55 protein-coding genes and 1 pseudogene are annotated in these 55,528 nt (G+C 69.1%); 30 read left to right on the top strand and 26 right to left on the bottom strand.

The window, feature by feature from the left end; translation table 11 throughout:
• Positions 1 to 310: 310 nt before the first annotated feature.
• The 3 genes from ABZ348_RS26035 to ABZ348_RS26025 are packed head-to-tail and all read right to left on the bottom strand — an operon-like array spanning position 311 to position 2,786.
• A complete protein-coding gene (locus ABZ348_RS26035; RefSeq protein WP_358936935.1) occupies positions 311 to 1,225 on the bottom strand; it encodes a hypothetical protein in 915 nt (304 codons plus the stop codon).
• Positions 1,222 to 2,046, bottom strand: a complete 825-nt coding sequence (locus ABZ348_RS26030; protein WP_358936933.1) for a hypothetical protein — start codon at positions 2,044 to 2,046, stop codon at positions 1,222 to 1,224. The genes ABZ348_RS26035 and ABZ348_RS26030 overlap by 4 nt, the downstream gene beginning before the upstream one ends.
• Positions 2,043 to 2,786 (bottom strand): hypothetical protein, encoded by a 744-nt coding sequence (locus ABZ348_RS26025; protein WP_358936931.1) that lies wholly within the window; start codon positions 2,784 to 2,786, stop codon positions 2,043 to 2,045. Before ABZ348_RS26025 ends, ABZ348_RS26030 begins: the two co-directional genes overlap by 4 nt.
• Positions 2,787 to 3,008: 222 nt before the next feature.
• Here ABZ348_RS26025 and ABZ348_RS26020 point away from each other — a divergent pair, with 222 nt between their 5' ends.
• Positions 3,009 to 3,371, top strand: a complete 363-nt coding sequence (locus ABZ348_RS26020) for a DsrE family protein (RefSeq protein ID WP_358936929.1) — start codon at positions 3,009 to 3,011, stop codon at positions 3,369 to 3,371.
• Between the two features lie 117 nt (positions 3,372 to 3,488).
• Here the strand turns inward: ABZ348_RS26020 and ABZ348_RS26015 are convergent, their stop codons facing one another.
• Positions 3,489 to 4,076 carry a TetR/AcrR family transcriptional regulator gene (locus ABZ348_RS26015; protein WP_358936927.1) on the bottom strand — a complete coding sequence of 196 codons (588 nt, stop codon included), beginning with the start codon at positions 4,074 to 4,076 and terminating at the stop codon, positions 3,489 to 3,491.
• 93 nt (positions 4,077 to 4,169) lie between these two features.
• On the opposite strand from ABZ348_RS26015, the gene ABZ348_RS26010 reads away from it, so the two are divergent.
• Positions 4,170 to 4,727: a DUF3995 domain-containing protein gene (locus ABZ348_RS26010; protein WP_358936925.1), complete on the top strand. Its 558-nt coding sequence runs from the start codon at positions 4,170 to 4,172 to the stop codon at positions 4,725 to 4,727.
• Between the two features lie 193 nt (positions 4,728 to 4,920).
• Positions 4,921 to 6,108 (top strand): annotated as a pseudogene (locus tag ABZ348_RS26005) (transposase).
• Between the two features lie 13 nt (positions 6,109 to 6,121).
• Here ABZ348_RS26005 and ABZ348_RS26000 read toward each other — a convergent pair.
• The 7 genes from ABZ348_RS26000 to ABZ348_RS25970 form a co-directional block, all read right to left on the bottom strand.
• Complete coding sequence (locus ABZ348_RS26000; RefSeq protein ID WP_358936923.1) at positions 6,122 to 6,379, bottom strand: DUF3099 domain-containing protein; 258 nt, start codon at positions 6,377 to 6,379, stop codon at positions 6,122 to 6,124.
• 240 nt (positions 6,380 to 6,619) lie between these two features.
• On the bottom strand, positions 6,620 to 6,907 hold the full coding sequence (locus tag ABZ348_RS25995) for a DUF1416 domain-containing protein (protein WP_358936921.1): 288 nt from the start codon (positions 6,905 to 6,907) through the stop codon (positions 6,620 to 6,622).
• 45 nt (positions 6,908 to 6,952) lie between these two features.
• Positions 6,953 to 7,798, bottom strand: a complete 846-nt coding sequence (locus ABZ348_RS25990) for a sulfurtransferase (RefSeq protein WP_358936919.1) — start codon at positions 7,796 to 7,798, stop codon at positions 6,953 to 6,955.
• A gap of 145 nt (positions 7,799 to 7,943) precedes the next feature.
• Positions 7,944 to 8,024: a putative leader peptide gene (locus tag ABZ348_RS25985; protein ID WP_350962106.1), complete on the bottom strand. Its 81-nt coding sequence runs from the start codon at positions 8,022 to 8,024 to the stop codon at positions 7,944 to 7,946.
• Positions 8,025 to 8,281: 257 nt separating this feature from the next.
• Positions 8,282 to 9,031 carry a DUF2993 domain-containing protein gene (locus ABZ348_RS25980; RefSeq protein WP_358936917.1) on the bottom strand — a complete coding sequence of 250 codons (750 nt, stop codon included), beginning with the start codon at positions 9,029 to 9,031 and terminating at the stop codon, positions 8,282 to 8,284.
• Positions 9,032 to 9,164: 133 nt separating this feature from the next.
• The gene (locus tag ABZ348_RS25975; RefSeq protein ID WP_358936915.1) at positions 9,165 to 10,568 is read right to left on the bottom strand and encodes a hypothetical protein; all 1,404 of its coding nucleotides are present in this window, start codon (positions 10,566 to 10,568) and stop codon (positions 9,165 to 9,167) included.
• Between the two features lie 10 nt (positions 10,569 to 10,578).
• Positions 10,579 to 10,833: a MoaD/ThiS family protein gene (locus ABZ348_RS25970; RefSeq protein WP_358936913.1), complete on the bottom strand. Its 255-nt coding sequence runs from the start codon at positions 10,831 to 10,833 to the stop codon at positions 10,579 to 10,581.
• 654 nt (positions 10,834 to 11,487) lie between these two features.
• Here ABZ348_RS25970 and ABZ348_RS25965 point away from each other — a divergent pair.
• On the top strand, positions 11,488 to 12,258 hold the full coding sequence (locus ABZ348_RS25965) for a response regulator transcription factor (protein ID WP_358936911.1): 771 nt from the start codon (positions 11,488 to 11,490) through the stop codon (positions 12,256 to 12,258).
• A 23-nt stretch (positions 12,259 to 12,281) separates the two neighbouring features.
• Entirely contained in the window at positions 12,282 to 13,304 is a 1,023-nt protein-coding gene (locus ABZ348_RS25960; protein WP_329020780.1) for a LacI family DNA-binding transcriptional regulator, read from the top strand.
• A 58-nt stretch (positions 13,305 to 13,362) separates the two neighbouring features.
• On the opposite strand, the gene ABZ348_RS25955 is transcribed toward ABZ348_RS25960, so the two are convergent.
• The 5 genes from ABZ348_RS25955 to ABZ348_RS25935 form a co-directional block, all read right to left on the bottom strand.
• A complete protein-coding gene (locus ABZ348_RS25955) occupies positions 13,363 to 13,767 on the bottom strand; it encodes a hypothetical protein (protein ID WP_358936909.1) in 405 nt (134 codons plus the stop codon).
• 284 nt (positions 13,768 to 14,051) lie between these two features.
• Positions 14,052 to 14,363, bottom strand: coding sequence for a hypothetical protein (locus tag ABZ348_RS25950; RefSeq protein ID WP_358936907.1), 312 nt, complete (start codon positions 14,361 to 14,363; stop codon positions 14,052 to 14,054).
• A 79-nt stretch (positions 14,364 to 14,442) separates the two neighbouring features.
• Positions 14,443 to 14,892 (bottom strand): hypothetical protein, encoded by a 450-nt coding sequence (locus ABZ348_RS25945; protein WP_358936905.1) that lies wholly within the window; start codon positions 14,890 to 14,892, stop codon positions 14,443 to 14,445.
• 134 nt (positions 14,893 to 15,026) lie between these two features.
• Positions 15,027 to 16,232 (bottom strand): helix-turn-helix transcriptional regulator, encoded by a 1,206-nt coding sequence (locus ABZ348_RS25940; protein ID WP_358936903.1) that lies wholly within the window; start codon positions 16,230 to 16,232, stop codon positions 15,027 to 15,029.
• Between the two features lie 169 nt (positions 16,233 to 16,401).
• Positions 16,402 to 17,637 carry a helix-turn-helix transcriptional regulator gene (locus ABZ348_RS25935; RefSeq protein WP_358936902.1) on the bottom strand — a complete coding sequence of 412 codons (1,236 nt, stop codon included), beginning with the start codon at positions 17,635 to 17,637 and terminating at the stop codon, positions 16,402 to 16,404.
• Positions 17,638 to 17,821: 184 nt separating this feature from the next.
• Here ABZ348_RS25935 and ABZ348_RS25930 point away from each other — a divergent pair, with 184 nt between their 5' ends.
• The 7 genes from ABZ348_RS25930 to ABZ348_RS25900 all read left to right on the top strand — a co-directional run bounded on the left by ABZ348_RS25930 (position 17,822) and on the right by ABZ348_RS25900 (position 22,665).
• Positions 17,822 to 18,754, top strand: a complete 933-nt coding sequence (locus ABZ348_RS25930) for a trypsin-like peptidase domain-containing protein (RefSeq protein WP_358936901.1) — start codon at positions 17,822 to 17,824, stop codon at positions 18,752 to 18,754.
• A 20-nt stretch (positions 18,755 to 18,774) separates the two neighbouring features.
• Positions 18,775 to 19,506 carry a response regulator transcription factor gene (locus ABZ348_RS25925; protein ID WP_358936899.1) on the top strand — a complete coding sequence of 244 codons (732 nt, stop codon included), beginning with the start codon at positions 18,775 to 18,777 and terminating at the stop codon, positions 19,504 to 19,506.
• Positions 19,503 to 20,918, top strand: coding sequence for a HAMP domain-containing sensor histidine kinase (locus ABZ348_RS25920; protein ID WP_358936897.1), 1,416 nt, complete (start codon positions 19,503 to 19,505; stop codon positions 20,916 to 20,918). Before ABZ348_RS25925 ends, ABZ348_RS25920 begins: the two co-directional genes overlap by 4 nt.
• Positions 20,919 to 21,006: 88 nt before the next feature.
• Positions 21,007 to 21,192, top strand: coding sequence for a hypothetical protein (locus tag ABZ348_RS25915; protein ID WP_358936895.1), 186 nt, complete (start codon positions 21,007 to 21,009; stop codon positions 21,190 to 21,192).
• A gap of 208 nt (positions 21,193 to 21,400) precedes the next feature.
• Positions 21,401 to 21,766, top strand: coding sequence for a PadR family transcriptional regulator (locus tag ABZ348_RS25910; protein ID WP_358936893.1), 366 nt, complete (start codon positions 21,401 to 21,403; stop codon positions 21,764 to 21,766).
• Between the two features lies 1 nt (position 21,767).
• Positions 21,768 to 22,346, top strand: coding sequence for a hypothetical protein (locus ABZ348_RS25905; protein ID WP_358936891.1), 579 nt, complete (start codon positions 21,768 to 21,770; stop codon positions 22,344 to 22,346).
• A 136-nt stretch (positions 22,347 to 22,482) separates the two neighbouring features.
• Positions 22,483 to 22,665: a hypothetical protein gene (locus ABZ348_RS25900; RefSeq protein WP_358937096.1), complete on the top strand. Its 183-nt coding sequence runs from the start codon at positions 22,483 to 22,485 to the stop codon at positions 22,663 to 22,665.
• Positions 22,666 to 22,805: 140 nt separating this feature from the next.
• Here the strand turns inward: ABZ348_RS25900 and ABZ348_RS25895 are convergent, their stop codons facing one another.
• Complete coding sequence (locus ABZ348_RS25895; protein ID WP_358936890.1) at positions 22,806 to 24,629, bottom strand: bifunctional metallophosphatase/5'-nucleotidase; 1,824 nt, start codon at positions 24,627 to 24,629, stop codon at positions 22,806 to 22,808.
• A gap of 462 nt (positions 24,630 to 25,091) precedes the next feature.
• Here ABZ348_RS25895 and ABZ348_RS25890 point away from each other — a divergent pair, with 462 nt between their 5' ends.
• From ABZ348_RS25890 to ABZ348_RS25870, 5 genes are all read left to right on the top strand, one after another.
• Positions 25,092 to 26,324: a serine hydrolase domain-containing protein gene (locus ABZ348_RS25890; RefSeq protein WP_358936889.1), complete on the top strand. Its 1,233-nt coding sequence runs from the start codon at positions 25,092 to 25,094 to the stop codon at positions 26,322 to 26,324.
• A 163-nt stretch (positions 26,325 to 26,487) separates the two neighbouring features.
• Positions 26,488 to 27,414 carry a mycothiol synthase gene (gene mshD, locus ABZ348_RS25885; RefSeq protein ID WP_358936888.1) on the top strand — a complete coding sequence of 309 codons (927 nt, stop codon included), beginning with the start codon at positions 26,488 to 26,490 and terminating at the stop codon, positions 27,412 to 27,414.
• A gap of 439 nt (positions 27,415 to 27,853) precedes the next feature.
• Complete coding sequence (locus ABZ348_RS25880) at positions 27,854 to 30,085, top strand: RNA degradosome polyphosphate kinase (RefSeq protein ID WP_358936886.1); 2,232 nt, start codon at positions 27,854 to 27,856, stop codon at positions 30,083 to 30,085.
• Positions 30,086 to 30,113: 28 nt separating this feature from the next.
• Entirely contained in the window at positions 30,114 to 31,295 is a 1,182-nt protein-coding gene (locus ABZ348_RS25875; protein ID WP_358937078.1) for a CHAD domain-containing protein, read from the top strand.
• Positions 31,292 to 31,783: an NUDIX hydrolase gene (locus tag ABZ348_RS25870; protein ID WP_358936884.1), complete on the top strand. Its 492-nt coding sequence runs from the start codon at positions 31,292 to 31,294 to the stop codon at positions 31,781 to 31,783. The genes ABZ348_RS25875 and ABZ348_RS25870 overlap by 4 nt, the downstream gene beginning before the upstream one ends.
• Positions 31,784 to 31,796: 13 nt before the next feature.
• Here ABZ348_RS25870 and ABZ348_RS25865 read toward each other — a convergent pair whose 3' ends face one another.
• Positions 31,797 to 32,390, bottom strand: coding sequence for a TetR/AcrR family transcriptional regulator (locus ABZ348_RS25865; protein ID WP_358936882.1), 594 nt, complete (start codon positions 32,388 to 32,390; stop codon positions 31,797 to 31,799).
• Between the two features lie 7 nt (positions 32,391 to 32,397).
• The gene (locus tag ABZ348_RS25860; RefSeq protein WP_358936880.1) at positions 32,398 to 32,931 is read right to left on the bottom strand and encodes a hypothetical protein; all 534 of its coding nucleotides are present in this window, start codon (positions 32,929 to 32,931) and stop codon (positions 32,398 to 32,400) included.
• A gap of 662 nt (positions 32,932 to 33,593) precedes the next feature.
• Between ABZ348_RS25860 and pstS the strand changes: the two genes are divergently transcribed.
• The 4 genes from pstS (at position 33,594) to pstB (ending at position 37,897) form a co-directional block, all read left to right on the top strand.
• Positions 33,594 to 34,727 (top strand): phosphate ABC transporter substrate-binding protein PstS, encoded by a 1,134-nt coding sequence (gene pstS / locus ABZ348_RS25855; RefSeq protein ID WP_358936878.1) that lies wholly within the window; start codon positions 33,594 to 33,596, stop codon positions 34,725 to 34,727.
• Positions 34,728 to 35,016: 289 nt separating this feature from the next.
• The gene (gene pstC, locus ABZ348_RS25850; protein ID WP_358936876.1) at positions 35,017 to 36,021 is read left to right on the top strand and encodes a phosphate ABC transporter permease subunit PstC; all 1,005 of its coding nucleotides are present in this window, start codon (positions 35,017 to 35,019) and stop codon (positions 36,019 to 36,021) included.
• Positions 36,018 to 37,094: a phosphate ABC transporter permease PstA gene (gene pstA, locus ABZ348_RS25845; RefSeq protein WP_358936875.1), complete on the top strand. Its 1,077-nt coding sequence runs from the start codon at positions 36,018 to 36,020 to the stop codon at positions 37,092 to 37,094. Before pstC ends, pstA begins: the two co-directional genes overlap by 4 nt.
• A 26-nt stretch (positions 37,095 to 37,120) precedes the next feature.
• Positions 37,121 to 37,897, top strand: coding sequence for a phosphate ABC transporter ATP-binding protein PstB (gene pstB, locus ABZ348_RS25840; protein ID WP_329020826.1), 777 nt, complete (start codon positions 37,121 to 37,123; stop codon positions 37,895 to 37,897).
• A gap of 193 nt (positions 37,898 to 38,090) precedes the next feature.
• Here the strand turns inward: pstB and ABZ348_RS25835 are convergent, their stop codons facing one another.
• Together ABZ348_RS25835 and ABZ348_RS25830 are read right to left on the bottom strand one after the other, a co-directional pair.
• Positions 38,091 to 39,089 carry an inorganic phosphate transporter gene (locus tag ABZ348_RS25835; RefSeq protein WP_358936873.1) on the bottom strand — a complete coding sequence of 333 codons (999 nt, stop codon included), beginning with the start codon at positions 39,087 to 39,089 and terminating at the stop codon, positions 38,091 to 38,093.
• Between the two features lie 5 nt (positions 39,090 to 39,094).
• Complete coding sequence (locus tag ABZ348_RS25830; protein WP_329020832.1) at positions 39,095 to 39,715, bottom strand: DUF47 family protein; 621 nt, start codon at positions 39,713 to 39,715, stop codon at positions 39,095 to 39,097.
• 240 nt (positions 39,716 to 39,955) lie between these two features.
• Between ABZ348_RS25830 and ABZ348_RS25825 the strand changes: the two genes are divergently transcribed.
• On the top strand, positions 39,956 to 40,306 hold the full coding sequence (locus ABZ348_RS25825; protein ID WP_358937076.1) for a metal-sensitive transcriptional regulator: 351 nt from the start codon (positions 39,956 to 39,958) through the stop codon (positions 40,304 to 40,306).
• Between the two features lie 106 nt (positions 40,307 to 40,412).
• On the opposite strand, the gene ABZ348_RS25820 is transcribed toward ABZ348_RS25825, so the two are convergent.
• Both ABZ348_RS25820 and ABZ348_RS25815 read right to left on the bottom strand, forming a co-directional pair.
• Entirely contained in the window at positions 40,413 to 40,583 is a 171-nt protein-coding gene (locus tag ABZ348_RS25820) for a hypothetical protein (protein ID WP_358937094.1), read from the bottom strand.
• Between the two features lie 81 nt (positions 40,584 to 40,664).
• Positions 40,665 to 41,657 (bottom strand): hypothetical protein, encoded by a 993-nt coding sequence (locus ABZ348_RS25815; protein ID WP_358936871.1) that lies wholly within the window; start codon positions 41,655 to 41,657, stop codon positions 40,665 to 40,667.
• A gap of 561 nt (positions 41,658 to 42,218) precedes the next feature.
• Here ABZ348_RS25815 and ABZ348_RS25810 point away from each other — a divergent pair.
• A complete protein-coding gene (locus ABZ348_RS25810) occupies positions 42,219 to 43,784 on the top strand; it encodes an FAD-binding oxidoreductase (protein WP_358936869.1) in 1,566 nt (521 codons plus the stop codon).
• Positions 43,785 to 44,092: 308 nt separating this feature from the next.
• On the top strand, positions 44,093 to 44,398 hold the full coding sequence (locus tag ABZ348_RS25805) for a hypothetical protein (protein ID WP_358936867.1): 306 nt from the start codon (positions 44,093 to 44,095) through the stop codon (positions 44,396 to 44,398).
• A gap of 12 nt (positions 44,399 to 44,410) precedes the next feature.
• Here ABZ348_RS25805 and ABZ348_RS25800 read toward each other — a convergent pair whose 3' ends face one another.
• From ABZ348_RS25800 to ABZ348_RS25790, 3 genes are all read right to left on the bottom strand, one after another.
• The gene (locus ABZ348_RS25800) at positions 44,411 to 45,193 is read right to left on the bottom strand and encodes a phosphatase PAP2 family protein (protein ID WP_358936865.1); all 783 of its coding nucleotides are present in this window, start codon (positions 45,191 to 45,193) and stop codon (positions 44,411 to 44,413) included.
• A 264-nt stretch (positions 45,194 to 45,457) separates the two neighbouring features.
• Entirely contained in the window at positions 45,458 to 46,477 is a 1,020-nt protein-coding gene (locus ABZ348_RS25795; RefSeq protein ID WP_358936863.1) for a bifunctional lytic transglycosylase/C40 family peptidase, read from the bottom strand.
• A gap of 215 nt (positions 46,478 to 46,692) precedes the next feature.
• Entirely contained in the window at positions 46,693 to 47,523 is an 831-nt protein-coding gene (locus tag ABZ348_RS25790; protein ID WP_358937074.1) for an SAM-dependent methyltransferase, read from the bottom strand.
• Positions 47,524 to 47,975: 452 nt separating this feature from the next.
• On the opposite strand from ABZ348_RS25790, the gene ABZ348_RS25785 reads away from it, so the two are divergent.
• The 6 genes from ABZ348_RS25785 to ABZ348_RS25760 all read left to right on the top strand — a co-directional run bounded on the left by ABZ348_RS25785 (position 47,976) and on the right by ABZ348_RS25760 (position 55,230).
• Complete coding sequence (locus ABZ348_RS25785) at positions 47,976 to 48,284, top strand: hypothetical protein (protein ID WP_358936861.1); 309 nt, start codon at positions 47,976 to 47,978, stop codon at positions 48,282 to 48,284.
• 252 nt (positions 48,285 to 48,536) lie between these two features.
• Positions 48,537 to 49,391: a hypothetical protein gene (locus tag ABZ348_RS25780; protein WP_358936859.1), complete on the top strand. Its 855-nt coding sequence runs from the start codon at positions 48,537 to 48,539 to the stop codon at positions 49,389 to 49,391.
• Positions 49,381 to 50,694, top strand: coding sequence for a hypothetical protein (locus ABZ348_RS25775; protein WP_358936857.1), 1,314 nt, complete (start codon positions 49,381 to 49,383; stop codon positions 50,692 to 50,694). Before ABZ348_RS25780 ends, ABZ348_RS25775 begins: the two co-directional genes overlap by 11 nt.
• Positions 50,691 to 52,244, top strand: a complete 1,554-nt coding sequence (locus ABZ348_RS25770; protein ID WP_358936855.1) for an SCO6880 family protein — start codon at positions 50,691 to 50,693, stop codon at positions 52,242 to 52,244. Before ABZ348_RS25775 ends, ABZ348_RS25770 begins: the two co-directional genes overlap by 4 nt.
• A gap of 8 nt (positions 52,245 to 52,252) precedes the next feature.
• Complete coding sequence (locus ABZ348_RS25765; RefSeq protein WP_358936854.1) at positions 52,253 to 53,674, top strand: ATP-binding protein; 1,422 nt, start codon at positions 52,253 to 52,255, stop codon at positions 53,672 to 53,674.
• Positions 53,675 to 53,700: 26 nt separating this feature from the next.
• Entirely contained in the window at positions 53,701 to 55,230 is a 1,530-nt protein-coding gene (locus ABZ348_RS25760; RefSeq protein ID WP_358936853.1) for a type IV secretory system conjugative DNA transfer family protein, read from the top strand.
• The last annotated feature ends 298 nt before the right edge of the window (positions 55,231 to 55,528 follow it).

Genomic DNA, 55,528 nt, shown 5'->3' with positions numbered 1-55,528 from the left:
GGGCACGCGAGCCCAGCAAGATCCGAAAGAAGGGCCCTAGCGCTGGCCCTGGTAGAGCTTCTTCACGGTCAGCCACGCGAAGGCGCCGACGCCGACGCAGACCAGGACCAGCAGGGCTTCGAAGAATGCCTCAAGCACAGTGTGCTCCTCGCGGTGACTCGACATGAGCTGTGGTGAGTGGTGGACCGACGGGAATCGGACCGGGCCCCAGCCTAATGGGTGGGGGCCCGGTCAGATGTGTGAGGTGGCCCGACGTGACGGGCGCCCTACCGTGTCCCGGCACCGGGACACGGTGGGCCGCGGCCCTGGATCAGCTGAGCAGCTGCATCTGGAGCGCCACCGTCTGGTGGAACGGAACGGCAGCGGCGCTGCCCTCCTTGGCGTGGACGACGAGTGCGATGGTGTCCCCCGCCAGGATGTACGCCTGGCGGACGTGGACGCCTCCGGCCGGCTCCATCTCCTCGAAGACGTCCACCAGCTCGGACAGCGGGCTGTTGCGCCCCGGGTCCTTCCAACCGCGGTCCGGTTCGGACAGCGTCTCCTCGGTGAGCCGCACCGACGGGTAGTCGGTGCCGCCGAAGTGGTCCACCTTGAACGCCGCCGCCGTGTCGCCCGAGTCGAACCGGAGCAGATAGATCCGCGACGAGGTGCCGTCCGGCACGGTCCAGCCGCGGCCCGCGATGTGCCGCAGCCCGTAGTCGTCGAGGGCGGTCTTCAGTTCGGCCCGGTGGACCGGTTCCAACTCGGCCGCGAACCGGTCGGGGGTGACCCAGCCGCCGGTCAGCTTCGGGTCCTGCCGGGCGCCCTTGGGCGCGGGGAGGAGGAGTTTGCGCAGGTCGGCATGGTGGATCTCGCCCGTGTTGGACTGGGTGAAGGGGCGCGGGCTGCCTTGGGGGAGTGCGGGGAGGGTGAGTTTCGGGTACTCCCATCGGCCGTCGCTCTCGGTGGCGAGACCGGGCACGTCGGTGCGTTCCAGGGCAGTGAGGCCGTACGCCGTTCCCGTCGCGAGCCCGGCACACAGCAGCAGGGCTGCGCTCCACCGACCGACGGTGCGCAGGACCCGACGGCCCCCGGGCGGGGCGGTACGGGCCGTGGGCTCCTCGGGACCGGTCGGCACGACCGCCGCCCCTGACGTCCCTGACGCCCCAGGCTCGGCGCGCTCAGCGGCGGAATCAGCGAGGGGCTCCGCGGCCGGGGGCGCGGGGTGGGTGGTCGACTCGGTCATACGTACTCCCCCGGGGACGCGATGTGATCCAGCTGCTGCTTGACCAGCGCGGTCGCCGCAGACTTCTTGAAGGGCGCGGTGCCGCTGATCCGGAAGGTCACCAGGACCTCACCCGTGTACGCCGCGCAGAGCATCCCGTCGAGCCCGGTCGCCTTGCCGTCCTCGTCCAGGACGCTGTCCTTGGGGGCCAGGTAGCAGAAGGACTGCGGATGTCCTGCGATCTCGGGGCCCTTGCGGGCCTTCGACAGCACGCCGTACTGCGTCCGCTGCTGGTACATGGCCCGCAGTTGCCGCTTGTTCGTCGCCCGGGCGACCTCGATCCCGACCACGAGATCGTTGTCGTCGGAGGCATAGGAGCGCGCGGCGACCCCCTCCAGACCCAGCGAATCCACCAACCGGTCGAACACCCGGCGTTCCTTGCCGGTCAGTTCGCGACGGGCGGCCTCCTTCATCACGGTGGCGGCGCGCGCACCGCTGAGTTCGTGGTCGTTGCCGTACTCCTCGACGTCCGGGCCGAGTCGAAAGCCCTCGGGAACCGGGAGCAGCAACTTGCTGAGCGGGGTGGAGCTTCGGCCGCGGTGGGCGTCGGCGGCGGGGTCCTCGCCCGCGGGTGCCAACGTGCCCCAGGTCACCGTGGACACCGTGCGATCGGCGTCGCGCACGGCGACGGTGGCGTAGGCGGCGCCGCTGCCGACGACCGCGAGGACGAGCACCACCGGCAGCACCGTGCGCACCAGCACCGAACGCAGCGATCCGGTGGACTCAGCGGGCCCGGCACCCGGCGAAGGCGTGGGCGGCACGGGGGAGTTCGGGGTGCTCACAGACGCTCCAGCTGTTGCTCGGCCAGCGTGCGAATCTCGTTCTTGCCGATGGGCTTGCTGTCGTACACGCTGATGTCGGCCACGGTCGAACCGCGCTGCACAAGGGCCCTGGCCTGGTAGAGCGGCTCGTATCCGGTCTCTTTGAAGGGCTTGTAGACGTAGTAGCGTCCGTTGCCGCTGCCCTGGATCACATCACCCTCGTTGCCGGCGCCGAACTCGTCGTCGTACGGCATATAGGCGTGCTGTTCGTCGGCGAAGTCCTGGGCCTGGCGGGTCTGGCCGAACTGGATGAGCCGGACGTCGATGTCCTTGTCGCCCCGGTACCAGGACGCCGCCGCGGCCCGGCGGAAGCCGGACTCCACGACGCTCTCGTAGATGTAGTCCGGCTGGTCGAAGTCGAGGGCGAAGTTCTCCAGGTTCGTCCAGCCGTCCTGGATCCACCAGGCTTCGTCGTTGACCCGGGCGCCGGCGGGCTTGGGGATCAGCAGTCGGCGCAGATCGCCGTCCGCCTTCACCTTGCTGTCCTCGGCGGCGGACAGCGCGACCGACTGCCGGCCCGCGGGCAGCGGCTTGGCGGGATGGGCCAGGCCCGGTTGGTTGAGGGCGGGCAGCGGCGAGGGCTCCCGCTCGGCCTGGACGCCGTAGCCAACGGCGGTTCCCACGGCGACGCCGATCACGGCGGCGACGGCGAGCAGTCTGACGAGACCGCCACGCCGCCCGCCCGGCTTCGTCGTGCCCATGCCCGTACTCGTCTCCGTGAGCTCCTCCCCCCGCCGCGTGGGGAAGCGTTCCTGCTGTGCTGCGGCCGGCTGTCTCGACAATCCGTCCGGTGGTTCCTGCGAATCCTGCGTGCCCAAAGGGGTCCCTCCACGAGACCTGACGTGCGCGTTTCCGTTCCGTATACACACAAGTGACCTTCGGGCGCGGAACGAGGTTGTGGCGCCGCGCATTACAGTTCGGACATGGCGAAGAAGCTCGTGATCAAGGTGACCTCCGGCGCGGACGCGCCCGAACGCTGCTCGCAGGCGTTCACCGTGGCGGCAGTCGCCGTGGCCAGCGGCGTGGAGGTGTCGCTCTGGCTGACCGGGGAGTCAGCGTGGTTCGCACTGCCGGGACGGGCCGCGGAGTTCGAGCTGCCCCATGCGGCGCCGCTGCCCGAGCTGATCGCGTCCATCCAGACGTCCGGGACGATCACCCTGTGCACCCAGTGCGCGGCCCGTCGGGACATCACGGAGAAGGACGTGCTCGACGGCGTACGGATCGCCGGGGCCCAGGTCTTCGTCAGCGAGATCATGCCGGAGGGCGTTCAGGCCCTCGTCTACTGACGTACCGAGGGCGCACCGACGGCTTCACCCGGCCCGGGCGGTCGTTTCGGGCCTGCGACCTCGGGACGGCCGGTCCTCAGTCCATGATTCAGGGGGCAGTGGTTCAGGGACCGTGGTTCAGGTGTCTGTACCACCCGGTGCGAGGGTCATGTCGACCAGGTGGTCGAGGGCCGCGGCCGAGCCGGGGTCCTGGAGCTGCGCTTCGGGGGCTGAGTCGGGTGCCGTTCTGCGCAGTTCGAGCCAACCCAGGTAGGCGGCGTACGCGGCGAGGGCCCGATGGCGGGCGTCCCGAGGCCCGAAGCCGACGCCGGCGTACACCTCTTCGAGGAAGGCGAGACGGGCCCGAGTGACGCGCGCGACGACCTCGGCGACGGCGGGATGGCCGGTATGCGCGGCGAGGGCCGGCTCCAGCCCGGCGATCTTCTCGTCCCCCAGCGCCTCGGCGAACAGAGTCCGTGCCCGCGCCAGGGGGTCGGCCTCCTCGCGGACGGCCGCGATGATCTCTGTCGTACCGTGCCGCTCCCAGGTTTCGAGGGCGGCCACGAGGAGGGCCTCCCGGTTCTCGAAGTGCCAGTAGAAGCTGCCGCGGGTGACGCCGAGTTCCCTGGCGAGTACGTCCACCGCCACTGCAGCGACCCCGCCGCGGGCCAGCGCCCGCAGTGCCGCCATCGTCCAGTCGCTCTTGCTGACCTTGCCCTTCGCCATGTTCCGTACAGTACTGTACGGAACATCCATACAGTGATGCATGGATCTGCCCCGGTGCCGGCGGCAGACCTGTGGAGTGGGAAGGGCGGCAGCATGAAGGCCATGGAATGGCTGCTCGGTTCGGCGGGCGGTACGGGAAACCACTCGGGAAGCGGTACGGAAAGCGGTACGGGCGGTGGCGCCCGCGCCGCAGCCGGTGTCGCATCCGTCGGCCTGGCGGCGGCGGGCGCCCTGCACGCGGTGTGGACGGTCTCACCTTGGCCGCTGGCCACCCGTGCCGAGTTCGCGGCCGTCGTGGTCGGCGTCGAGGAGAGCCGGCTGCCCCCGGTCCCCGTCACGTCGGCGGTTGCCGGACTGCTCGGCGCGGGCGCGTGGCTCACGGTCACGGCCGCCCGGCCAGCGCACCGGCTCGCCTCCTCGCGGCTGGTGCGGACGGGCCTGTGGACGCTCTCCGGCGTGCTGGCCGTCCGTGGACTGGGCGGCCTGCTGGTGTCCGGCCTCGACCTGCGGGAAGTTCCCGCCGAGTTCCGGCACTGGGACCTCGCGCTGTACTCGCCGCTGTGCCTCGCCCTGGGCGGCCTGACCGGCTACCTGGCGGTCCGAACCCGCCCCGGGCAACGTCCTGACCTGCGGAGCGGAAAAGCCGGGTGAGACGCCGAGGCGCCCTCGGCCCAGTTGAGGCTGTCCGCCGGACACGTTTCCGGGGCTGACAGCCGCAGGGCGGCAGTACAGTGGCCTGCGCTGCCTCATCCGATCTCGCCCTCGTCTGTAAATTCAGAGAACGTTCGGTGAGACGGAGGCAAGGTCTCGTGAGACGGGACAGAACCAGTCGCAGGCCGTTGTCATGAGTGTGGTGCGCCCGGATGTTCGGCGGGAAGCGTTCGCGGAAGCATCACGCTTCCGAGCAGAGTTCTACGAGTGTCTGGCCGCCCGGCGTGACGAAATGTTCGAGCTGGCCGACGCGCTGTTGTGCGTCGACGGGCCGGTCACCTCGCTGGTGGACTTGACGATGGTGCCCGAGCACCGGCGTGGGCACGGCGCGTTGTACGGAGCTCTCAACCGGGGGCGGATCGATGTCGAGAGGCTGAGGACCCTGCTCGCCGGGCTGCCGTTGCCCCGGTTCGAGGGCGGGCGCCTGGTGCTGGCGGTCGACGTGTCGCCGTGGCTGCGCTCGGACGCACCGTCACCCGCCTGGCCTGGGTCCTGCGGGATCTTCCTGTCGAGCTGGTCGGGCTGGTCGGGCGGATCCGCAGTGACCGGGTGATGCGGCTGCCGAAGCCCTCGCTCAAGGAGTACGCCCTGGCCTACCCCAGGGCGGCCGCCGAAGCACGGCAAGGAGTTCCGCTTCGCCAAGCCCGAGACCTGGCCCGAGGCGGCGATCACCACAGTCACCGACACCGCCAACTACGGCAAGGCCGAAGCCCAGGCGTGGGACCGGGTCCACCCGAGGCTGACCCACCGCTCGGCCTGGTTGGAGCACGACGGTGAACTCCCCGTTGTCGAGGGCACCTTGGTCCGGCTGAAGGTCGGGCACCTCTCCAGGGAACGGGAAGCACCACCGGTCTGGCTGTGGTCCTCCAGGACCGGCGCCGCCCCGGCGGACGTGGATCTGTGGTGGCAGGTGTTCCTCAGGAGATTCGATCTTGAGCACACCTTCAGGTTCGGAAAGCAGACTCTCGGCTGGACCACCCCGAAGGTCCGTACTCCCGAGGCCGCGGACCGGTGGACATGGCTTGTGGTCGTCGCCCATACCCAGCTCCACCTCGTCCGACCGCTGGCCGCCGACCTCCGTCGGCCCTGGGAGAAGCCGACCAAGCCCGAACGCCTCACCCCGGCCCGGGTCCGCCGGGGGTTCAGGAACATCCGAGCCCACTTGCTCTGTCCGGCCCGTGTTCCCCAACCTCGCGGCGCTGGTCCCGGACGACCGCCCGGGACCAAGAACCGCCATCCCGCACCCCGCTACGACGTGGGCAAAACCGTCAAACGCCCGGAGACACTCAAAGCCATCGGCAGACCAGGCCGATCTTGGTAGATAAGGAACAAGTTCAGGGGCGGTGCTTGCCGTCGAGCTCGTCCCACCACTCATCGGATTTGGGGTCTCCGCTCGGGTCGTCCCACCAGCGGTCATCGGGACCCCGCCGGTTGGCGACCATCGCCGCGACCGGCGGAATGACCATGGCGACCACACACATGGCGACCGCGGCGGGAACCGACCACAGCCGCACGAAGGCCCAGGCGGACACGAAGAGAACGAGGCATCCGCCCATCAGCAGGAAATAGGCACGCCGACGCCGTGCGTACATGAGTCCAGGGTACGGCGGCAGGGTGCCGACCGGGCAGCCGGCGTCGGCCGCGGCAGCCGTTTCCAGCCGCTGTGGGCCGGGGGCGGCAGGGGCGCCCGGCAGAGCGCCGGTCGGGCCTTCGCCGTCGAACGACCGAAGGGCCGCACCCCGTTTCCCAGTGGCGTCCAACCCCCGGGGGTGCGGCCCTTCGGCCGGTCTTGCACCACGGTCGACGACCGCGGTCACTTCGGATGCGATCCGTCAGACGGCGATCGCAACCTCGGCGAGGCCGCCCGTCTGGGCGACGACCGTACGGTCCGCGGTGGCGCCGGGCACCAGCGCGCGCAGGGTCCAGGTGCCCTCGGCCGCGTAGAAACGGAACTGTCCGGTGGCGGAGGTCGGGACCTCCGCGGTGAACTCGCCCGTCGAGTCCAGCAGTCGGACGTAACCGGTGACGGGCTCGCCGTCGCGGGTCACCTGGCCCTGGATCGTGGTCTCACCAGGCTTGATCGTCGAGGCGTCGGGGCCGCCGGCCTTCGCTCCACACATACAGCTCTCCAAAATCCGGAATTCGAGAAGTCGAAAGGTCGGGGGTTACTTGGCCGCGCCGAGCTCGATCGGCACGCCGACCAGGGAGCCGTACTCGGTCCACGAGCCGTCGTAGTTCTTGACGTTCTCGACACCGAGCAGCTCGTGCAGCACGAACCAGGTCAGCGCGGAACGCTCACCGATGCGGCAGTACGCGATGGTGTCCTTGGCCAGGTCGACCTGCTCGGCCTCGTACAGGGCCTTCAGCTCATCGTCGGACTTGAAGGTGCCGTCGTCGTTGGCGTTCTTGGACCACGGGATGTTGCGGGCCGAGGGGACGTGGCCGGGACGCTGCGACTGCTCCTGCGGCAGGTGCGCCGGGGCGAGCAGCTTTCCGCTGAACTCGTCGGGCGACCGCACGTCGACCAGGTTCTGCACGCCGATCGCGGAGACGACGTCGTCGCGGAAGGCGCGGATCGCACCGTTCTGCGGCTTGGCCTTGTACTCGGTGGCCGGGCGGGACGGCACCTGGGCGCCGTCGACGAGGTCACGGGAGTCGAGCTCCCACTTCTTGCGGCCACCGTCGAGGAGCTTGACGCTGTCGTGGCCGTAGAGCTTGAAGTACCAGTAGGCGTAGGACGCGAACCAGTTGTTGTTGCCGCCGTAGAGGATGACGGTGGTGTCGTTCGCGATGCCCTTGGCCGAGAGGAGCTTCTCGAAGCCCTCCTGGTCGATGAAGTCACGGCGGACCGGGTCCTGGAGGTCCTGGGTCCAGTCGATCCGGATCGCGTTCTTGATGTGGTTCTTCTCGTAGGCCGAGGTGTCCTCGTCGACCTCGACGATGGCGACCTGCGGGTCGTCGATGTGGGCCTCGACCCAGTCGGCATCTACCAGGACGTCGCTGCGGCTCATGCTTTTTCTCCTCCGGGGCAGTGTGCGGCGGGCTTTGCGATGAAGGGCGGTGTGGGTACGCACAAACGCGGGGAGGCGGGCGTACCGCACGGGCGGGCCCTGAACAGAGGTCGAAGGGCCAGGGATGCGGGAGCGGAGCTCCAGCTCAGACGGCGCGACAGAGCATGGCGGCGACGCGGCACAGGTCTACTGCCCGCCGCTTCGTGAGATCCGCCTGTCGCTTCATGGGTCCGATCGTAGGGACGATCCGGGCGGGATGTCACCGGTGTGTCGAATAATGAGACACGATCATCCATCATTCGAGACGCTTATCGGGTCGAATCCACCTTCGGACACCCCGCGACGGGGTGTGCCTGCCCACCTTCTACACAGCGGACACACCTGTCTCACCATGCGGAAAAAGGGACGACCACGATCGACCACGGGCGACCGTGGCTCCCCTACTCGAATTCCCCTGAACCATCACGGGCGAGGGGGCACCGCTCAGCCCACCAGCGAGACGTTCGTGCCCGTCCCCGTGAACTTCAGCCCGCTCTCCGTGACCTCGGCCCGGTCGAGCTTGATGCCCGCGGGCATCCCGTCGATCTTCAGGTCGTAGTCCAGGGCGCGCCTGATCTCGTCGTCGAAGCCCGGCACGGGCAGCTTCGGCAGGGAGTCGGCCTTGAGTTTGACCGTGCTGCCGCCGTCCAACTGGACCGTGCTGTAGACGGTGGCCACCCGCCCCTTGAGCAGCCCCTCGAACGTACCCGGCACGTTGATGCCCGCGCTCTCCAGCACTTCGAGGACGGGGCCGACGACCTTGACCTGCCCCTTCGCGGCCCGCTCTGCGCCCGCGTAACCGACCTTCGCGCCGCTGGGGGCCGCCTGGCTGAGATCCGCGTAGGAGATCCGAGCGGATCCGTCGGCGCGGGCGGCGACCGCGGACGAGTAGTTGTTCGTGATCTTCACATCGGTCAGCTCGGCCCGGACTTCCGTGACGTTGACCGTCCGACCACCCGCGGTCGCGGTGATGTCCCCGAGGTTGATGCCGACCTCGTCGAGTTCCTTGGCCATGACCTGCGTCAGGAAGGGAAAGCCCTTGATGGATATCTCCGGTGTCGAGCGCAGCCCCTGTGAGGTTCTGATCTTGTCGGCCGCCTCGGACTCCGCCATGGAGACCGCGAGACGGTCGGCGGCGACGAACAGCCCGCCGAGGATGACGCCGATGATCAGAAGTATTCGCACTGCGCGCATGGCCCGGTGTCCCCCACCTTGGTTCGTCCCCTCCGCGTGACGCCCGAGGGACTGGCTGGTTCCGGACGACGCCCTGTCATGAGCGAACGACGTATGGGCGCTGGCTTTGGTTCCGTTGTTCGATCCCAGAGGTCTAGGCCAAGACCCGCCCGATCAGATAGACCGCCGGCGCCGCAGCGGTCAGCGGCAGTGCCACGCCCGCGGTGAAGTGGACGAAGCGCGAGGGGTAGTCGTAGCTCGCGACCCGCAGGCCGACCAGCGCCAACCCGCCCGCGGCCACACCGAGCAGTGCGGCGCCCGTACCGAGGTCGGTCATCGCCCCTGCGACCGCGCCGGCACCCGCAGCGGCCAGCAGGGACACTACGACGGACGCCGCACCCGGCAGTGGCAGCGCCCGAACCAGCACGGCGACCGCAACGCTGATCCCGCCGACCACCACGGCGTCGTCCGACGCCGCGAAGTACCCGGCGGCCAGGATCGCGAGGGCGGCCGATGCCACGGTCGCCATCAGGCCGTACATCCGCTCGTCGGCACCGGCGTGGCTACGGAGTTGGAGCACGAGGGTGAGCAGCACCCAGACGCCGAGCGTGCCGAGGATCGCGGTGAGCGCGTTCTCCCGGCCCGCCCCCAGCAGAGCGGCATCGGCGGCGAGCCCGCCCGCGAAGGCGAGCGCGATGCCCTGGCGTGCGGGCCACATGCCGTTCAGCCGGAACCAACCGGCTGCGGTCACGGCCTGGAGCGCGACGAGCGGCAGCAGCAGACCGTAGGAGCCGATGGCGGCGCCACCCGCGAGGAGCAGTCCGAGTACGGCGGTCAGGGCCGCGGGCTGGATACCGGGAGCGATGATCGGCGAACGGCCCTCGGCCCGAGCGCGCTGGGCATCGGTGATCCGGGTGTTCCCTGCCGTGGTGGGGGTGCTGTAGCTGTCCGGTGCCGGTGCAGCAGCGGCGGGTCGGGCCTGCGCAGCACGGCGTCCGGGGCCGGCAGGCCGCTGCACGGCCTCGGGGGGCAGTGGCGCCCCCGTCGCCTGCGACGCATGGCGTCCGGGGGAACGGTCGTCGCGCACGGGCGGAAGGTAGGCGGTCTCGGCGGCTGCCGGTGCCGGGTCTCCATCCCGTACGGGTGGGAGATAGGCGGTCTCGGCAGCCTCGGGGGGCATCGCCCCGCTCTGGCCAGCGGGCGGGACCGCGGGCTGGTACGTCGTGTCCCACGTCTCGCCCTGCCAGGTCTGCGCGGAGGCGGCCGGGCTCCCCTGGCCACCTTGCGGATAGGGCTGCCCCTGCGCGTACGGCTGGGCGGCCTGGCCCTGGTGGTACTGAGCGTTCCCCGGCTGCGGATGGGCGGGGTGGGCGGACGGGTAGGGCTGCTGGGGAGAGCCGTCGCCGTACTGCCCCTGCTGTCCCTGTGCCTGCCCCTGCTGCTGCGCCTGGCCTTGTTGGCCGTGCGGCGGCTGGGGTGCGTACGGGTCGTAGGCGTCGTACGGCTGCCCGGGCTGCGGGGACGGTTGTACGGCAGGGTACTGCTGGTCACTGCTCATGCTGTGGGGTTCACCCTCCTGCGAACGGCGGGAGCACCTCGACCGTGCCGCCCTCGGCAAGCCGTACCGTCTCATGACCACGGGTGCCCACGGGCGCACCGTCCACGAGGAACGAGCAGCGTTGGAGCACACGGCTCAACTCCCCCGGGTGCCGCTGCCGCACCACGGCCAGGGCCTCGGCGAGCGTGCCCGCCGCATAGGGCTCCTCCGCGGTGCCGGCCGCCGCCTTGGCCGCGGCCCAGTAGCGGATCGTGCCCGCCGCCATGTGCCACTCCTCTCGTCGCCGTCCATCATCGTCCATCGGCCCGACGGCCCGGGGTCAGCAGGTGTGCGATCCGGCCGAGTGCCCCTCGTCGACAGAGAGTGCAGGGAGCCACCCGAACGGCCGTGTCCGAGCAGGACGAACGTGAGCACGGCCACGACCGCGGGCGAAGACCTCCATCGCACGTCGCAGCGCCCGCCACTCGACCACACGGCGGGATCCACGGGCACCGGCGACGGCTATATGGCTCACACCCCGCGTACAGGGCTGGTAAAACGCCTCGATCCGTACCGCGTCCGAGGTACGAAGGACATGACGCCGGGAGCCGTGAGTGATCTGAGGAACATCCACAGTGTGAAATCGGCCCTCTGGCTCAGAAGTCATGTGGGTTATTCTGCTGGGAAGAGACCCGGGCGACGTAGCCCCCGGGTCCTTTTGCGTTTTCTCACCGTTGTTACAGGTAGGTGAACGCGAGGAGTCAACAGTGGTCCGCAGGTCGGATCACGGCTGACACCGCCAGGAGCACGACCAGCACCACGCGCAGTATGGAAGCAGCAGGGCCGCGATACGTCCTCGCAGGGACCGAGGAGGAACCGACGTTATGGGCGAGCGAACCGTGCACCACCAGACAACGACGAAGCCGGCAGGTGAGGCGCGATGAGTTCACTGCTGCTGCTGACCAATGCACTCCAACCATCGGCGGAGGTGCTTCCCGCGCTCGGACTGCTGCTGCACAACGTGCGCGTGGCTCCGGCGGAGGGCTCGGCCCTCGTGAACACCCCCGGCGCCGATGTGATCCTCGTCGACGGCCGCCGCGATCTGCCGCAGGTGCGATCCCTGTGTCAGCTGCTGCGGTCCACCGGCCCCGGCTGTCCCCTGGTCCTCGTGGTCACCGAGGGTGGGCTCGCAGCCGTCACCGCGGAGTGGGGCATCGACGACGTGCTCCTCGACACCGCGGGCCCGGCCGAGGTGGAGGCCCGGCTGCGGCTGGCCACGGGCCGCCAGCAGATCTCCACCGACGACTCCCCGATGGAGATCCGCAACGGTGACCTCTCGGTCGACGAGGCCACCTACAGCGCCAAGCTCAAGGGCCGGGTGCTGGATCTGACCTTCAAGGAGTTCGAGCTCCTGAAGTATCTGGCGCAGCACCCCGGCCGGGTCTTCACCCGCGCCCAGTTGCTCCAGGAGGTCTGGGGCTACGACTACTTCGGTGGTACGCGCACGGTCGACGTCCATGTACGACGACTGCGCGCAAAACTGGGACCGGAACACGAGTCCCTCATCGGTACCGTGCGGAATGTCGGTTATCGCTTCGTTGTACCGGAAAAAGTTGAGCGGGCGGCCGAGGAAGCCGCTGCTTCTGCGGTCACTCGAACGGAGGAAGCCTCCGGAGTCGAAGAAGCAGCCGGACGGCCTGCCCGGAGGTAGGACACCGCGCGTAGACTCCGCTCGTGGCCAAGGTGACGCGGGACGACGTTGCGCGACTGGCGGGGACTTCGACCGCCGTCGTGAGCTATGTCATCAACAACGGACCCCGGCCGGTCGCACCGGCCACCCGAGAGCGTGTGCTCGCAGCGATCAAGGAGTTGGGGTACCGACCCGACCGGGTGGCGCAGGCCATGGCCTCGCGACGCACGGATCTCATAGGCATGATCGTTCCCGATGCCCGGCAGCCCTTCTTCGCGGAGATGGCACACGCGGTGGAGCAAGCGGCGGCCGAGCGCGGAAAGATGGTGCTCGTCGGGAACTCCGACTACCGCCGTGAGCGCGAGGTCCACTATCTGCGGGCCTTCCTCGGGATGCGGGTTTCGGGACTGATCCTGGTCAGCCAGGGACTCGACGAGAAGGCCGCGGCCGAGATCGAAGCCTGGGACGCGCGGGTGGTGCTGCTGCACGAGCGGCCCGAGGCCATCGACGACGTCGCCGTCGTCACGGATGACATCGGCGGCGCCCAGATGGCCACGCGCCATCTGCTGGAGCACGGCTACGAGTACGTGGCCTGCCTCGGCGGACCGGAGCCGCTCCCCTCGGTGGGCGACCCTGTCACCGACCACGTCGAGGGTTGGCGCCGGGCGATGCTGGAGTCCGGGCGCTCGGTGGAGGGCCGGCTGTTCGAGGCACCGTTCAACCGGTACGACGCCTACCGGGTCGCGCTCAAGCTGCTCGCGGGGCCCGACCGCCCGCCCGCGATCTTCTGCTCCACCGACGACCAGGCGTTCGGCGTGCTCAGGGCCGCCCGCGAACTGCGGATCGACGTGCCGCAGGAACTCGCCGTCGCCGGCTTCGACGACGTGAAGGAAGCCCATCTCACGGACCCGCCCCTGACCACGGTCTCCTCGGACCGCCCGGCGATGGCCCGCGCGGCGGTGGACCTCGTCCTGGACGAGAGTCTGCGCCTGACGGGATCGCGCCGGGAGCGGGTGAAGCAGTTCCCGTCGGGACTGGTGATCCGCAGATCGTGCGGCTGCGAGTAGTCACGCGGCCCGGCGCTCAGCAGCACGCTGCTCTGGCCCCGGTACGTATCGTCCGGGGTCAGAGAAGGCGCACGAACACGCGCGCTGTGTTGTGGAAGCGCACGGTCAAACCGAAGTAGCCGGGGCGGGCTTCCTCCCTGGTCGACCAGCGTTCCACCTCCGCGATCTCCATCGACCCGGACCGGGCGAGGAGCGCGGCCAACCACTGCTCGGGAGGATCGGTCGCCCGCGGTGGGGCCTGGGGCTTGACAGGGTCACCGTGGACCGGGGCGTCTTCGAAGTCCGCGTGCTTGGCACCGTCGGGGAGCTGACCGACGACGCCCCAGCGCGTGACGTCGGCCACGGTGATCGCGAACCCACACGGAACCGAATCGTCCATCTCGGCGAGGCTCGCCGCCGAGATGGCGGTGGGGTCATCCCTGGCCAGAGCGATCACGAATTCCTGGAACCTGGCGGGGCGCATCCTCGATCTCTTTCCTTCTCTTTCCTTCGGGGCCGAACGGATCACCGTAGGGGGCTTGACGGGGGCCGCGGCCCGTTCCGACGACGAACCACCCGAAGGAGCGACGGCATGGGCGATGAGCTCATCGGGGCTGGGTGCCGGCGGTAGATGAGGTGCGCAGGTGGGACATGCCTGCTCCACCTCAGGGCTCCAGCGGACGGTGATGGGCGCCGTGGTGTGGCGTCCGCATCGACAGCAGTGAGCAGAGCGCGGAAGTGGTACGGGAACGGTGATGCCGCCGAGGTTCATCGGGCGGCTCCGGCACGCGTGGTCCGCAGGTCGGTGAGGCCCAACCCGTGGGTGGCGTAGTGCAGTGTCCGCGAAGGACGGTGCCGAGGGGCATACGGGCGGGCGGCCGGAAGGTCCTCGCCCCGCAACGGGGTGTGCCGTTCGATGACATGGGCGGGGACGGCAGTGGGCCAGGGCCTCGCCCAGGGACTGACGGGCTCGACGGGAGAACCGGTTGAGAGCCGGATTGAACGGCAACCGTGCCGTCCCCATGCCGGAAGCAAGCAGTCCAGCAGCCAGGGCAGGGCATGGCGGATAGCATCGCGCATACGTGGTTCAGCTCCTCGAAGGCTGTGCGGCGCAGCCTTGGTGGACCGGTCGCAACGGTCCACCAGGGCGCTTTGCGTCTCAGGGGCGCCGCGGAAACAGGGCGTTGATCTCGGCCAGGAGTTGATCGTGCTCGGGGCTGCCGACGATCGCCTCCGCGTCGGGGTCGCGGTAGGTGAAGCTGTGCCCGCCCGGGTGGCGGGCGAAGAGGGTGCAAGCTTCGTCGAGGCCAGCGGGTTCACCGTTGTCCGTGGGGCAGTCCGGGAGCAACAACACGGTCCGGGGCGGCTGTTCCGTCACCCAAGTCGCCCACATCTCCCCGTGTGCAGGACGGTCCAACTGCCAGACCAGGTCGTAGTGCAGGCCGCCGGAGTGCGCCTCCAGCTTGCACCTCAGCGTCGTCTCGATGTACATCGGATCACCGGCGCCCGGCGCGGTGTGCAACATGAGCGCAACCAACGGCATGGGCACCACGGCCTGCACCCCGCAGATGAGCGGCCTTTCCCGCTGCACCGAGACATCCGGGTTCATACACGGCTCCTTGGTCAGACGGACCACCCCCGGGGCGATCAGAGGGTCACCAACGACCTACTGACTGTCAGGATGCCGACAGTAAAGAGCCGCAGTGTTCCCGAAAAAGGAACACTGCGTCACCCTGAACGGCCCTACATGCCCACCCATCCCGCAAGGGAGGCCAGCCCCTGCGGAGCACACCGCTGGCGGCGGACGAGAACGGCGATGGTCTCGCGCATCAGCGGGTGATATCTGGCCTGTTGGGGGGCAGCTTCGCGGGCGCGTTGGAGGGATCTCTCGGCTGCCTCGGCTCTGCCCATCTGTGCATAGGCCCGGGCCATTTCTATGTAGTACCTGCCCACGCGCATCTTGGGGTGGTCGGCCGGGAAGACCAGGCTCTTGGACGACTTGACCGCCTCGCCGAGATTCCCCAGTTCGACCGAGGCGGCAACGTCGAAGTGAGTCACGTTCGTGGCACCGAATGCGGCCCAGTACACCCGGGGAACATCCCGTCCGATCTCGTTCGCCGATGTACGGGCCAGTTCCAGATGGTTGGCCACATCGTCCTGATTCCGGGCTTGGGCTGCGGCAATGGCCGCGGCCAAGTGCAGCGTCCCAGATACGGCCAACGCAGGCACCGACCCCGTATCGCCATGCTGGGCCACGAGAACATGGGCTCGTTCCAGCACCTTCAAAGCCATGCGGTTGTCACCCCGCCGCAGAAGCATGGCGCTGCGATATCGATGACGGATTGCTAGCAGCAGCGGGTCTTGTGCCTGCTCTGCCATCCAGCCCATCCGCTCCAGGGCGATCATGGCCAACTGCTCATAGCCCAGACGGGAGGCGAATTCATACGCCACCCAGTAGGCCCAGCTCGTGGACGCTGCGACCTGTCGTCTCTCGGCACCCTCAGGCAGCAAGCTCACGGCCGTGGTGAGTTCGCCCAGCAGACCCGGAAGTCGGGAGCCGACCCCGTTGTACTCGGTGGCACACGCACCGGCGCAGAGCTTCTCGACATCTGCGGCGATCTCGTTCACGGGCCGGGGCACGACATCCACATCGGGTCCGAGGTCGTACAGGTCGAGTGCGTCCGAGAGCGGCGCAATCATGCGGTCGAGTTTGTCCTGCTGCATCTCGGACAGATACGGCTGCCCGTTGAGCACGGCGACATCAACTTCGAGGACCCGGGCAACCGCCGCGACCATGGCAGGCGTCGCCGGGCTGAGCCCGGCTTCGACCTTGGCGATTGTGCCCCGGGAGACAAAGGCGCGCTGGGCCAGTCCGCTCTGGGTGAGCTGGCGCAGCTTCCGGTAGTCCGCGATGCGCGCGCCGATGTGTTCGTCAGTGCCACCGGACATCCTGGCGTCTCCGTTCGGTGAGTCGACACCGAGACCGTACCCGCGGGGTGCTCCCGGGGAACGAGGACCGGCCAGCGCACCGGCGCGTGTCGACGACCGAGGACTACGAAACAATCACGGGACAGTCTTCATCTCTGCGCACTCCCAGAGGCCCGTCCGGCTGGAGCACTTACGGCAGTTGCTGCCTGCTCTGCGCCTTGACACCAAGCCAGCTGGTCAGCGTTCGCAGTTCCTCGGTGGAGCGACGGTACTTCGTGGTGAGCAGGCGGGCCGTTTCTCGGGCTGTCGGGTGGAACTTCGTCTGTTCGGGAGCGACCTTCCGTGCCCTCTGGAGATATCGGAGTGCGTCATCCCTACGGTCCAGGTCGAAGTGAGCACGCGCCACGGCGACGAAGTGGTGGCCCTGCCGCGTACGAGCCATGTCCGCTGGGAAGCGGATTCCCGCCGCCTTGTCGACTGCTTCCGTCGGGTTCTTCAACTCGACCGCAGCCGCCACATCGTGAACGGCGACGTTCGCCGGTCCGAACGTCATGTGGTTGTGCAGGTGGTCACTGTCTCCGGGGAGTTCGGTGGCCAGCCGGGTCGCCGCGTCGATGTGGTGTGTTGCGGCATCGCCGTCACGTGCCAGGGACGCGATGGTGGATTCCCGCAGATGCAGACTGCCCAGCATCGTGATCCGCTCGGGTGTCCGGCTCGGGCCGCCCTCCTCCAGCTCCTGGCGGGCGGCATCGAGAACGCGTAGGCCACCGGCGTAGTCGCCGTGGGCGTCAAAGGAGTACGAGTGCGTCCACTCGGCCAGGGCCCGCATCAGAGGATCGTCGGAGAGAGCCGCCGCCCAGCGCATCCGGTCCTCCAACTGGCCGATGAGATCGGAGTACCCGAGCCGGTAGGCCAGACCATGTGCCATGTAGTAGGAGGACGCTAGGAGCCGGGCGGAGGCCCGGCGCGGTTCGCCGGAGCTGAGCTGGACGGCAGCCGTCAGCTCTTCGAGGAGTCCTGGGAGCATCGCGCCGAGACGGCCGTAGCGAGCAGTGGCACGATGGGCCGAGGCCGTGCGGACGTCCGCCGTCAGCTCGCGCATCGGCCTGGGGTGGGTGTACCAGTCCGCAGGGAGGTCATAACGCCGGACGGCGGCGCGGATTCCTTGGATCGGTGCGTGGACGCGCTCGTCAGATCGGCTTTCCCCCCGGTAGGGCTGGCCGGTCAGTTCCTCCACGGCCACATGCAGTGCCCGGGAGGCAGCGATCAGAAAGCCCTGGGTCGGCAGCCGCTCCCCCCGCTCAATCTTGCGGACGGCTCCGAGCGAGAGATGGGCCGCTTCGGCGAAGCCGCGCTGGGTGTACCCGCTGAGCTTGCGATAGGACGCGATGCGCGCGCCGATGTGTTCGTCAGTGCCACCGGACATCCTGGCGTCTCCGTTCGGTGAGTCGACACCGAGACCGTACCCGCGGGGTGCTCCCGGGGAACGAGGACCGGCCAGCGCACCGGCGTGGGCCCGTCCGGGGCTTTATCTCGGGCATACGGGGTTCTTCGCCCCTTCTCAGGGTGGACTCAGACTCCTCTCATCTACCGCGGGGACAGTCAATGACATGACGGACTTCCCTCAGACTCCGCCCCAGTCCTCCCCTTGGCCCCCGTTCCCGACCCAGCCCCCCGAGCCCCAGCACCGTCGTGCGCGGCGACCCGTCGCTCTGATCGTGGCCGTCGCGATCGCGGCGGCGGCCATCGGCGGCGGGGCGGCCACCCTGTTGGAGGGAGTCACCGGCCAGCAGAGCACCCCAGAGAGCCAGGGGGTGCGCGGCACCACCGTGTCCACCAGCAGTGCGGGCACCGTGGCCGGTGTCGCACAGGCCGTGTCCCCGAGCATCGTCGAGATCTCCGCGAACACGGGGGCCGGCGCGTCCACCGGTTCGGGCGTGATCATCTCCGAGAGCGGTGAGGTCGTCACGAACAACCACGTGGTCGCCGGTGCCGATGCGGTCAAGGTGCGGCTCAGCGACGGCAAGACCTACACCGCCCAGGTGAACGGCACCGACGCCAGCAAGGACCTCGCGCTGATCAAGATCCAGGGGGCGAGCGGCCTCAAGCCCGCGGCCCTCGGTGACTCCAGCAAGCTCAAGGTCGGCGAGGAGGTGGTGGCGATCGGCTCCCCCGAGGGTCTGACCGGGACCGTGACCAGCGGTATCGTCTCCGCGCTCGACCGGGATGTCACCGTCGCGAAGGAGCGCGAGAGCCAGCAGCAGGAGTGGCCGTTCGAGTTCGGCGGCCGGGAGTTCAACGGCGACACCGGTGATTCCAGGACCACGTACAAGGCCATCCAGACGGACGCCTCGCTCAACCCCGGCAACTCGGGCGGGGCGCTGATCAACATGCGCGGCGAGATCATCGGCATCAACTCGGCCATGTACGCGCCGAGCGCGGCGAACGGTTCCGCGGCCGGCAGTGTCGGGCTCGGCTTCGCGATTCCCGTGAACACCATGAAGGGCGTACTGGACGACCTGCGGTCCGGCGCGACCATCTGAGTGCGTGCAAGGCTGACCCCATGACGACCCCCCGTGCAGGCGAACGCATCCTCATCGTCGACGACGAGCCGGCCGTTCGCGAGGCTCTGCAACGCTCCCTCGCCTTCGAGGGGTACGGCACCGAAGTGGCCGTCGACGGGCTCGACGCGCTGGCGAAGACGGAGTCGTACGCACCCGACCTCATCGTCCTCGACATCCAGATGCCGAGGATGGACGGGCTGACGGCCGCGCGTCGCATCCGCGGGGCCGGATCGACCGTGCCGATCCTGATGCTGACCGCAAGGGACACCGTCGGCGACCGGGTGACGGGGCTGGACGCCGGCGCTGACGACTATCTGGTGAAGCCGTTCGAGTTGGACGAACTCTTCGCCCGCATCCGTGCACTGCTGCGGCGCAGCTCCTACCAGGCCCCGGCCGACGCCGACCAGGACGCGGACCGTGACGTGCTGTACTTCGCCGATCTGCGGATGGATCTGGCGACCCGCGAGGTGTACCGGGGCAACCGCCCGGTGGATCTGACGCGCACCGAGTTCACCCTGTTGGAACTCCTGCTGGCCCACCCCCGGCAGGTGCTCACCCGGGAGCAGATCCTCAAGTCCGTCTGGGGCTTCGACTTCGAGCCCAGCTCCAACTCTCTGGACGTGTACGTGATGTATCTACGGCGGAAGACCGAGGCCGGGGGCGAGCCGCGGCTCGTGCACACCGTGCGCGGGGTCGGGTACGTGCTGCGGGCCGGCGGCGGTGAGACGTGACCTCGCTGGTCGACCGCCTCCATTTCCATGGACTGGCGCTCAGATCCCGGCTCGCGCTGCTGGTGGCCACCGCCGTCGCGATCGCCGTGGCGGCGGTTTCGGTCGCGTGCTGGCTGCTGACCCGGGCCCAGTTGAACGACGAGTTGAACACCACGCTGGAGAACACCGTCGCATCGGAGGGTTCGGTGCAGGCGGCGTGGAACCAGTGCTTCAGCAAGAGCAGCGCCACCGAGGAGTACCCGCGTTTCGCGTACCTCCAGATCATCGATGCGGCGGGCAACCGCTGTGTGGCATCGGGTTCCAAGGCGGTCAAGATCAAATCGCCGGACATCGCCGTGGCCGGGGGACTGCGCGAGAGCACCCTCCACGACAGCACCACGGACGACGGGGAAGCCGTGCGCGTCCACACCACCGCGCAGGCGTTGCGCGGCCAGGGAGTGGTGGTCGCGGTCTCGGTGTCCCGGCCGCTGGATGAGATCAGCACCTCGCTGAACCGGCTCGCCCTCCTCCTCACCGGCCTGGCGGGCATCGGTGTGCTCGGCGCGGGTGCGGCCGGGCTGTGGGTGGCGCGTGCAGGGCTGCGACCGGTGGACCAGCTCACCGACGCGGTCGAGCACGTGGCCCGCACGGAAGACCTGACCGTGCGCATTCCGGTCGAGGGGGAGGACGAGATCGCCCGGCTGTCGCGGTCGTTCAACTCGATGACCGCCGCACTCGCCTCCTCGCGCGACCGTCAAGCCCGGCTGATCGGGGACGCGGGCCATGAACTGCGTACCCCGTTGACCTCGTTGCGGACGAACATCGAACTGCTGGCGCGCAGCGAACAGACCGGTCGGGAGATCCCGCCGGCGGACCGTCGGGCGCTGATGGCCTCGGTGAAGGCGCAGATGTCGGAGTTGGCGGCGCTGATCGGCGACCTTCAGGAGTTGTCGCGTCCCGATGCCGTGCAGAGCGGTCCGCTGACGGTGGTGGCGTTGCACGAGATCGTGGAATCCGCCCTGGGACGGGCCCGGCTGCGCGGTCCCGAGTTGTCGTTCGAGACCCGGTTGAGCCCTTGGTACGTCCGGGCGGAGCCGGCGGCGCTGGAACGGGCGATCGTCAACGTCCTGGACAACGCGGTGAAGTTCTCGCCGCCGGGCGGGACCGTGGACGTGGGTCTGACCGCGGGCGTGCTGACCGTACGGGACCACGGTCCGGGCGTGAGTGCGGAGGAGTTGCCGCACGTCTTCGACCGGTTCTGGCGCTCGCCTTCGGCGCGGGCCCTGCCGGGGTCGGGGCTCGGGTTGTCGATCGTGGCCCGCACCGTGCAGCAGGCGGGCGGCGAGGTCGAACTGCGTCCGGCACCGGGGGGCGGGACGAAGGCAGTGATCCGGCTGCCGGGTGCCTCCCACCCGCCGCCGCCCCTGGACTGATCACCACCACGGTTTGAAGCTTTTGGGGCTGTTCTCGGTTCAGTCTCCCGAAAAGTCTCACAGGGAGCGTCAGTGAAACCATGGAGGCATGAGATTCGTGCTGGAAGTGGATGTGGATGGATTCGCGAGCGCCGAAGAGAAGGCCAAGGAGTTGGGCCGGATCTTGCGGTACTGGGCCGGGAACCTCTCTCACTACGCCTTGCTGCCGGGTGACGGCGCGGTGGTGAGCGATTCGGAGTACCGCGAGGTCGGCGGCTGGAGCATCAGGGAGTGAGCCCGGCAGCGAACGGGAACCCCGGCTGACCGGCCGACCGGCGGATCGTTCGGCCGGAGCGAGCACCTTGCGGACGGTTTCGTCGCCGGTCGGCGAGCAGCTGGACCGCGAGCGGCGTTACGGCGGTGGCGAGCTAGTGAAGCCATCTTCAGGGCAACCCCTGGAACCGCTACTAGACATTACCAAGTACTGGCCTTAACTTAATACCGTGACATCGACACCAGACCCCCAACTCCTCAAGGGAGTCCTGTCGCTCCTGCTGCTGCGGCTCCTCGCCGAACGAGAGTCCTACGGCTACGAACTGGTACAGCGCCTGCGAGTGACCGGACTGACGGACATCGCGGACGGCACCGTGTACCCGGCACTGGCGCGACTGGAGAGGGAGGGCCGGGTCAGCGCCCGACTGGTCGCATCCCGTTCGGGCCCCGCGCGCAAGTACTACCGCCCCACCGAGGAGGGGTACCGGGCACTGGCCGAAGGAGCGCGCAACTGGCTTTCCCTGGCCGAACTGGTCACCCCGGTGCTGTCCCGTCCCGCACCCGCCGAACCCGCCCCGCCCGCCGAGGAGAGCTGACATGAACCGCATGAGTGACTCAGAGCTGACCCGGGCCGACCGGCTGCGCATCGAACGCGCCGTGTGGGCTCTCAACTCCCACCTCGGCGACCTGCCCATCCGGTCCAAGCGCGCCAGGCGACGCGAGACACGGGCCAACCTCCACGCCGCGGCGGCTGACATCGGCGCAATCGAGGCGGTCCGCGGGCTGGGCGACCTGCGCAGCCACGCCGCCGGCTATTTGGCCGCGGAGTACGGGGAGCACGGTCCGCGGCCCTCCTACACCATGGGCACCATCTGGCTGATCATGGTGCATGTGGTCGCGGGGCTCCTCGCGGTGGGCGGGAAGGCCGCCTTCACCGCCGGCGTCCGTGCCGCCAAACCCCATGCCACCGGGGACTTCCAGTGGCCCGGTGTGCACTATGTGATCAACGAGGCCACCATCACCTTCCGCGATGGCGCGACGGGCGCCATGGTCGGCGGTTCATGGACCCCGCTCGTCTACTTGCTTTCAGCGATCGCCTTCGTCGTCGGCGGACAGCTGTGGCGACTACTGCCGCAGTGGCGAAGCCGGTACTCCCAGGCCGCACCCCAGGAGTGAGTCCGACCAGGACGCCTGGCCCGCCCCGGAGTGGGGCGGGCCAGGCCCCGGCCCGAATCGCCACCCTGGCTGCCTCGCCCGAACTGCTCCTGCTCGACGAGCCCACCGGTCGACGTCCCCGGCCGGCTCCGGCTGAATGCCCTCTCCCTCGAACCGGGCGGGCGACTGCTGTTCACCGGCCCTGGTGGAGGAGTTGGAGGCAGCGCTCATCGGCTACGACGGGACGCTGGTCGTCGTCACCCACGACCGGCGGCTGCGCGATTCCTTCAGCGGGCAGCGGCTCGAACTGACCGCTGCCGTGCCGACCGTGCAGCCCTGACGGCACGGAGAAGGGGGCGGCGGGCCCCTCCCGGGCCCACCGCCCCCTTCCGTCATCCGGACTGCGAGACATCCGGACCACTGCCCGTCCGGACTACCGCACTTCGGGACTACTGCACTTCACGATGCTCCGGCCGGCGACTACTGCACGACCGTGATGCGGCCGAGCGCCGGGGGCGTCAGCGGGGTCGCCGGAGTGGAGTTCGCCGTGAAGTAGTCGAGCAGTACGTCGAGGTCGGACGCACCGACCAGCTTGTTGGTGTGCTCCTTCAGGACGGAGAAGCCGTCACCGCCACCGGTGAGGAACTCGTTCATCGCCACCCGGTAGGTCTTGGCCGGGTCTATCGGCTCGCCGTTCAGCTTGATCGAGCCGACGACGATCCGGTCCGCGCCGGCCTTCGTCAGATCCAGCGTGTAGGTGAAGCCCTTGGACACCTGGAGGATCCTCGGGGACGCCAGGTTGGTGCCGCTCACCTGCTGCTGAAGGGTGGTGATCAGCTGAGCGCCGGTCAGATCGACGACGTTCATCATGTTGGTGAAGGGCTGGACGGTGAACGCCTCGCCGTAGGTCACCACGCCGTCGCCTTCGGTGCCCGTGCTCTTGTGCACCAGTCCGGCCCGGATGCCGCCCGGGTTCATCAGGGCGAGTTGGGCCCCGCCCTTGTCGACGGGCGCGAGGGCCGCGAGTTGGGCGTCGGCGATCAGATTGCCCAGTGGCCGTTCATTGGTAGGCGAGTTCTCGATGTCCGCGGAGATATGTCCGACCGGACGGCTCGCGATGGGCGCCGCCAGGGTGTTCCAGCGCTGGATCAACTGGGTCATGTCGGCGGCCTTGGGGACGTCACGGGTGACGACGTGGTTGGCCGAGGTGACCGCGGTACGGACGATGTCCTTGGTGCGCCGGTCGTACGTCAGGGTGGTGTCGGTGTAGAGCCGACCGAAGGAGGCCGCCGACGTCACCGTGCGCGGCTTGCCCGCGGGGTCGGGGATGGTGCACGCGTACGCCTGGTGGGTGTGACCGGTGACCAGGGCGTCGACCTGCGGGCTGATCCGCTTGGCGATGTCCACGATCGGACCGGAGATGCCGTCACCGGGGCCCGGGCTGTCGCAGTTGTAGTTGTACGAGGTCGAAGCGGGTGCGCCGCCCTCGTGCAGCAGCGCGACGATCGACTTGACGCCCTTGCGCTCCAGGATGCGGGTGTACTTGTTGATGGCCTCGGCCTCGTCACCGAACTTCAGGCCCTTGATGCCCGCGGCGTTGACGATGTCCGGGGTGCCCTCCAGGGTCACACCGATGAAGCCGATCTTGACGCCCTTGCGCTCCCAGATGAAGTACGGGTCCAGCAGCGGACGGCCGTTCTTCTCGTGGGTGACGTTGGCGGTCAGATAGGGGAACTGGGCTCCCTTGAACTTCTTGCCGCGCTCGTAACAGCCCTCGGTGGGGTGGCAACCGCCGTTCTGGATGCGGGCCAATTCCTTGGCACCCTCGTCGAACTCGTGGTTGCCGACGGACGAGACGTCCAGTTCGAGCTTGTTCAGGGCCTCGACGATGGGCTCGTCGTGGAAGAGGCCGGAGAGCAGGGGGGTGGCACCGATGAGGTCACCGGCGGCGGCGGTGACGGAGTACGGATTGCTCTTGCGCGCCTCGCGCAGATGGGTGGCGAGGTATTCCACACCGCCCGCGTCGATGGTGCGGGTGGTGCCGTCCGGGTTGGTGTGGGTGACGCGACCGGACGAACCGGAAGGCGGCTCCAGATGGCCGTGGATGTCGTTGAAGGAGAGCAACTGGACATCCACGGTGCGGCCGTGGCCGTGGCCACCACCCTTGCCGTGCCGGTCGTCGCGTTCCTTCGCCCCCGCGGGCACGGCGGCGACCAGTGCGCCGACGGTGGTAAGCGCGGCGACCGCGGTGAGCAGGCGGCGCCGGTTCCGGTGCGGTCTCATCTGATGCGATCTTGCTGACATGTGTCCCCTTTGTCCCCTTGCGACTCGGCCGTGGCGGTACTGCTGCGAGCGGCAGCCTAGAGTCAACGCGCGTAGCGCGACAGGGGTAGAGGGTTACGAGCTGATTGCCCTTCGACGGAATCCACCCCACCGGCACCCTGTTTTCGGCCACCACAACTCGCAGCCGACCGATGCAAACAGCCGCAAAAGCCATGGACCGTCAGGGGCGGCCGGAGCCAAGGGCTCGCCTTTCCTCCCCAAGCCACTTGTCGAACACCCGGCCCAGTCCCCCATATCCCCCAAGGGGCCGAAATCCAGACAACCGTACGACGGAGTTCAACCTCTACGTGCCCGTCCCTCGTCATCCTCCACAGTGTCGGCGGGGGTCCGACCGGGACACCCGTTGAAAGCAGTGCAGGCCCGGTGCGCCGACGCTCGTCACCCCATCGCAACCCCCGTCAGGGGACGATCGAGGAGCAACGCATGACAGCACGACGGATGACACGCACCGGTGTGGTGGGTGTGATCGCGGCGGCTCTCGCCGCCACCGCCTTCACGGTCCCGGTCCAGGCCGCCGGCCACGAAATCCCGCCGACCAAGGAGCACAAGGCGCACCAGGGGCACAGCCAGACCCAACGCGCCATGGACGACCTGGTCGCCGCCGGAATCCCCGGGGTCGTCGCGGGCGCCAGGGACAAGAACGGCACCTGGCGCAGCACGTCCGGCATCGGCAACACCAAGACGGGCGCACCGCGCGGTGTCCACGACCGCTTCCGGGTCGCGAGCATCACCAAGACCTTCGTGGCCACCGTGCTGCTCCAGATGGAGTCCGAGGGCAGACTCGACCTCGACGACACGGTGGACCGCCATCTGCCCGGAGTCGTCAGGGGCAACGGCAACGACGGCCGGAAGATCACCGTGCGTCAGCTGCTGAACCACACCAGCGGACTGTTCGACTACCTCGGCGACGCCGCGTACGTGAAGAAGTACATGGAGGCCCCCGGCTTCCTCAAGCACCGCTACGACACGGTGACCCCGGACCTCGCCGTACGGACCGCCCTGTCCCACCAGCCCGACTTCCAACCCAGCGCCCGTTTCGGCTACTCCAACACCAACTACGTCCTGGCCGCGCTGATCATCGAGTCCGTCGGCGGCAAGACGTACGAGGACGAGGTCCGGGGGCGGATCATCAGACCGCTCGGGCTGCACGGCACGACCCTGCCCGAGAACACGTCCCACGTGCCGGGACCCCACAGCCGGGCCTACTCCCGGCTCTCCTTCGACCCGGCGGCGACGAAGGTCTACGACGTCACGCTCCAGAACGGCTCGCAGTCCTGGGCGGACGGCGACATCATCTCCACCACGTCCGACCTCAACCGGTTCTACAGCGCCCTGATGCGCGGCAAACTGCTGTCGAAGAAGCAGCTCAAGGCGATGAAGACGACGGTCAGTGACTCCGAGGACCCGAGGACCGGGTACGGCCTGGGCATCGCCACCTTCACCACCAGTTGCGGCGTCAAGCTCTGGGGCCACAGCGGCGGCTGGTTGGGGTCGTTGTCCCATGCCCTGACCACGGAGGACGGCAGCCACACGCTCGCCTACAACCTCAACGGCGACTGGGGCTGGTCCCCCTACATCGAGGAAGGCGAGTTCTGCGGGGTCGGCGGACCGGCGCGCGGCGCGGCGAAGCTCGACCGGGCCGCCCACCGACGGTGATCCTGATGGTGATACTCCCCACGGCCGTGGCCCCGCCCGAACGCTGAGCGGCGGCCCCGGGTAGGGCCCGGAGCAGGTGTCCGGGCCCTACCGCGCAGGTCGCGGGACCGGGCACCGCCTCGTCGCCCGGCTGAGCCCACGGCCGCCGCCGTACCCTTTTTCCATGACGACTGACGCAGTGATCCCGGAGCCAGGCCGCCAGATCCACACCCATGACGAGCTGACCCAGGAACAGGCGCAGGCCGTATCCACCCTGCTCGCCGACGCCGCGGCCACCGACGGCACCCAGGCCGTGTCCGAGCAGGGCCGACTCCAGTTGCGCGGTGGCAAGCGCGAGGGTGTGACACATCTGCTGCTCACCGTCGGCGGAGAACTGACGGGCTACGCGCAGCTGGAGGACACCGACCCCGTCGAGGCCCCGGCGGCCGAACTGGTCGTCCACCCCTCGCGCCGCGGGCGCGGCCACGGCCGGGCCCTGGGGAACGCACTGCTCGCCGCATCCGGCAAACGACTGCGGGTGTGGGCGCACGGCGGCAAGTCGGCCGCGCGGCACCTGGCCCAGGTGCTGGGGTTGACCCTCTTTCGGGAACTGCGTCAGATGCGCCGCCCCCTGACCACGCTGTCCGAGATCCCCGAGCCGGTGTTCCCGCCCGGGGTCAGCGTGCGCACCTTCGTCCCCGGACAGGACGACGCCGCCTGGCTCACCGTGAACGCAGCCGCGTTCGCCCACCACCCCGAACAGGGCTCGCTCACCCAGCGCGACCTCGACGACCGGATGAGCGAGTCCTGGTTCGACCCGCAGGGCTTCTTCCTCGCCGAACGCGGCGGTCAGCTCATCGGCTTCCACTGGACGAAGGTCCACGCCGCCGAACAGCTCGGCGAGGTGTACGTGGTCGGAGTGCTGCCCGATGCCCAGGGCGGCGGCCTCGGCAAGGCGCTCACCGCCACCGGTCTGCGCCATCTCGCCGCGCAGCAACTGCCGACGGCGATGCTGTACGTGGACGCCGACAACACGGCCGCGGTGCAGGTGTACGAGCGGCTGGGCTTCACCACGCACGAGGTGGACCTGATGTACCGCACGGAGTCCTAGAGCCTCGCGCTGTGGAGTCCTAGAGCCTCGCGCTGTGGCCCTACCCCGGTGGGGTAGGGCCACAGCCGTTCCGGGCCGGACCCCCGACCGGGCGGGTCCGCTGTTGTCACCGGGCGTCACCATGTCCCCCGCCCGAGCGAACCCTTCACCCGCGCCCGGGCCCGTACCCCACCCTCGGGAAACCGGCCCGAACGCCCCACGACGAGAGCCGTTCACCCCCCGTCCCAGCCCCAGCAAGCACCTGGTGGGCCCCTCACCGGCCCCCACAGGCCACCCAGGCGTCACTCGGCATTCAGAATCCCCTGGGACCCTCGACCCCATGCAGCACCCCGCGTCTGACTCCGTACGCTCTGTGCCGTCACCGCCGGCCGGGAGAATCCACCTCATCTCGGTCCGCTCCGACGCGCCTGACGCGCCTTTCACGCGGAAGAATGGGTTCATGAGTCAGCAGCCTGCCGATGCCTCGGTCCAGCACCCCCAGCCGTCCGTCGGTTCGATAGCCGCGCACCGACCGCACACCGTCGCAGCGACGGTCTCCGATCTGGAGCCCGACCTCGACGCGGACCTCGACGGCTATGAAGAGGACGATCGCACCGGCTCCGGGGACGAACTGCCGCAAGGACGGTTCCTGGACCGGGAGCGAAGCTGGCTGGCCTTCAACGAACGCGTACTGGAACTGGCCGAGGACCCGGCGACCCCGCTACTCGAACGGGCTAACTTCCTCGCCATCTTCGCGTCGAACCTCGACGAGTTCTTCATGGTCCGGGTCGCCGGCCTCAAGCGCCGCATCGCCACCGGCGTCGCCACCCGCTCCGCGTCCGGGCTCCAGCCCCGTGAGGTCCTCGACCTCATCTGGACCCGCTCCCGCGAACTGATGGCCCGGCACGCCGCCACCTTCCAGCAGGACGTCTCCCCCGCCCTGGCGGACGAGGGCATCCATCTGATCCGGTGGCCCGATCTGACCGAGAAAGAGCAGGCCCGCCTCTTCACCCTGTTCCGGCACCAGATCTTCCCCGTGCTGACCCCGCTGGCGGTGGACCCGGCGCACCCGTTCCCGTACATCTCCGGACTGTCGCTGAACCTCGCCGTCGTCGTCCGCAATCCGGTCAGCGGGCACCGGCACTTCGCCCGCGTGAAGGTGCCGCCGCTGCTCTCGCGCTTCCTGGAGGCGTCCCCCCAGCGGTACGTGCCGCTGGAGGACGTCATCGCGGCCCATCTGGAGGAGCTCTTCCCCGGCATGGAGGTGCTGGCGCACCACATGTTCCGCGTGACCAGGAACGAGGACCTGGAGGTCGAGGAGGACGACGCGGAGAACCTGCTCCAGGCGCTGGAGAAGGAACTGATGCGGCGCCGCTTCGGCCCTCCGGTGCGGCTGGAGGTCGAGGAGTCCATCGACCCGTACGTCCTGGACCTCCTGGTCCGTGAGCTCAAGATCACCGACGCCGAGGTCTATCCGCTGCCCGGCCCGCTGGACCTCACCGGACTGTTCGGCATCGCCGCACAGGACCGGCCCGAGTTGAAGTACCAGAAGTTCATCGCGGGCACCCACCGGGACCTGGCCGAGGTCGAATCGTCCTCCGCACCCGACATATTCATGGCGCTGCGCGAACGGGACGTGCTGCTGCACCACCCGTACGACAGTTTCTCCACCTCCGTACAGGCGTTTCTGGAGCAGGCCGCCGCGGACCCCGACGTACTGGCGATCAAGCAGACCCTGTACCGGACCTCCGGCGACTCCCCCATAGTCGACGCGCTCATCGACGCGGCCGAATCCGGCAAGCAGGTGCTGGTCCTCGTCGAGATCAAGGCCCGCTTCGACGAGCAGGCCAACATCAAGTGGGCGCGGAAGCTGGAGGAGTCGGGCTGCCACGTCGTCTACGGGCTCGTCGGCCTGAAGACGCACTGCAAGCTCTCGCTGGTGGTGCGTCAAGAAGGTGACATCCTGCGGCGCTACTCCCACGTCGGCACCGGCAACTACCACCCCAAGACCGCACGGCTCTACGAGGACCTGGGGCTGCTGACGGCCGACCCGCAGGTCGGCGCCGACCTGTCCGACCTGTTCAACCGGCTCTCCGGGTACTCACGCCGCGAGACCTACCGCCGACTGCTGGTCGCCCCCAAGTCACTGCGCGACGGACTGGTCTCACGGATAAACAAGGAGGCCGCGCACCACCGCGCCGGCCGGCCCGCCTATGTCCGCATCAAGGTCAACTCCATGGTGGACGAGGCCATCATCGACGCCTGCTACCGGGCTTCGATGGCCGGCGTCCCGGTGGACATATGGGTGCGGGGCATCTGCGCCATCCGTCCCGGGGTCGAGGGCCTCTCCGAGAACATCCGCGTGCGGTCGGTCCTCGGTCGGTTCCTGGAGCACTCCCGCCTCTTCGCCTTCGGCAACGGCGGCGAGCCCGAAGTGTGGCTCGGCAGCGCGGACATGATGCACCGCAACCTCGACCGCCGGATCGAAGCACTGGTACGGGTCACCGACCCGGCCCACCGGGCGGCCCTCACCCGGTTCATGGAGAGCGGTATGTCCGACTCCGTCTCGTCCTGGCACCTGGGACCTGATGGTGCGTGGACCCGGCACTCCACGGACGCGGAAGGACAGCCGTTGAAGCATGTCCAGGAGATGTTGATCGATGCGCGGAGGCGCAGGCGTGCCAAGAATTGAATCGACCCCGGCCCCCCGGCCCGCGCCCGTGGACCGTGCGTCCACGGACCGGGAGGCCCCGGGGGGCCACCTCCTCGCCGCGTATCTCCATGAGCACGCGGGGGACTTCTTGCGCGGGCTGCGTCTGTACGGGGAGCGCGGCGCCGAAGCCGCGGGCGCGGCCGGGACCGCACGGGCCGCCCAGTCGCTGCGGACGGCGGCCCGCCGCATCGGGGGCACCCTGCACACCTTCCGCCCGCTCCTGGACGTGGAGTGGGCCGACGGACTCCGTACGGAACTGGCCTGGATCTCCGGCACGCTGGCGCAGGAACACGCTTGTACGGCACGGCTGGAGCGGCTGCTCGGGGCGCTGGGCCGACTGTCGGGCACCGCATCCGCCGGCCCTGCTGGTGCTGCTGGTGGTCCTTCCGGACGGACCGCCCCCGGCGACCGCCCCGGGGCGGGGCAGATCCGTGCACTCTCCCCGGACGAAGCGGTACCGGCCCCGCGCAGTCGGGCACAGCCAGCGGCGGGTACGGGAACGCTCGCGGTGGGCGCGGCCCGGGCCGCTGCCCTGTTGGAGCGTCAACTGACCCTGGCCAGGACCCGGGCGCACTCCACCACGCTCCAGGCGCTCGGTTCGGCGCGGCTCCACGCGGTGGCCGACGCGGTGGCGCTGCTCGCCTCCGAACTCCCGCTGGGCCCCGCGGCCAAGACCCACCGCAACGGCAGCCCGGGACTGTTGACCGGTCCCGGCTCCCTCGATGTGCTGACGGGCATGGCACAGTCGGCCGAGGAGCGGTTGGTGCAGGCGGTCGCCCTCTTGCCGCTGGCCCGAGCCGGCCACCCGTACAACGCCGATGCACTGGTCAACGATCTGGCAGCGACGTCGACCGAGGACGCCCAGGACGCCCCGTGGCACCGGGTCCGGGTGCTGCTGCGACTGCACCGGTACGCGGCCGAAGTGCTGGAGCCTTCGACGACCGGGGCACCGGCCGACCGGGGACTCGTACCGCCGCTGCACCGCGCCGGTCTGCTGCTGGACCTCCACCGCGATGCGGCCGAGGCGGCCGGCGTGGCAGCCGCAGCGGCCCGTACGCCGCGCATCGCGCCGGCGACCGCGTATGCGCTCGGAGTGCTCCACGCCGACCAGCGCCATGAGGTGGAGGCGGCCCGGTTCGCCTTCCACCAGGTCTGGCAGAAGTCCCGCCCGATGGAGGTGAGCCGATGACGAACGGACCGATCGAGAGCAGGCAGCTCGAAGACCCCCCGGGGGAGCCGGCGGCGGACGCGCCCGTACCGGTGCTGGCGGCCGGATGCGTCCTGTGGCGGCGCCCGGAAGCCGGTTCCTCAGCCGGTCAGGCGGAGCCGGGCGACCTGGAGATCTGTCTGGTGCACCGCCCTAAATACGATGATTGGTCGCATCCCAAGGGCAAGCTCAAACGCGGCGAGGACGCGTTGGCCGGGGCGCTGCGCGAGGTCAAGGAGGAGACCGGACGCGACTGCACGCCCGGGATCGAACTGCCCACGGCGCACTACCTCGTCGACGGGCACCCCAAGGAGGTCCGCTACTGGGCCGCTGAGGCGCGCGGGGGATCTTTCGCGGCGAATCACGAGGTCGACCGGGTGGCCTGGCTCGCTCCGGACGCGGCCCGCGCCCGCCTCACCCAGGAACGGGATCGCGAGGTGCTGGACGCCCTCCTGGCGACCGCGCCCTGACAGCCCGGCCAATCTAGGGTCGCGGTGCTCCCCAGAGCCGGGCGAGCAGGGTGGTGAGCGCGTCCGTCACCGACTCCTCCGAGGCTTCGGGGTGATCGAGCGCCCAGCGGTCGAGCGCGTCGAAGATCCCGCGGGTGGCGGTGGCGACCAGCGGGGCGTCCGGCTCGGGGTCGATCACCCCGATCCGCAGACCGTTGGCGACCAGCAGACCGATCCAGTCCTCACCGGCGTCCTCGTCCTCGTGGCCCCCGCCCGCGCGCTGCTGTTCGGCGAGGACAGCCCTGTCGTCCGGGTGCTCGCGCAACTGGGCCCGCAGCCGCCGGGCACCGGTCGTCAACTGCTCCCACAGCCCGTCCGCTCCGGTGACCTCCGTCCAGGGGCCGAGCGCTGCGAGCGTCCGCTGTGCGGCGTCCGCGACGACCTCCCCGAACAGATCGTCCTTGCCGTCGAAGTAGTGGTAGGCGGACGTCTTGGAGATGTTGGCCTCGGCGATGATCTGGTTGAACGAGGCCGCGGCCTTGCCGTCGCGGGCGAAGTGGGCGCGGGCAACACCGAGGATGGCCGCCCGGGTGTCGGCCGGGAGCCGGTGGTAGCGGGGCAGGGGCATGGGTTCCCTAGGGCTGGTGGGCGAGCGGGGCGGCCGACCGCGGACGGACGAGCAGCCGATTGATCCGGACCGTCATGATCCAGTGTGCCGCCCACAGGACGAGGGCGACCGCGCCCCCCAGGTATCCGGCCGCTCCCGGGAAAAGGGAGAGGATCTGCGCGGCGCACCAGCCGTATCCGACGACCGCCCAGCGCCGGACCGCCGTGGGCGGGGTGGCGGGGTCTGCGGCGAGCGAGGCCGCGACGTTGCGGACGATGAAGAAGTCCTCGGTGAAGTTGTAGGGGATCGCGAACATCCACCACACGGAGGCGGGGGTGGCGCGCCTCGCGGCCGGTGGCAGCAGTGTCAGCGTCCGTTGCAGCGAGCGGCAGTAGAGCGCGACAAGCCCGAAGAAGACGGCGATGGTCAGCACCGCTCCCAGCGGCCCCTGGTTCTCGATCTCCCCGAGGATGCCGCGTCCCCAGCCGGGAGCCCAGAGCGGATACGTCAGCAGGACCGTGACCAGGGCAGTGCCCACAACCTTCAGAATGATGGTACGCATAGGCAGAGCGTACTACTAGTACACCCTTATGGTTCACGCCCGATCGGGTGATCACCCACCCGAGTGTTTCCGGCGCTTCGCCGGCGTGCGCGCGCTACTTTGCGTGAAGGGCCCGGCCGCAGGCGCACACCCTCGTCCGCCCGGTCCAGGACCGGGCGGACGGGGCAGGACCGCCGGCTGCGCCCATCGCAGGGGGAAGGGCGTCAGGGAAGGTGAGCAGGGTGGGGCATCAGGCAGACGGAGCAATCACCCGCGCCGGAACGACGGGGACCGGCGGGCACGGGCAGTTCCGCGCCCATGCCGCGCCCCACCCGGACAACCGACGGGCACGCACCGCGATACCGCCCGTTCGAGCGGACCGCACCCCCCTCGGCATCTGAGGGCCCCGCCACCGGCCTCCCGCTCAACACCCCTGTTCACAGCAGGGATACGGACGCTCCCGTCCCACTCCGGTGCGGCATCGCTGGGCCGGGCACCCAGCCGCCGGACACGGTTCACCTGCTGTTCACTCACCCCCATGGGCGGCTTCACCTGATCTGCCTAATTTCGGTCTTACGCGGTACCCGGCAACAGCCGGCGCACTCCCACCCCCGACATGCGCCGCCAGGCGAACACCCGACAACGGTCGGCACCCCGGCGGACTCTGGAAGGAACACCCGAAAGTGAAGCTTCAGCGCAAGACCGGGCTTCGCGCCACGGCGCTCGGCGCCCTCGCCGTGTCCGGCGCCCTGGTCCTCACCGCGTGTGGTTCGGACGACAACTCCGGCAGCACGGGCGGCACCAGCGGCCAGACCAGCGCGGCGTCGAACATCGCCTGCGACGGCGCCCAGGGCAAGCTCCTCGCCTCCGGTTCCAGCGCGCAGAAGAACGCCATGGACCTCTGGGTCAAGAACTACATGGCGGCCTGCTCGGGCGTGGAGATCAACTACAAGTCCTCGTCGTCCGGTGAGGGCATCGTCGCCTTCAACCAGGGCACGGTCGGCTTCGCCGGCTCCGACTCCGCGCTGAAGCCGGAAGAAGTCGCCGAGTCCAAGAAGACCTGCCAGAGCGGGCAGGGCATCAACCTGCCGATGGTCGGCGGACCCGTAGCCCTCGGCTACAACCTCTCCGGCGTCGACGATCTGACCCTGGACGCCCCCACCATCGCCAAGATCTTCAACGGCAAGATCAAGAAGTGGAACGACCCGGCGATCGCCAAGCTGAACGAGGGCGCGTCCCTCCCGGACAAGGCGATCCAGGCGTTCCACCGTTCCGAGGACTCCGGCACCACGCAGAACCTGGGCAAGTACCTCGGCGCGACGGCCGCGAGCGACTGGCCCTACGAGGCCGAGAAGAAGTGGCCCGCCCCCGGCGGCCAGGCCGCCTCCGGCTCCTCCGGCGTCGCGGCGCAGGTCAAGCAGGTGGACGGCGCGATCGGCTACTTCGAGCTCTCGTACGCCACCTCGCAGTCCATCCCGACCGTCCAGATCGACACCGGTGCCGCCGCCCCGGTCCAGGCCACCTCCGCGAACGCCTCCAAGGCCATCGCCGCCGCCAAGGTCAAGGGCACCGGCAAGGACCTCGCCCTGGAACTCGACTACGCGACCAAGGCGGACGGCGCGTACCCGATCGTCCTGGTGACCTATGAGGTCGTCTGTGACACGGGCAACAAGCCCGAGACGCTGGGCACGGTCAAGTCCTTCCTCGGCTACGCGGCCAGCGACGAGGGCCAGCAGGTCCTGTCCGGCGCCGGCTACGCCCCGATCCCCGCCGAGATCAACGCCAAGGTGCGCGAGACCGTCGCGGGCCTGAAGTAGTCACCGCCCGGGGAGCACGGTCCGGTACGGCGCCCGCCCGGCGCCGACGCCCGAACCACCCGAAGCGACTCCGCCCCGACCGGTGGCCGACCACCACCGGTCGGGCGGTCCAGCCCCCAGCAGCCCCGGAGCCCCACGAGAACATGAGCGCCCCGGAACCCCCACGAAGACACGGACCGTCCCGGAGCCCTCGCGAGAACCGCGAGCAGCACCCGCCCACCAACCCATCCGGTGCACCGCCGCCAGGGGAGCCCCACCCGGCGACTCCCCCACACAGACCGGAAAGACCATGGCATCGACGACACCCATAGACACACCTCCACCACCCCTCGCCCCGATCGCCCCGCTCGACGCGAAGAGCGGCTCCACCGGGCGGGCGGGCGACAAGATCTTCCTCGGCCTTTCCCGCGGCTCGGGCATCCTGCTGCTGGTCGTCATGGCGTCGATCGCCGCGTTCCTGACCTACCGCGCGGCCATCGCCATCTCGCAGGACGAGGGCAACTTCCTCACGACCTTCGACTGGAACCCGGCCGGGAACCCGCCCGTGTTCGGCATCGCGGTCCTCCTCTTCGGCACCGTCGTCAGCTCGCTGATCGCGATGGCGATCGCCGTACCGATCGCGGTCGGCATCGCCCTGTTCATCTCCCACTACGCGCCGCGCCGACTCGCCGGCCCCCTCTCGTACGTGGTCGATCTGCTGGCCGCCGTGCCGTCGATCATCTACGGCATCTGGGGCGCCCTGTTCCTCGTCCCGTACCTCGAAGGACTGAACCTCTGGCTGGACGACTTCTTCGGCTGGACGTACCTCTTCGAGAAGACCGAGGTCGGAGTCGCCCGCTCGCTGTTCACCGTGGGCATCCTGCTGGCGATCATGATCCTTCCGATCGTGACCAGCGTCAGCCGGGAGGTCTTCCTCCAGGTTCCGCGGATGAACGAGGAGGCCGCGCTCGCCCTGGGTGCGACCCGTTGGGAAGTCATCCGGATGTCCGTCCTCCCCTTCGGTCGCTCCGGCGTGATCTCCGCCTCGATGCTGGGACTCGGCCGGGCGCTCGGCGAAACGATGGCGGTGGCCACCGTCCTCTCCCCGAGCTTCGTGATCTCGCTCCATCTGCTGAACCCGGGCGGCGGCACCTTCGCCCAGAACATCGCGGCCAAGTTCGATGAGGCCAATGAACTCGGCCGGGATGCGCTGATCGCGTCCGGCCTGGTGCTGTTCGTCCTGACCCTGCTGGTCAACGGCGCGGCCCGGCTGATCATCGCCCGCCGCAAGGAGTACTCGGGGGCCAACGCATGAGCCAGACCGCCGTCAGGGAACGACCCACCAGCCCCGTCCCGCCCCGGCCGGACAGCCTCAACGGTCGCAAGCTGCCCCGCTGGGCACCGCTCGGATTCGCCGTCGCCGCCACCGCCCTGGGCTGTGGTCTCGGCGCACTCGCCGGCTGGCAGAGCAAGATCCAATGGGGTCTGGTCTCCGCCCTGTTCTTCCTGGCCCTCTCCTATACGACGACCTCCCTGGTGGAGAACCGCCGCCAGGCCAAGGACCGGCTGGCCACCAGCATCGTCTGGGTGTGCTTCATCCTGGCCGTCGTACCGCTGTTCTCGCTGATCTGGGTGACCGTCAGCCGAGGGGTGAAGGTCCTCGACGGGTACTTCCTCACCCACTCCATGGCGGGCGTCCCCGGCTTCGAAGCGGGCGGCGGCGTCTACCACGCCATCGTCGGCACCCTCCAGCAGGTCGGACTCGCCACCCTGGTCTCCGTACCGATCGGACTGCTGACCGCCGTCTACCTCGTCGAGTACGGGGGCGGGGCGCTGGCCAAGGCCGTCACCTTCTTCGTCGACGTGATGACCGGCATCCCCTCCATCGTGGCGGGCCTCTTCCTCCTCTCGGTCATGCTGATGTTCGAGCTCAGCCCGTCCGGGCTGATGGGCGCACTGGCGCTGGCGATCCTGATGCTGCCCGTCGTGGTGCGCTCCACCGAAGAGATGCTCAAGCTCGTGCCGAACGAGTTGCGCGAGGCGTCGCTGGCCCTGGGCGTGCCCAAGTGGCGGACGATCCTGAAGGTCGTCATCCCGACCGCCCTCGGCGGGATCACCACGGGCGTGATGCTCGCGATCGCCCGGATCGCAGGCGAGACCGCCCCGATCATGCTGCTGGTCTTCGGCAGCCAACTGATCAACACCAATCCGTTCGAAGGTGCGCAGTCCTCGCTTCCGTTCTACATCTGGGAGCAGTACCGGGTCGGCAGCGAGGCGTCGTACGACCGCGCCTGGGCCGCCGCACTGGTCCTGATCGCCTTCGTCATGCTCCTCAACCTGGTGGCCCGCGGCATCGCCCGCTGGAAGGCACCGAAGACCGGCCGCTGAGCGGCCCACGGGAAGTGATCACAAAGATGGCCAAGCGAATCGACGTCAGCGGACTGACCGCCTACTACGGCTCCCACAAGGCGATCGAGGACATCTCGATGACCGTGGAGCCCCGCTCGGTGACGGCGTTCATCGGCCCCTCGGGCTGTGGGAAGTCCACCTTCCTGCGCACCCTGAACCGGATGCACGAGGTCACCCCCGGCGGTCGCGTCGAGGGCAAGGTGCTCCTGGACGACGAGAACCTCTACGGGGCGCAGGTGGACCCGGTCGCCGTGCGCCGCACGGTCGGCATGGTCTTCCAGCGGCCCAACCCCTTCCCCACCATGTCGATCTTCGACAATGTGGCGGCGGGCCTGCGGCTGAACGGCTCCGTCAAGAAGGGCCAGCTCCCCGACGTCGTCGAGAAGTCCCTGCGCGGCGCCAACCTCTGGAACGAGGTCAAGGACCGCCTCCACAAGCCCGGCTCGGGCCTCTCCGGCGGCCAGCAGCAGCGGCTGTGCATCGCCCGCGCGATCGCGGTCGAGCCCCAGGTGCTGCTGATGGACGAGCCCTGCTCGGCGCTCGACCCCATCTCGACACTGGCGATCGAGGATCTGATCGGCGAGCTGAAGGAGCGCTTCACGATCGTGATCGTGACGCACAACATGCAGCAGGCGGCCCGGGTCTCGGACCGGACGGCGTTCTTCAACCTGTCGGCAGTGGGCCAGCCCGGGCGGCTCATCGAAATAGACGAAACCGAGCGGATCTTCGCCAATCCATCGGTCCAGGCCACGGAGGACTACATTTCGGGCCGCTTCGGCTGAGCCCGCCCCACCGATCCGTCTCGCGGTGCTGCCTGGCGGTGCCACCGCAAGACACGGGCCCGCCCCACTCCCCGGGGCGGGCCCATCCGTGTGCCTGCTCCGGCGATGCATGGCACCCCGCCAACGGCTCAAACAACACCGGCGCTGAACGGGGGCGAGCCAGCTCCCCGACGGCTCAGGAGATCCCTCCTGCTCAGCCGAAGACCAGGTACACGACCCCGTAGCTCATCGCCGCCACCGCGGCTGCCGCCGGCATGGTGATGAACCACCCCATGACGATGTTCTTGGCCACCCCCCAGCGGACCGCGTTCACCCGCTTCGTGGCTCCGACACCCATGATCGCCGAAGTGATCACATGGGTCGTCGAGATGGGCGCGTGGAACAGGAACGCCGACCCGAACATGATCGAGGCCCCCGTCGTCTCCGCCGCGAAGCCCTGCGGTGGATCCAGTTCGATGATCTTCCGGCCGAGGGTGCGCATGATCCGCCAGCCGCCCGCGTACGTACCGAGCGACAGCATCACCGCACACGCGATCTTCACCCACACCGGGATCGCGTCGCCCTGGTCCTCCACGTCCGCGATGACCAGGGCCATCACCACGATGCCCATCGTCTTCTGAGCGTCCTGGAGGCCGTGCCCCAGGGCCATCGCCGCCGCCGAGACCGTCTGGGCGATGCGGAAGCCCCTCTTGGCCTTGTGCGGATTGGACTTCCGGAAGATCCACATGATCGCGACCATCACCAGATAGCCGGCGACCAGCCCGACGACGGGCGAGATGAACATGGGGATGACGACCTTCTCCAGCACACCGGACCAGATCACCTCCGTACCGCCGGCGAGCGCCGCGCCCACCATGCCGCCGAACAGGGCGTGCGAGGACGAGGACGGCAGACCGAAGTACCAGGTCACCAGGTTCCAGACGATCGCCCCGAGCAGCGCGGCGAAGAGGATGCCCATCCCCTTGCTGCCCTGCGGGGTGGCGATCAGGCCCTCGCTGACGGTCTTGGCGACGCCCTGGCCGAGGAACGCGCCCACCAGGTTCATCACGGCCGCCATCGCGAGGGCGGCGCGCGGCGTCAGGGCCCGGGTAGAGACGGAGGTGGCGATCGCGTTCGCCGAGTCGTGGAAGCCGTTGGTGTAGGTGAATCCGAGCGCGACACCGATGGTCACGATCAGGGCGAAGGTGTCCACGTGGTTCAGGACTCCTTGACCGCGATGGTCTCCACGGTGTTCGCCACGTGCTCGAAGGCGTCGGCCGCCTCTTCCAGCACATCCACGATCTGCTTGAGCTTCAGCACCTCCATCGCGTCGTACTTGCCGTTGAAGAGCTGTGCCAGCAACTTGCGGTGGATCTGGTCGGCCTGGTTCTCCAGCCGGTTGACCTCGATCCAGTACTCGGTGAGGTTCTCCATGGTCCGCAGGTGCGGCATCGCCTCGGCGGTCAGTTCGGCGGCACGGGCCAGTACCTCGATCTGCTGCTCCACGCCCTTCGGCAACTCCTGCACCTGGTACAGCACGACCAGGTCGACGGCCTCCTCCATGAAGTCCATGATGTCGTCGAGGGAGGACGCGAGGTTGTAGATGTCCTCACGGTCGAAGGGGGTGATGAACGAAGAGTTCAGCTGGTGGAAAATGGCATGGGTGGCGTCGTCGCCCGCGTGCTCCGCCGCCCTCATCCGTTCCGCGATCTCGGCCCGGGAAGATGCATCGGCCCCGAGCAGTTCCATCAGGAGCTTGGAGCCCGTGACGATGTTGTCCGCCGACGCGGCGAACATGTCGTAGAAGCTCGTCTCCCTGGGGGTCAGACGAAAGCGCACGTGGGGTCCTCGGGGTGCTGTGGATTCGGACAGGCTGATGCTAGGCGCATTCTTCCGGCCACGGCCAACCATCGTTCTTCAGTGTCGCCCATCGTGCACAGTGAGCATCATGGGCCCCCGACCCCCCACAGAAAGATTGGGTATCATATACCCATGAGGGGTATACAGCCCCTCGCAAGGCCGCAGCATTCGGATATGTACGGCGCGGATCAGTACGGCCAGGACCAACGGGAGGACCCGATGACGACCACCGAGGCGGCCGGCCCCCCGGTCACCGAAGCCACCCCCCTCACCGATCACGACAAGGGCGTGCACGGCTACCACCACCAGAAGGACGAGCACCTCAAGCGACTGCGCCGGATCGAGGGCCAGGTCCGCGGACTCCAGCGGATGGTCGACGAAGACGTCTACTGCATCGACATACTGACCCAGGTCTCCGCTTCCACCAAGGCCCTCCAGTCCTTCGCCCTCCAACTGCTGGAGGAGCACCTGCGCCACTGTGTCGCCGACGCGGCGGTCAAGGGCGGCAGCGAAGTGGACGCCAAGGTCGAAGAGGCCACCAAGGCGATCGCCCGACTGCTGCGCACCTGAGGCACACCACACGCCCGTCGAGCGGGACGCACTCACTCCGCCCCGAGCGCGTACCCGGATCAGGCATACGGGTCGGGGCGCACCATCGCCCCGACCCCGCCCGCGATCACCCCTGGTGGGGCGAGCGCACGGCCACCACCTTGAGCACCTCGTCGATACGGTCCGAACTGAGCCGCTCCCCATCGGCGGCCGAAGCCGCGATGATCAACTCGCCGCACAGTTCGATCTCGGCGAGGGCCACGTAGTCCTGGACCAATGTCGTACTGGGCGGAGCCACGTGCATTCACCTCTTCCTGCCGGTACCGGCTTCCTAGCGTAGGGAGTGATGCACGCGCCGCGCATGGCACGTCCGGACCATTTAGCCCCTGATCCTCCCGGCATAAATGTCACGTTCGGCCGGCAGTCGTACGACCACCGGAGACCCGAAGCCGTCCAGCACCGTGATCGACGTGACGGTGACCGTTCCGTCCCCGTTGGCGAAGGTGAAGCGGTGCCGCACCTTGCGGATGCGCCCCTCGTCGTCCAGATAGACGTCGAACGCGACCCGGTCCCCGGCGAACCCTTTCGCCGCAGCCGCCAGCGCAGGCCGCGCGGCGGGCCGCGCCACCCGGGCGGCCCGCGAGAGGTCGGCGCTCCCGCGGAAGTGCCGCACCGCCCCGCCCTCGAAGACCTTCTCCCCCAGGTACGCCACCTCTCCGGCCCCCCTCAGCAACTCGGCCGCGGTCAGCGGATCGGTCGCCCCTCCGGTCACCAGATTGCCGTCCGCCAGGGTGGACGTGTCGATGCGCACCCACTTGTCGGCGGGCACCCCGGCACCGCGGTTCTTCATGTAGAGCGCGCCCGGTGCCATCAACTCGATCACCGGACGGTGCTCCTCCGCGCCCGCGAGGTCCTCGGGGAGTGTGACCGTCAGCCGCCCCATCCCGCGGACGAAGTCGTACCCGCCCTCCCCGTTGAGCGTCACCCGCGTCCCACCGGTGGCGGTCTCCATGGAGGTGCGCGCCCGGGCGCTCCCCGCGGCCAGCAGGGCATCGGCGGCCGACCTCACCTCATCCGCCCCGGCGTCCCCCGGAGCGCGATCGGGTGCGGCGCTCCCGGACTCCTCGCCGACGGACCCGGTGGCACCCGTACCGTCGCGTTCGGCGGGCGTCCCGGTGCGGCCGGGCTGCGCCTGGCCCCCGCCGAGGTGGCCCTGCGCACTCGCCAGCCCCGGCTCGCGATCCGCACCGCTCACGTTGTCGCCGCCGCCGACGCCCTCTTTGACCGAGCAGCCACCGGTTGCGGTCACCACCGCGAGCACGGCGGCGACCGCGACCACCCCGCCGCTCCGCCCGTGCTGTCGCACCACCATCGCTGCCAACCCCCAACAACCGGAACCACTGCTTCTACTGCTTGAGAGCCCTGAAAGGCGTCCTGCGCGAGACCTCAGCCCGTCCCGCCTAACGAGTGCAGGGGTCCGCCGTCACGCGAGGACCGCCGGCGAAAGCACCCCCAGTACGGTGGTGACGTGCTCCAGCAAGACCACCCGGGCGACGGGCAGACATCCCCTCGGACGACCACCGTCGAGCGTGGTTCGTTCACCCTGGCCCACTGTGTCTGCGGCTGGACGGGTCCCGCCCGCCGCTCGCGCGACCGCGCCCGTGGCGACGCCCTGTCCCATGAGGGTGCGGTATGTGCCTCTGAGGGTGCGGCCTGTGCCTCCCCCGTCGTACCGGGTCCCGCGCCGGCACCGGAGGGCGAGAACGTATCGAGCGCCTAAAGCCGGCGAGCCCCCACCCGCCCGTCAGGGCACGGTGCAGGGCAGCATCACCGTCCCGGTCGCGAGCATCTCGATCCCCACAACCCGGTGACATCGCGCCCGCGGAGCGGAACACTCTGCCCCGACAACAGTCCACGCCCCGGGGGAGGCCGCATGGACCGGCGCGCACTGCTCACCACCGCCGTCGCCCTGGCCTCGACGGCGGCCTGCGGCCGAGGAGACACCGATCCGGCCCCGTCCCCCTCGACCCCGCGCCCCTCGGCCGCCTCACCAGCCCCTACGGCCAAGCCCACCCCGCCGCGCGTCCAGCGTGACTGGCGGGCGTTGGGAGCCGGCCTCGACGGCCGGCTGATATCCCCCGAGGACGCCGACTACCGGACCGCCCGCCAACTCTTCAACACCCGGTTCGACGATCAGCGCCCCGCAGCCGTCGCCTATGTCAGCGGAGAGGCCGACGTCCAGGAGTGCCTGGCCTTCGCCCGAGCCCATCGCGTGCCCGTCTCCATCCGCAGCGGTGGCCACTCCTACGCCGGCTGGTCCTCTGGGAACGGCCGCCTCGTCATCGACGTGTCGTCCCTGAACCGCGTCACCCCGGACGGTCGCATCGGCGCCGGCACCCAGCTCATCGAGGTCTACCGCACGCTGGGCCGGGCCGGCCGCACCCTCCCCGCGGGCTCCTGCCCCACCGTCGGCATATCCGGCCTCACCCTCGGCGGCGGACACGGCGTCGCATCGAGGGCGTACGGACTGACCTGCGACAACCTCATCGCCGCCACCCTCGTGACCGCGGACGGCACCATCCGGACCGTCACCGCCGAACGCGAGAAGGAGCTGTTCTGGGCACTGCGCGGTGCGGGCAACGGCTCCTTCGGCGTGGTGACCTCCCTGGAGTTCCGCACCCACCCCGCCCCACCGGTCCTCCTCGGGCACCTCCGGTGGCCGTGGTCGAAGGCGGCTGCCGTCATCGCGGCGTGGCAGCGCTGGGGCCCCGACCAGGGGGACGAGATCTGGTCGGCGGCACGCTTGACCGCGAACCCCGGCGGCGGAACGCCGAACTGCACGGTCAACCTGTTCTCGTTCGCCACGGAAGGCGACACCCACAACGCCGTGGACCGGCTCGTGGACGAGGTGGGCTCCCCGGCGGACTCGGACTCGCTCCGGCCGCGCGGCTACCTCGACGCCATGCTCGACTACGCGGGCTGCTCCACGAGCTCCGCCGACGAGTGCCGGCTACCGGGCTCGGTGCCGGGTCGCAGCGCGGACGGCGCCCTGTACCGCGCCACCTACACGGCCGCCTCCGACTTCTTCCACCGTGAGATCCCCGCGGCCGGCATCCGTTCGCTGCTGAGCGCGGCCGAGGCGTTCACACGCCTGCCGGGCGGTCAGGGCGAGGGCTCCATCGCGTTGACCGCGCTCGGCGGCGCGATCAACCGGGTGCAGCCGTTGGACACCGCCTTCGTCCACCGACGCTCCCGGGTACTGGCCCAGTACAACTCCTCCTGGCGTGCGGGCACCTCCGGCCGGGCCGAGCGCGCCTGGCTGCGACGCACGCACAGCGCGATGCGCGGCCATGCGTCCGGAGAGGCATACCAGAACTACACGGACCCCCTGCTGACGGACTGGCGGCGGGCGTACTACGGCCCGGCGACGGGACGGCTCACGGAACTGAAGCGGCGGTACGACCCCGAGCGCCTGCTGGACTTCCCGCACGCCCTCTAGCCCATCCCCTGGGCACCGAACCACCCCGAACGGCCGCATCTGAATGGCCGTGAGGGCCGGCGCGGGGTGCCCTGGTTCTACAGGAGTTCTCCCGGCGTCCCGAAGGCGCTGTCCCGGAGGGGGCCGGAGCACCACCGCACTGACGAGACCAGCGGCCCCGTGCCCTGTGACCGCTCCGCGCTGCTCCGAGCACCCTCCGACCTCACGCGCCGATGGAACCCCAGCGCACCCCACACCCGTACCGCCGATGCCGATGACCCACAGCACGCACAGCACCCATCGCACCCATCGAGCAAGGACGTCCCACCATGAAGGGTTCCCTCAGCCGCGGCGGACGAATAGCCGCCCTCACCGGGGCCACGGCGCTCGTCGTCGCCCTCCCCCTCTGTGGCACCGCCACCTCTCCCCCGCCCGACGGCGACCGTCCGAGCGGTCTCGCCGGGCCGCCGAGCAGTGGATCGACCTCCATCCACACCGCGCCTCCCAGCGCGTCGAAGCCGGACGGCCCCATCGAGAGCTCGCTCTCCGTCATGGGTACGGGGGCGCTGGCCGGGGCTGCGACCGTGATGATCGTCCGGCGCCACCAGCGCCGCAGCCGCAACGGCCGCCGCTAGGTCGTGGCGGCCCTAGGCGGCGAGATCCTTCTCTCCGGTGCCCTCGGCCCGGGGCTCCGGGATGCCGAGCGGCTCGGCACGTCCGCCGTTCCGGTCGAGGTGCGGCGAGCGGACAAGCCAACCGGCACGGGACGCGGCGATCGCCCGTACCAGCGGAGTCAGCAGGGCCATGGCGAGGGGGGCGAGCAGCAGGGTGATGGCCGTACCGAGGGCGAAGCCGCCGATCACGTCCGTGGGGTAGTGGACGCCCATGTAGACGCGTAGGAAGCCTTCGGCCAGGGCGAGCGCCAGCGCGGCGTAGCCCAGCGAACGATGGGCGAGGAAGATTCCGACGGCGATCGCCATGGCCATGGTCGAGTGGTCGCTGACGAACGAGTAGTCCGTCTTGCCCAGGACGAGGACTTCCAGGTCCTTGTGGTCCACGAAGGGTCTGGGTCGCTCGACGAAGCCACGGATCGGAATGTTGACAACGATCGCCAACGCGGCAGCGAGCGGCGCCCAAGCGAGCGCTGCGACGCCGGTGATCGAGTCCTCAGCGGTGCCGCGGCGACGCATGGCCCACCAGCTGAGCAGTCCCACGGCGACCAGGCCGAACATGATCCCGTACTCACCGACGAACCCCATGATCCGATCGAACCAGGGGGGCGCGGCCTTGGAGAGGTCGTTGATGTCGTAGAGCAGGGCGACGTCGGGACTGGCCCCACCGCCCGACTCTGCGAGGGGGATACTCGTCTCCGCGGTGGGAAGTCCCGTCCTTGGCTCCGCCAGGGGAATCCCCGATGCGAGTCCAGCCATCTGCTGCGGCCCCTGCCTTCTGTTGCCCTGTAGTGCCCTGCGTCCGCCGCGGCGCACGGCGGTGCACCGCTTTCTGCCACCCCCGTGATCAGTGTCATGTGACTGCTGCATGGTCACTGCAGCTGCTCAGTCCAGGGAACGGCCTGTTCCCCGCGGAGGTTCCACACTCCACCGAACGATCACCATGACGTTACCGAAGAGAAATACATCGCCGCAGCTCAGCGCCTTGGCTTAGCGGAGTGTTCCGGCCACGCAACGGCCCTGTCAGGCCGTCGGAGGGTGCGTGGGAAGCGACTTCGCGCCGTCCTCGGTAACCCGGGTCGCGCCAAAATAGTCTGGGGTGTCGATTTTGTCGAAACGGATGACGGCGCCAGGACGCGGCGCGTTGATCATGTAACCGCCGCCGACGTACAGGCCCACGTGCCGAATCGCCCGTGAGTTGGTGAGGTCGTCGGAGAAGAAGACCAGGTCACCGGGGAGCAGTTCATCACGCGATGGGTGCTCTCCCGCGTTGTACTGGTCGTTGGCCACCCTCGGCAGATCGATGCCGACCGTCTTGAACGCGGCCTGCGTGAGCCCGGAACAGTCGAACCGCCCGTCCTGCTCCGGCGTACCGTTGCCACCCCAGAGGTACTTCGTGCCCAACTGCCGCTGCGCGAAGTCGATGGCCCCCGCCGCCTGCCGGGAGGGGTCCACCCGCCCGATGGGCCGGGCGAAGCTCTTCTCCAACGTGCGGATGACCTTCACGTAGTTCTGGGTTTCCTTGTACGGGGGAACACCGCCGTACCGGATCACCGCGTAGGCACCGGCGTTGTAGGCGGCGAGCATGTTGTTGGTCGGGTCGCCCCCGGCCTTCTTCACATATCCGGCCAGTTTGCAGTCGTAGGTCGCGGCGGACGGAATGGCGTCCGCCGGATCCCACACATCGCGGTCGCCGTCCTTGTCGCCGTCGACGCCGTGCGCCGCCCAGGTGCCGGGGATGAACTGGGCGATGCCCTGGGCTGCTGCGTGGCTCTGCGCCCGAGGGTTCCAACCGCTCTCCTGGTACAGCTGGGCGGCGAGGAGTGCGGGGTTGATGGCGGGGCAGAGGTTGCCCCACGTCTGCACCAGCGCCTGATAGCGCGCGGGCACGGCACCCTTGGCCAGGCCGACGGCTCCTGACTTGCCGTTGACGCCACCGCCGAACAGTCCAGAGGCGGCGGAGAAGGTGCCCACGACCAGCAGCGCGATGAACAGAAGGCAGGCTCCGACGGACGTTCCCGCGATCAGCCACGCCTTACGCACCGTCAACCACCCTTCACCCCATGGGAGTACGCCCTGCGCCAGTGTAGGCGGCGCAGGGGCTTTTCAGCAGATGGCCCAAGGGGGTGGTACAGGGGGTGTTGGGGGGCCGAATCGACACCGCTGTAGCCCGAAACCGCCCACTGCCCGGCCCGGCGTACAGCGTCCGGCCACCCCGATCCGGCGTCCCGTCCGGTGGAGGCCCCTGGGTCGCGGCCCTAGACCTTGCGCCCTACACCCGCGTACATGGCCACCTCGCCCGCCTCCGTGCCCTCGGTGTTCTCGGGTCCCTTCGGGCGTGGTCGCCACCGCGAGCACGAGACCACCCCGGGGTCGAGCAGTTCCAGACCGTCGAAGTACCGCTCGACCTGGGCCGGAGTGCGCTGGGTGAGTCGAGGCGTTCCGTGCTCGTTCCAGAAGGCGACCGCCGCGTCGACCTCGGGCATCGACGCACTGGTGATGGTGTGTGACAGCACGAGGTGACTGCCGGGCGCCAGCGCGGACATCAGCCGCCGCACGAGGTCGTACGTCTCCTCGTCGTCCTCGACGAAGATGACGACGCCCAGCAGCATCAGCGCGACCGGCCGGGACAGGTCGAGCGTCTTGGCCGCGCGCTCCAGGATCAGGTCCGTATCGCGCAGATCGGCGTCGAGGTAGTCGGTACGGCCCTCCCGGGTGCTCTTGAGCAGTGCGCGGGCATGGGTGAGGACCAGCGGGTCGTTGTCCACGTAGACGATCCGCGAATCCGGCGCCGCCCGCTGGGCGACCTCGTGGGTGTTGTCGCCGCTGGGCAGTCCCGTCCCGATGTCGAGGAACTGGCGGATCCCGGCCGTCGTGACCAGATGGCGCACGGACCGCCCGAGGAAGAGCCGGTCGGCAAGGGCGTACTCCCCGATGCCCGGATGAATCGCCCGAATTCGATCACCCGCCTCACGATCGACGGGGTAGTTGTCCTTGCCACCCAGCCAGTAGTTCCAGATCCGCGCCGTGTGGGGCCGTGTGGTGTCGATCCGGACCCGAGTGTCCTGATATTCCGTCACGCCACCCACCGTATCCAAGTCACCACTCTCGGGCAGGCGTTGCGCCAAGCGGAGGCCACATCCCGAACAGGGCGCGACCTCCCGCACCACGGCGCACGAAGGAGCGCCCCACCCTCGCCCGCGCCACATCACCGGGACAGACGTGGCGGAGCCGGCCTCAAGCAGCCTCAAAGCGGACAGTGCCCGCCCGAAACGTGAGGAGCGCCCCAAAGGTGGAACAACGACAGTCATTGCCCGGAGTCACTCTGCGTGATACACAGAGTGACGGTACGGGCTCCTCGCAGCGCGCCGATCCACTTCTCCGCAGGTCAGGGCGGGTGGGATCGGTCATACGTGCGGAGATCGGGTAAAGAGACCAGCCAAGTCGGCATACGCGGACGGTTTCATCAGCGAAGATAGAGCGATGACCCATGCCGAGGGGCACGGGCGGCTAACAACCCGACAGGGGCGGTGACTTACACATGATCCTGGCAGCCGAAAAGGGCGACATCAACACCATCATCGGCGGAATCGCTCCAGACTGGGGGCCTTTCGGAGGACTGGGCCAAGAGGCCCGGGTGATGATCGAGGTAGTGATGGCCGTGGCCATCTTGCTCTGCCTGGGCATCGCGATCTGGGGCGCGGCCAAGCAGCGCATCGGCGCCACCGCACTCCGTGACACCTTCAGCGCCGAGCAGGGCAAGGGTCTGATCGTCGCCGGACTGACCGGCGTCTTCATCATCGGATCACTGGGGACCGTCTTCACCATCGTGTACGGGATGGCCGTCTGACCCGCCCCCTCCACCCCGACCCCATTCGTCCACGCCTCGTACCCATTCCTCCCCTCTCCTCAGAGGTTGCGTCTCCCTGATGTCGAGTCACCACACCGCGCCCACGCGGAACCCAGCGCGACTACCGTCGTCGTACGACACGGAGTACGACTCGGATGACGACAGGCAGTGCGGTACGGAGTCGGCATCCGCGGATCTGCACACGGTTGGGGGAGGACGTCTCCCGCAGCGGAGCGAGGGGACGGGCACACGATGAGCCACGGGGACGAACACGGCTACCGCGGCGACCCCGGCAGCCGTACCGACGACGACTTCGGCGGTACGGGCCAGACGCGCACCCGGCTGCCGGGCGCCGGCGACCCCGACGAGTACGGGGTGGCCCGCCGCCCCGCCCGTAACTCCCGTTCGCTGATCACCGTGATCGGGATCGTGGTGCTCCTGATCGCGGCCATCGCCTTCGTCAACCGGGGCAACGAGGACGACGACCCCGACACCTCACCGAAGGGCGCCGACGCCCGACCGACAGCGGCCACGGGCGTGGCCCCGGTCAAGGGCAAGACCGCGAACATCCCCACCGGCTACGCCCACGACGAACAGGGCGCCCAGAGCGCGGCGGCGAACTACGCGGTGGCACTGGGTTCTGAGGGGATGTACTCCCAGGCCAGCCGCATCGACATCGTGAACACCGTGTATGCACCCGAGGTTGCCGAAGCACGCAGGGGCGATCTCGACAAGGTCTACTCGGACGAGAAGTTCCTCAGCGGCATCGGATTGCGGCCGGACGGGTCAGCTCCTGAAGGAATGACCTTCGTGACCCGCACCAACCCCATGGGTTCCAAGGTGGAGAACTTCAGCGACAGCACCGCCCGAGTCTCCGTCTGGTACTCCGAACTGTTCGGGCTGGCCGGCGAGTCTTCCAAGACTCCGGTCACTCAGAGCTGGTACACGAACACATTCGAACTTAAGTGGATCAACGGCGACTGGAAGGTCACCGATTTCACGCAGAAGGACGGCCCTGTACCCGTCGGCCGCGATCAGACCGCTTCCGGCGCCAAAGAGATGGCCGATGCCGTCGAACAGTTCGGAGGGTTCACCTATGCACGCTAGTCGCCGCACTCTCTCCGTAACCACCGCGTTCGCCGGCATCCAGACCGCGGTGGTCCTCCTCGCCTCCCGCGCGACCGCGGCACCGACTCCGAGCCCGTCGCCCAGCCCGAGCAAGAGCAACGACTCGTGCGAACTCGTACGCGGTCCGGCCCGTGACTACTGTGACAGCGGTGAACCGGGCGGAGCCCGCCGGAGCAGTCCCCTCGACGACCCCGCCAACGCCGCCGACCCCCTCGGCGCCCTCGCCCGCGGTTGTGCCGATGCCGCAGCGTGGACCGTGGAGACCCTCTCCAAAGCCGTGAAGTCCACCGCGACCGTCGACTTCACCAACACCACGTTCCTCTCCCAGTACGCGATCGTCTTCGCCGCCGCCACCATCCTCACGCTCATCCTCTGGCTCCTCGCGGTCGCCAAGCGCGCCATCCGCGGCGTACCGCTGATGACCGCCGTCTCCGAGGCGATCGGCTTCCTCTGGCTGACGGTCCTCGCCTCGGCGTTCACGCCGCTGATCCTCTACACCTTGGTCTCGGCGACGGACGGGGTCACCGACGTCATCGCGGGCGGCACCAGCAGGGACACGGACGTGTTCTTCGGGACCTTCTCCGAAGCGCTGAAGAAGGGCGAGGGCATCGGCGGCGGGCCGATCATGCTCATCGTGGTCTCCCTGGTCACGATCGTCGCCGCGGGCGTCCTCTACCTGGAACTCTTCATCCGCGCGATCCTGCTGTACGTCGGCGCCCTCCTCGGCGTCGTCGTCTACTCGGGGCTCGTCGACAAGAACATGTGGGGCAACGTCCGCCGCTGGGTCGGCATCATGATCGCGATCATCCTGGTCAAACCGGTCATCGTGATCGTCCTGGGACTCGCGGGCGCCCTCTCCGCCGACGACGGACCCGACTCCTTCTCCGCCGTCGTCTCCGGACTCGCCATCATCATCTTGGCCATCGTCGCCTCCGCGATGATCTACCGGTTCGTCCCCGGCTTCGGCGACGAGATCGCCGCCTCCCGGAACAACCGCCTCCAGGGCGGGGTCGAGAACCGGGCCGCCGCCGTCATCAGTTCCCCCGCGGCCCTCGTGTCGCAAGGCATCAAGACCCACAGCGCCCGGGGCAATCCCGGCGGCGGTGGCGAAACCAGCAGCGGCGGCGCCCGCCCCGCGAACGCCGTCGGCGGAGGCATGGCCGCCCACAGCAGCCGCCCCACGGGAGGCTCCGGCGGCGCCGCTCCACCGCCGCGTAGCGCGCCCCCCGGCACCGGCTCCCCGCACGGCAACCGCAACAGCACAGGAGGTGCAGGGCGTTGAGCACCCAGGCCCACCCCATCACGCCCCGCCGTACGTATCTCATCGGCCGGGCCCGGCCGAATGCGATCATCGGCAAGAACCGCGAGACCGGCGAGATCGCCCTGATCATCGCCGGCGCGTTCCTCGGCATGATGAGCGGGCTGCTGGTCCCCGTCCTCACCCTGCGGATCGTGCTGCTGATGGGCTTCCCGATGATCGCCCTGGCCGCGGTGTACGTCCCGTACAAGCACCGGACCTTCTACAAGTGGTTCGAGATCAACCGCAGCTTCAAGCGAACCGTCCGGGCCAACACCGTCTATCGCTCCACCGCCGCCGAAGCGGGCACCCGACTCGACGGCCGCGAGGTGGAAGTCGGACCGCCGCCGGGGATCGGCCGGATCAATTGGCTCGCCGCGCCCTTCGGCCCCGACGAGATCGCCGTCCTCCTCCACGCCGACCGACGCACCGTCACCGCCGCCATCGAGATCGAAGGCCCCGGAGTCGGCCTGCGCGACAGCGAGGACCAGGAGGCGCTCGTCGACCGCTTCGGCACACTGTTGAAGCACGTCGCGAACGGCGACGGATTCGTCACCCGCATCCAGATGCTCGCCCGTACGCTGCCCGCCGACCCGGACGCCCACGCCAAGGACGTCGCCCAGCGCGGCGACGTCCACTCCCCGGTCTGGCTGCGCGACTCCTACGACCAACTCCAGTCGATGGTCTCCACGTCGAGCGAGCAGCACCGCGCGTACCTGGTGGCCTGCATGCACTACACCCGCGACCTCGCCGCCGAGGCCCACGCCATGGCCCGTGCCGCCCGCGCCGCCACCAAGTCCCGCAAGCTGGACAAGGACGCCGGACTCGCCGTCGTGATGGCCCGTGAACTCACCGACATCTGCGCCCGACTCGCCGAAGCGGACATCCGGGTCCGCCAGCCACTCGGCCAGAGCCGACTGGCCTCCCTCGTGCACTCGATGTACGACCCCGACCACCCCATCGACCACATCCAGGCCATGACCAAGCGCAACGCCTGGCCTGCGGAACTCGACGCCATGGAACCCACCTACCTCCAGGCGAAGACCCGCGAGTCCTCCACGCGCGCGCCCTGGTGCCACGCGACCGCCTGGGTGAAGGAATGGCCCATGACCCCGGTCGGCGTGAACTTCCTCGCGCCGCTGCTCGTCCACACCCCCGATGTGATCCGCACGGTCGCGGTCACCATGGACCTCGAACCGACCGAAGTCGCCATCGAACGGATGCTCACCGAGAAGACCAACGACGAGGCCGACGCCAGTCGTGCCGCCAAGATGAACCGCACGGTCGACCCGCGGGACATCGCCGCCCACGGACGACTCGACCAGCGGGGTGAAGATCTCGCCAGTGGTGCGGCGGGCGTCAACCTCGTCGGGTACATCACTGTGTCGTCCCGTTCGCCCGAGGCCCTGGCCAGGGACAAGCGGACGATCAGGGCCTCCGCCGGCAAGTCGTACCTCAAGCTGGAGTGGTGCGACCGCGAGCACCACCGGGCCTTTGTGAACACCTTGCCGTTCGCGACCGGCATCCGGCGTTAGGGGCCCTTGTGCGAGATCCGATGACCGTCCTCACCGAGGCGTTCACCTCCTTCGTCTTCGGGAAGGTGGAGACGACCCGGATGCCCGTCCGCACCTCCACCGGGCAGGCCCAGGCCGTCTACCTTCCGACCGCGGCCCCCGGCCTCGGCGACTCGGGCGTCATCATCGGCCGCGAGGTCTACAGCGGAAAGGGCTACATCTACGACCCGTTCCAGCTGTACGGTCAGCAGCTCCCGGCCCCGCACTGGCTCGTGCTCGGCGAATCCGGCAACGGAAAGTCGGCGCTGGAGAAGACGTACGTCCTGCGACAGCTCCGGTTCCGGGACCGCCAGGTCGTCGTGCTCGACGCCCAGGGCGAGGACGGCGTCGGCGAATGGAACCTCATCGCGCAGGAGCTGGGGATAACCCCCATCCGGCTCGACCCGATGACCGCCATGGACGACGGCATCCGGCTGAACCCGCTCGACCCCGCGATCGCCTCGACCGGGCAGCTCGCCCTGCTGCGCACGATCATCGAGGTCGCCATGGGCCACGGTCTCGACGAGCGCTCCGGCTTCGCCCTCAAGGTGGCCCACGCCTTCGTCAACGAGACCATCACCAACCGTCAGCCGGTCCTCACCGACATCGTCGAGCAGTTGCGCCACCCCGAAGCGGAATCCGCGGAGGCGATGAACGTCGACATAGACGACGTACGGGCCTGGGGCCTCGATGTCGCGCTGGTGCTCGACCGGCTCGTCGACGGTGACCTCAGGGGAATGTTCGACGGCCCCACGTCCGTCGGCATCGACCTCGACGCCCCACTGATCGTCTTCGACCTCTCCCACATCGACCGCAACTCCATCGCCATGCCGATCCTGATGGCGATCGTCGGGGTGTGGCTGGAGCACACCTGGATCCGCCCCGACCGGAAGAAGCGCATCTTCCTGGTCGAAGAGGCCTGGCACATCATCAACTCCCCGTTCGTGGCACAGCTCTTCCAGCGGTTGCTGAAGTTCGGCCGTCGGCTCGGCCTCTCGTTCGTCGCGGTCGTCCACCACCTTTCGGACGTCGTCGACGGAGCTGCGGCCAGAGAAGCGGCGGCGATCCTGAAGATGGCGTCCACCCGAACCATCTACGCACAGAAGGCGGACGAAGCCCGGGCCACCGGTCGGGTCCTCGGGCTGCCCCGATGGGCGGTGGAGATCATCCCCACGCTGACCCCGGGCATCGCCGTCTGGGACGTCAACGGCAATGTGCAGGTCGTCAAGCATCTGATCACCGAAGCGGAACGGCCGCTGGTCTTCACCGACCGGGCCATGACGGAGTCTTCGGGGCCGGCTCTGCCGGAAGACCTCGCAGCCGCGGAGTGGGAGACGGAACAACGTGCGGCCCGCATCGAACAACAACGTCTCAACGGCGCGACCGAATCCTCCGAGTCGACCGTTGCGTGATGCGGTGCCCGAGGTGAAGGAGTGAGATGAGAGCGCACGAGCAGCCCCAACGGACCGGTGGAGTCCCCGACGGTCTCCTGATGGGCCTGCTCGGCGTTCTCTTCGGATCACTGGTGGTGGCGTGGACGGCGACCGGCCTCGCCGGCCTCCTCGCCCATGGCGCCTGGCCGACCGGAGTGACGTTCAAGAACACTCCGCAGGCGCTGCGTTCCCTGATCTCCGCCCCTCAGGACCTCGCCGCCGCCTGGCCCGCCACCCCTCCCAATGAACTCTCGGGGTACGGGCTGTTCTGGGGCCTCCTGATCGGCCAGCTGATGGTGCTGGGGGTCCTGGCGATCTTCGCCGTGGGCACCCTGGCCCGTTGGAAGTCGGTACGGACAGCGCGACGCAACGGACAGCCCGTCCAGACGGCCGGTTCGAACCAGCAGAAGACGGTCGACGCGAGGTCGGAGCCGGAGTCCGACCAGGGCCCGGCCCTCGGCGTCTGGGACCCTTACGGCCCACCGACCCCCGCCCCAGCCCAAGCCCCCGCCGCACCGGAGCCGAACCCGAGCCCGGTCGAACATCCCACGGCCGCCACGACTCCCGTCAGCGCCGCCCCAGCGTTCGCATCGCTCCCGGTACCGACGCCCCGCATTCCACGGTTGCTCTACGGAGATGCCGGGACCCGGCGCCCCACCGCAGTGCAGGCCGTCCTGGAGTCAGCAGGTCCGGCACTCGTCATCACCTCCGACCCCACCGTGTGGGCGGACACCAAGGACGCACGTTCCAAGCTGGGACCCGTGCACGTCTATGACCCCGGGCATCTCTGCGACACCCCGGCCCGTCTCCACTGGTCTCCCCTCGCCGGCTGCGACAACCCCGATACCGCCGCGGCGCGCGCCACCGCACTCCTGGCCCCCGTACGTCCCCGTGCCCTGCTCGACACGGCCATGGCCGACACCGCGGAAACCCTTCTGCGCTGCTGGCTCCACGCAGCCGTGATCGACAGCCGTCCGTTCAAACAGGTCCACCGCTGGGCCCAGGGCGGCAACACCCAGGAGGCGGTACGGATCCTCCGTACGCATCCCAAGGCTGCGGCGGGCCAGGCGGGGCTCCTGGAATCGGCGCTCACCGCTCATCCGGAACGTCGCGACATCGCCCGGCAACTGACGGGCCGTGCGCTCTCCGCACTGTCGTCGGTCCACATCCGTGAGGCATGCACACCCAACCGAAGTGATTCGCTCGCCTTGGAATCATTCATCGACGAGGGGGGAACCCTGTATCTGGTGGGGGAGCCCATCGAAGACCCCCGCTCCGATCCAGGAGCGATGCCACTGCTCACAGCACTGGCCTCACACGTGGTCGAGCACGGCCGCCGCATGGCCGCACGGTCATCCGCCGGCCGGCTCGACCCACCAATGACCCTGGTCTTCGACGATGTCGCGGCCGTGGCTCCCGTCCCCCAACTCCCGGCGCTCCTGGCGCGAGGAGAGGAACAGGGGCTGATCACCTTGGTCCTGCTTCGCTCAGCCGAACAGGCTCGTGCCCGCTGGCCGGAGCCACTCCCCCAGTAGCTTCACGGTTCCCGAGGTCATGAGAGTGCGGCGACCCGGAGCTCCCGTGTGCCCCGACCGCAAGACTGCCAGTACGGTGACGGAGCCCTGGCCGGCTCTAGAGTCCGCTCAGGACTGCACTCAAGATCCACCACACAACCAGGCCAGTCCCCCACCCGCCATAAAACCCCATGGTGACTGTCACCAGCACAGGGAAAATACGTGTGAAACGCAAAATGGGCCCTGTACCGTCACGGTACAGGGCCCATCTCGCAATAATTGTTCGGCGGCGTCCTACTCTCCCACAGGGTCCCCCCTG

This window comes from Streptomyces sp. NPDC005963, assembly GCF_040638655.1.
Lineage (GTDB): Bacteria > Actinomycetota > Actinomycetes > Streptomycetales > Streptomycetaceae > Streptomyces.
Note: the sequence above shows the minus strand (reverse complement) of the source record. Positions and strands in the feature narration are given on the sequence as shown.

Excerpts from the sequence above, each read along its gene's own strand:
- ABZ348_RS26035 (WP_358936935.1), bottom strand. The coding sequence starts at position 1,225 with ATGACCGAGTCGACCACCCACCCCGCGCCCCCGGCCGCGGAGCCCCTC.
- ABZ348_RS26025 (WP_358936931.1), bottom strand. The coding sequence starts at position 2,786 with ATGGGCACGACGAAGCCGGGCGGGCGGCGTGGCGGTCTCGTCAGACTG.
- ABZ348_RS26020 (WP_358936929.1), top strand. The coding sequence starts at position 3,009 with ATGGCGAAGAAGCTCGTGATCAAGGTGACCTCCGGCGCGGACGCGCCC.
- ABZ348_RS26015 (WP_358936927.1), bottom strand. The coding sequence starts at position 4,076 with ATGGCGAAGGGCAAGGTCAGCAAGAGCGACTGGACGATGGCGGCACTG.
- ABZ348_RS26010 (WP_358936925.1), top strand. The coding sequence starts at position 4,170 with ATGAAGGCCATGGAATGGCTGCTCGGTTCGGCGGGCGGTACGGGAAAC.
- ABZ348_RS26000 (WP_358936923.1), bottom strand. The coding sequence starts at position 6,379 with ATGTACGCACGGCGTCGGCGTGCCTATTTCCTGCTGATGGGCGGATGC.
- ABZ348_RS25995 (WP_358936921.1), bottom strand. The coding sequence starts at position 6,907 with ATGTGTGGAGCGAAGGCCGGCGGCCCCGACGCCTCGACGATCAAGCCT.
- ABZ348_RS25990 (WP_358936919.1), bottom strand. The coding sequence starts at position 7,798 with ATGAGCCGCAGCGACGTCCTGGTAGATGCCGACTGGGTCGAGGCCCAC.
- ABZ348_RS25985 (WP_350962106.1), bottom strand. The coding sequence starts at position 8,024 with ATGAAGCGACAGGCGGATCTCACGAAGCGGCGGGCAGTAGACCTGTGC.
- ABZ348_RS25980 (WP_358936917.1), bottom strand. The coding sequence starts at position 9,031 with ATGCGCGCAGTGCGAATACTTCTGATCATCGGCGTCATCCTCGGCGGG.
- ABZ348_RS25975 (WP_358936915.1), bottom strand. The coding sequence starts at position 10,568 with ATGAGCAGTGACCAGCAGTACCCTGCCGTACAACCGTCCCCGCAGCCC.
- ABZ348_RS25970 (WP_358936913.1), bottom strand. The coding sequence starts at position 10,833 with ATGGCGGCGGGCACGATCCGCTACTGGGCCGCGGCCAAGGCGGCGGCC.
- ABZ348_RS25965 (WP_358936911.1), top strand. The coding sequence starts at position 11,488 with ATGAGTTCACTGCTGCTGCTGACCAATGCACTCCAACCATCGGCGGAG.
- ABZ348_RS25955 (WP_358936909.1), bottom strand. The coding sequence starts at position 13,767 with ATGCGCCCCGCCAGGTTCCAGGAATTCGTGATCGCTCTGGCCAGGGAT.
- ABZ348_RS25950 (WP_358936907.1), bottom strand. The coding sequence starts at position 14,363 with ATGCGCGATGCTATCCGCCATGCCCTGCCCTGGCTGCTGGACTGCTTG.
- ABZ348_RS25945 (WP_358936905.1), bottom strand. The coding sequence starts at position 14,892 with ATGAACCCGGATGTCTCGGTGCAGCGGGAAAGGCCGCTCATCTGCGGG.
- ABZ348_RS25940 (WP_358936903.1), bottom strand. The coding sequence starts at position 16,232 with ATGTCCGGTGGCACTGACGAACACATCGGCGCGCGCATCGCGGACTAC.
- ABZ348_RS25935 (WP_358936902.1), bottom strand. The coding sequence starts at position 17,637 with ATGTCCGGTGGCACTGACGAACACATCGGCGCGCGCATCGCGTCCTAT.
- ABZ348_RS25930 (WP_358936901.1), top strand. The coding sequence starts at position 17,822 with ATGACGGACTTCCCTCAGACTCCGCCCCAGTCCTCCCCTTGGCCCCCG.
- ABZ348_RS25925 (WP_358936899.1), top strand. The coding sequence starts at position 18,775 with ATGACGACCCCCCGTGCAGGCGAACGCATCCTCATCGTCGACGACGAG.
- ABZ348_RS25915 (WP_358936895.1), top strand. The coding sequence starts at position 21,007 with ATGAGATTCGTGCTGGAAGTGGATGTGGATGGATTCGCGAGCGCCGAA.
- ABZ348_RS25905 (WP_358936891.1), top strand. The coding sequence starts at position 21,768 with ATGAACCGCATGAGTGACTCAGAGCTGACCCGGGCCGACCGGCTGCGC.
- ABZ348_RS25900 (WP_358937096.1), top strand. The coding sequence starts at position 22,483 with ATGCCCTCTCCCTCGAACCGGGCGGGCGACTGCTGTTCACCGGCCCTG.
- ABZ348_RS25895 (WP_358936890.1), bottom strand. The coding sequence starts at position 24,629 with ATGTCAGCAAGATCGCATCAGATGAGACCGCACCGGAACCGGCGCCGC.
- ABZ348_RS25890 (WP_358936889.1), top strand. The coding sequence starts at position 25,092 with ATGACAGCACGACGGATGACACGCACCGGTGTGGTGGGTGTGATCGCG.
- mshD (WP_358936888.1), top strand. The coding sequence starts at position 26,488 with ATGACGACTGACGCAGTGATCCCGGAGCCAGGCCGCCAGATCCACACC.
- ABZ348_RS25880 (WP_358936886.1), top strand. The coding sequence starts at position 27,854 with ATGAGTCAGCAGCCTGCCGATGCCTCGGTCCAGCACCCCCAGCCGTCC.
- ABZ348_RS25870 (WP_358936884.1), top strand. The coding sequence starts at position 31,292 with ATGACGAACGGACCGATCGAGAGCAGGCAGCTCGAAGACCCCCCGGGG.
- ABZ348_RS25865 (WP_358936882.1), bottom strand. The coding sequence starts at position 32,390 with ATGCCCCTGCCCCGCTACCACCGGCTCCCGGCCGACACCCGGGCGGCC.
- ABZ348_RS25860 (WP_358936880.1), bottom strand. The coding sequence starts at position 32,931 with ATGCGTACCATCATTCTGAAGGTTGTGGGCACTGCCCTGGTCACGGTC.
- pstC (WP_358936876.1), top strand. The coding sequence starts at position 35,017 with ATGGCATCGACGACACCCATAGACACACCTCCACCACCCCTCGCCCCG.
- pstA (WP_358936875.1), top strand. The coding sequence starts at position 36,018 with ATGAGCCAGACCGCCGTCAGGGAACGACCCACCAGCCCCGTCCCGCCC.
- pstB (WP_329020826.1), top strand. The coding sequence starts at position 37,121 with ATGGCCAAGCGAATCGACGTCAGCGGACTGACCGCCTACTACGGCTCC.
- ABZ348_RS25825 (WP_358937076.1), top strand. The coding sequence starts at position 39,956 with ATGACGACCACCGAGGCGGCCGGCCCCCCGGTCACCGAAGCCACCCCC.
- ABZ348_RS25815 (WP_358936871.1), bottom strand. The coding sequence starts at position 41,657 with ATGGTGGTGCGACAGCACGGGCGGAGCGGCGGGGTGGTCGCGGTCGCC.
- ABZ348_RS25810 (WP_358936869.1), top strand. The coding sequence starts at position 42,219 with ATGGACCGGCGCGCACTGCTCACCACCGCCGTCGCCCTGGCCTCGACG.
- ABZ348_RS25805 (WP_358936867.1), top strand. The coding sequence starts at position 44,093 with ATGAAGGGTTCCCTCAGCCGCGGCGGACGAATAGCCGCCCTCACCGGG.
- ABZ348_RS25800 (WP_358936865.1), bottom strand. The coding sequence starts at position 45,193 with ATGGCTGGACTCGCATCGGGGATTCCCCTGGCGGAGCCAAGGACGGGA.
- ABZ348_RS25785 (WP_358936861.1), top strand. The coding sequence starts at position 47,976 with ATGATCCTGGCAGCCGAAAAGGGCGACATCAACACCATCATCGGCGGA.
- ABZ348_RS25780 (WP_358936859.1), top strand. The coding sequence starts at position 48,537 with ATGAGCCACGGGGACGAACACGGCTACCGCGGCGACCCCGGCAGCCGT.
- ABZ348_RS25775 (WP_358936857.1), top strand. The coding sequence starts at position 49,381 with ATGCACGCTAGTCGCCGCACTCTCTCCGTAACCACCGCGTTCGCCGGC.
- ABZ348_RS25760 (WP_358936853.1), top strand. The coding sequence starts at position 53,701 with ATGAGAGCGCACGAGCAGCCCCAACGGACCGGTGGAGTCCCCGACGGT.